Source organism: Pseudomonas sp. 2957 (assembly GCF_031456345.1).
GTDB lineage: Bacteria > Pseudomonadota > Gammaproteobacteria > Pseudomonadales > Pseudomonadaceae > Aquipseudomonas > Aquipseudomonas siliginis.
Map to the genome: position 1 here is coordinate 227927 of NZ_JAVDUL010000007.1, position 56705 is coordinate 284631.

52 protein-coding genes (1 of these 52 cut by a window edge) are annotated in these 56705 nt (G+C 60.3%); 27 read left to right on the top strand and 25 right to left on the bottom strand.

The features are described 5' to 3' along the window. The 3 genes from J2Y39_RS24130 to J2Y39_RS24140 all read left to right on the top strand — a co-directional run. On the top strand, positions 1-252 hold the 3' end of the coding sequence (locus tag J2Y39_RS24130; RefSeq protein ID WP_024014420.1) for a GNAT family N-acetyltransferase. It extends 318 nt beyond the left edge of the window; only the last 252 of its 570 coding nucleotides appear in the window; the start codon falls outside the window, past its left edge; its stop codon occupies positions 250-252. 111 nt (positions 253-363) lie between these two features. After that, the gene (gene tesB, locus J2Y39_RS24135; RefSeq protein ID WP_056790579.1) at positions 364-1233 is read left to right on the top strand and encodes an acyl-CoA thioesterase II; all 870 of its coding nucleotides are present in this window, start codon (positions 364-366) and stop codon (positions 1231-1233) included. Further along, positions 1230-1823, top strand: coding sequence for an HAD family hydrolase (locus tag J2Y39_RS24140; RefSeq protein ID WP_150742282.1), 594 nt, complete (start codon positions 1230-1232; stop codon positions 1821-1823). The genes tesB and J2Y39_RS24140 overlap by 4 nt, the downstream gene beginning before the upstream one ends. Before the next feature lie 133 nt (positions 1824-1956). Here the strand turns inward: J2Y39_RS24140 and J2Y39_RS24145 are convergent, their stop codons facing one another. After that, positions 1957-2910, bottom strand: a complete 954-nt coding sequence (locus J2Y39_RS24145; RefSeq protein ID WP_310220140.1) for an alpha/beta fold hydrolase — start codon at positions 2908-2910, stop codon at positions 1957-1959. Further along, on the bottom strand, positions 2911-3795 hold the full coding sequence (locus J2Y39_RS24150; RefSeq protein ID WP_310220142.1) for a neutral zinc metallopeptidase: 885 nt from the start codon (positions 3793-3795) through the stop codon (positions 2911-2913). A gap of 390 nt (positions 3796-4185) precedes the next feature. Between J2Y39_RS24150 and J2Y39_RS24155 the strand changes: the two genes are divergently transcribed. After that, positions 4186-5064, top strand: a complete 879-nt coding sequence (locus J2Y39_RS24155; RefSeq protein ID WP_041477756.1) for a DMT family transporter — start codon at positions 4186-4188, stop codon at positions 5062-5064. A 132-nt stretch (positions 5065-5196) separates the two neighbouring features. On the opposite strand, the gene J2Y39_RS24160 is transcribed toward J2Y39_RS24155, so the two are convergent. Beyond that, entirely contained in the window at positions 5197-6534 is a 1338-nt protein-coding gene (locus J2Y39_RS24160; RefSeq protein ID WP_056790566.1) for an MFS transporter, read from the bottom strand. A 361-nt stretch (positions 6535-6895) separates the two neighbouring features. Here J2Y39_RS24160 and quiC point away from each other — a divergent pair, with 361 nt between their 5' ends. Together quiC and J2Y39_RS24170 are read left to right on the top strand one after the other, a co-directional pair. Beyond that, complete coding sequence (quiC, locus tag J2Y39_RS24165) at positions 6896-8797, top strand: 3-dehydroshikimate dehydratase QuiC (protein WP_252868322.1); 1902 nt, start codon at positions 6896-6898, stop codon at positions 8795-8797. Between the two features lie 102 nt (positions 8798-8899). After that, positions 8900-9577: a TetR/AcrR family transcriptional regulator gene (locus J2Y39_RS24170; RefSeq protein WP_016773079.1), complete on the top strand. Its 678-nt coding sequence runs from the start codon at positions 8900-8902 to the stop codon at positions 9575-9577. Positions 9578-9695: 118 nt separating this feature from the next. Here J2Y39_RS24170 and J2Y39_RS24175 read toward each other — a convergent pair whose 3' ends face one another. The 4 genes from J2Y39_RS24175 to J2Y39_RS24190 form a co-directional block, all read right to left on the bottom strand. Next, complete coding sequence (locus J2Y39_RS24175; protein ID WP_252886833.1) at positions 9696-10550, bottom strand: shikimate dehydrogenase; 855 nt, start codon at positions 10548-10550, stop codon at positions 9696-9698. A 5-nt stretch (positions 10551-10555) separates the two neighbouring features. Then, positions 10556-10996 (bottom strand): type II 3-dehydroquinate dehydratase, encoded by a 441-nt coding sequence (gene aroQ, locus J2Y39_RS24180; RefSeq protein ID WP_041477760.1) that lies wholly within the window; start codon positions 10994-10996, stop codon positions 10556-10558. 270 nt (positions 10997-11266) lie between these two features. After that, positions 11267-12346: a tRNA (uridine(54)-C5)-methyltransferase TrmA gene (gene trmA / locus J2Y39_RS24185; RefSeq protein WP_310220150.1), complete on the bottom strand. Its 1080-nt coding sequence runs from the start codon at positions 12344-12346 to the stop codon at positions 11267-11269. Next, positions 12343-13638 carry an NCS2 family permease gene (locus tag J2Y39_RS24190; protein ID WP_016773083.1) on the bottom strand — a complete coding sequence of 432 codons (1296 nt, stop codon included), beginning with the start codon at positions 13636-13638 and terminating at the stop codon, positions 12343-12345. Before J2Y39_RS24190 ends, trmA begins: the two co-directional genes overlap by 4 nt. Before the next feature lie 220 nt (positions 13639-13858). Here J2Y39_RS24190 and J2Y39_RS24195 point away from each other — a divergent pair, with 220 nt between their 5' ends. Both J2Y39_RS24195 and J2Y39_RS24200 read left to right on the top strand, forming a co-directional pair. Next, positions 13859-14305, top strand: a complete 447-nt coding sequence (locus J2Y39_RS24195; protein WP_252868318.1) for a DUF4879 domain-containing protein — start codon at positions 13859-13861, stop codon at positions 14303-14305. A gap of 67 nt (positions 14306-14372) precedes the next feature. Beyond that, positions 14373-14924, top strand: coding sequence for a DJ-1 family glyoxalase III (locus J2Y39_RS24200; RefSeq protein ID WP_310220153.1), 552 nt, complete (start codon positions 14373-14375; stop codon positions 14922-14924). Positions 14925-14929: 5 nt separating this feature from the next. On the opposite strand, the gene J2Y39_RS24205 is transcribed toward J2Y39_RS24200, so the two are convergent. Beyond that, positions 14930-16165 (bottom strand): MFS transporter, encoded by a 1236-nt coding sequence (locus J2Y39_RS24205; protein ID WP_150638452.1) that lies wholly within the window; start codon positions 16163-16165, stop codon positions 14930-14932. 469 nt (positions 16166-16634) lie between these two features. On the opposite strand from J2Y39_RS24205, the gene J2Y39_RS24210 reads away from it, so the two are divergent. The 3 genes from J2Y39_RS24210 (at position 16635) to J2Y39_RS24220 (ending at position 19344) form a co-directional block, all read left to right on the top strand. Beyond that, positions 16635-18080, top strand: coding sequence for a cytochrome ubiquinol oxidase subunit I (locus tag J2Y39_RS24210; protein WP_310220156.1), 1446 nt, complete (start codon positions 16635-16637; stop codon positions 18078-18080). Positions 18081-18083: 3 nt separating this feature from the next. Next, complete coding sequence (cydB, locus tag J2Y39_RS24215; protein WP_016773089.1) at positions 18084-19091, top strand: cytochrome d ubiquinol oxidase subunit II; 1008 nt, start codon at positions 18084-18086, stop codon at positions 19089-19091. A gap of 85 nt (positions 19092-19176) precedes the next feature. Beyond that, on the top strand, positions 19177-19344 hold the full coding sequence (locus tag J2Y39_RS24220; protein ID WP_016773090.1) for a DUF2474 domain-containing protein: 168 nt from the start codon (positions 19177-19179) through the stop codon (positions 19342-19344). A gap of 72 nt (positions 19345-19416) precedes the next feature. On the opposite strand, the gene J2Y39_RS24225 is transcribed toward J2Y39_RS24220, so the two are convergent. Both J2Y39_RS24225 and J2Y39_RS24230 read right to left on the bottom strand, forming a co-directional pair. After that, positions 19417-20541, bottom strand: a complete 1125-nt coding sequence (locus J2Y39_RS24225; protein WP_236168709.1) for a class I SAM-dependent methyltransferase — start codon at positions 20539-20541, stop codon at positions 19417-19419. Between the two features lie 174 nt (positions 20542-20715). Beyond that, positions 20716-21426 (bottom strand): autoinducer binding domain-containing protein, encoded by a 711-nt coding sequence (locus tag J2Y39_RS24230; RefSeq protein ID WP_041477771.1) that lies wholly within the window; start codon positions 21424-21426, stop codon positions 20716-20718. Positions 21427-21739: 313 nt separating this feature from the next. Here J2Y39_RS24230 and J2Y39_RS24235 point away from each other — a divergent pair, with 313 nt between their 5' ends. Beyond that, positions 21740-22516: a ferredoxin--NADP reductase gene (locus J2Y39_RS24235; RefSeq protein WP_041477773.1), complete on the top strand. Its 777-nt coding sequence runs from the start codon at positions 21740-21742 to the stop codon at positions 22514-22516. Between the two features lie 45 nt (positions 22517-22561). Here the strand turns inward: J2Y39_RS24235 and mscL are convergent, their stop codons facing one another. Then, the gene (gene mscL / locus J2Y39_RS24240) at positions 22562-22975 is read right to left on the bottom strand and encodes a large-conductance mechanosensitive channel protein MscL (RefSeq protein ID WP_024014404.1); all 414 of its coding nucleotides are present in this window, start codon (positions 22973-22975) and stop codon (positions 22562-22564) included. A gap of 285 nt (positions 22976-23260) precedes the next feature. On the opposite strand from mscL, the gene katB reads away from it, so the two are divergent. Genes katB through radA form a run of 3 tightly spaced genes read left to right on the top strand, consistent with a single transcriptional unit; the run spans position 23261 to position 26823 of the window. Then, the gene (gene katB / locus J2Y39_RS24245) at positions 23261-24802 is read left to right on the top strand and encodes a catalase KatB (RefSeq protein WP_310220159.1); all 1542 of its coding nucleotides are present in this window, start codon (positions 23261-23263) and stop codon (positions 24800-24802) included. 60 nt (positions 24803-24862) lie between these two features. Beyond that, entirely contained in the window at positions 24863-25408 is a 546-nt protein-coding gene (locus tag J2Y39_RS24250) for an ankyrin repeat domain-containing protein (RefSeq protein WP_150638460.1), read from the top strand. Positions 25409-25455: 47 nt separating this feature from the next. Beyond that, positions 25456-26823: a DNA repair protein RadA gene (gene radA / locus J2Y39_RS24255; protein ID WP_095181861.1), complete on the top strand. Its 1368-nt coding sequence runs from the start codon at positions 25456-25458 to the stop codon at positions 26821-26823. A gap of 172 nt (positions 26824-26995) precedes the next feature. On the opposite strand, the gene J2Y39_RS24260 is transcribed toward radA, so the two are convergent. Continuing rightward, positions 26996-27364 (bottom strand): PilZ domain-containing protein, encoded by a 369-nt coding sequence (locus tag J2Y39_RS24260; protein ID WP_041477779.1) that lies wholly within the window; start codon positions 27362-27364, stop codon positions 26996-26998. 159 nt (positions 27365-27523) lie between these two features. Here J2Y39_RS24260 and J2Y39_RS24265 point away from each other — a divergent pair, with 159 nt between their 5' ends. The 3 genes from J2Y39_RS24265 to yjiA all read left to right on the top strand — a co-directional run bounded on the left by J2Y39_RS24265 (position 27524) and on the right by yjiA (position 30933). After that, positions 27524-29590 carry a carbon starvation CstA family protein gene (locus J2Y39_RS24265; RefSeq protein WP_041477781.1) on the top strand — a complete coding sequence of 689 codons (2067 nt, stop codon included), beginning with the start codon at positions 27524-27526 and terminating at the stop codon, positions 29588-29590. A gap of 15 nt (positions 29591-29605) precedes the next feature. Beyond that, positions 29606-29803, top strand: a complete 198-nt coding sequence (locus J2Y39_RS24270) for a YbdD/YjiX family protein (protein ID WP_003228401.1) — start codon at positions 29606-29608, stop codon at positions 29801-29803. 152 nt (positions 29804-29955) lie between these two features. After that, positions 29956-30933, top strand: a complete 978-nt coding sequence (gene yjiA / locus J2Y39_RS24275; RefSeq protein ID WP_305381562.1) for a GTPase — start codon at positions 29956-29958, stop codon at positions 30931-30933. A 114-nt stretch (positions 30934-31047) separates the two neighbouring features. On the opposite strand, the gene J2Y39_RS24280 is transcribed toward yjiA, so the two are convergent. The 5 genes from J2Y39_RS24280 to morA form a co-directional block, all read right to left on the bottom strand. Continuing rightward, a complete protein-coding gene (locus J2Y39_RS24280) occupies positions 31048-31752 on the bottom strand; it encodes a GntR family transcriptional regulator (RefSeq protein ID WP_310220162.1) in 705 nt (234 codons plus the stop codon). 18 nt (positions 31753-31770) lie between these two features. Further along, a complete protein-coding gene (locus tag J2Y39_RS24285) occupies positions 31771-32475 on the bottom strand; it encodes a FadR/GntR family transcriptional regulator (RefSeq protein ID WP_016773102.1) in 705 nt (234 codons plus the stop codon). A gap of 49 nt (positions 32476-32524) precedes the next feature. Then, positions 32525-33838 (bottom strand): C4-dicarboxylate transporter DctA, encoded by a 1314-nt coding sequence (locus J2Y39_RS24290; RefSeq protein ID WP_056790521.1) that lies wholly within the window; start codon positions 33836-33838, stop codon positions 32525-32527. A 333-nt stretch (positions 33839-34171) separates the two neighbouring features. Further along, positions 34172-35425: a serine hydroxymethyltransferase gene (gene glyA, locus J2Y39_RS24295; protein ID WP_041477786.1), complete on the bottom strand. Its 1254-nt coding sequence runs from the start codon at positions 35423-35425 to the stop codon at positions 34172-34174. Between the two features lie 231 nt (positions 35426-35656). After that, positions 35657-39505, bottom strand: a complete 3849-nt coding sequence (morA, locus tag J2Y39_RS24300; RefSeq protein WP_150742263.1) for a cyclic di-GMP receptor MorA — start codon at positions 39503-39505, stop codon at positions 35657-35659. 287 nt (positions 39506-39792) lie between these two features. Between morA and ettA the strand changes: the two genes are divergently transcribed. Next, positions 39793-41457 (top strand): energy-dependent translational throttle protein EttA, encoded by a 1665-nt coding sequence (gene ettA / locus J2Y39_RS24305; RefSeq protein WP_016773108.1) that lies wholly within the window; start codon positions 39793-39795, stop codon positions 41455-41457. A 349-nt stretch (positions 41458-41806) separates the two neighbouring features. Beyond that, on the top strand, positions 41807-43144 hold the full coding sequence (gene gdhA / locus J2Y39_RS24310; protein ID WP_305381559.1) for an NADP-specific glutamate dehydrogenase: 1338 nt from the start codon (positions 41807-41809) through the stop codon (positions 43142-43144). On the opposite strand, the gene J2Y39_RS24315 is transcribed toward gdhA, so the two are convergent. The 4 genes from J2Y39_RS24315 to J2Y39_RS24335 all read right to left on the bottom strand — a co-directional run bounded on the left by J2Y39_RS24315 (position 43141) and on the right by J2Y39_RS24335 (position 46720). Continuing rightward, positions 43141-43635, bottom strand: coding sequence for a GreA/GreB family elongation factor (locus J2Y39_RS24315; protein ID WP_110646711.1), 495 nt, complete (start codon positions 43633-43635; stop codon positions 43141-43143). The genes gdhA and J2Y39_RS24315 overlap by 4 nt on opposite strands. 70 nt (positions 43636-43705) lie before the next feature. Next, a complete protein-coding gene (locus J2Y39_RS24320) occupies positions 43706-44062 on the bottom strand; it encodes a hypothetical protein (protein WP_056790510.1) in 357 nt (118 codons plus the stop codon). 219 nt (positions 44063-44281) lie between these two features. Beyond that, on the bottom strand, positions 44282-46135 hold the full coding sequence (locus tag J2Y39_RS24330) for a DUF4105 domain-containing protein (RefSeq protein ID WP_305381556.1): 1854 nt from the start codon (positions 46133-46135) through the stop codon (positions 44282-44284). Between the two features lie 96 nt (positions 46136-46231). Further along, positions 46232-46720, bottom strand: coding sequence for a DUF3015 domain-containing protein (locus J2Y39_RS24335; protein ID WP_016773112.1), 489 nt, complete (start codon positions 46718-46720; stop codon positions 46232-46234). A 302-nt stretch (positions 46721-47022) separates the two neighbouring features. Here J2Y39_RS24335 and J2Y39_RS24340 point away from each other — a divergent pair, with 302 nt between their 5' ends. Both J2Y39_RS24340 and J2Y39_RS24345 read left to right on the top strand, forming a co-directional pair. Further along, on the top strand, positions 47023-49461 hold the full coding sequence (locus tag J2Y39_RS24340) for a Lon protease family protein (RefSeq protein WP_016773113.1): 2439 nt from the start codon (positions 47023-47025) through the stop codon (positions 49459-49461). Positions 49462-49785: 324 nt separating this feature from the next. Further along, a complete protein-coding gene (locus J2Y39_RS24345; protein ID WP_016773114.1) occupies positions 49786-50106 on the top strand; it encodes a hypothetical protein in 321 nt (106 codons plus the stop codon). On the opposite strand, the gene J2Y39_RS24350 is transcribed toward J2Y39_RS24345, so the two are convergent. After that, on the bottom strand, positions 50103-51932 hold the full coding sequence (locus tag J2Y39_RS24350) for a hypothetical protein (RefSeq protein WP_310220168.1): 1830 nt from the start codon (positions 51930-51932) through the stop codon (positions 50103-50105). The genes J2Y39_RS24345 and J2Y39_RS24350 overlap by 4 nt on opposite strands. 160 nt (positions 51933-52092) lie before the next feature. Between J2Y39_RS24350 and J2Y39_RS24355 the strand changes: the two genes are divergently transcribed. The 3 genes from J2Y39_RS24355 to J2Y39_RS24365 all read left to right on the top strand — a co-directional run bounded on the left by J2Y39_RS24355 (position 52093) and on the right by J2Y39_RS24365 (position 53755). Continuing rightward, positions 52093-52581 (top strand): TIGR00645 family protein, encoded by a 489-nt coding sequence (locus J2Y39_RS24355; RefSeq protein WP_016773116.1) that lies wholly within the window; start codon positions 52093-52095, stop codon positions 52579-52581. 130 nt (positions 52582-52711) lie between these two features. Further along, positions 52712-53017, top strand: coding sequence for a DUF6482 family protein (locus J2Y39_RS24360; RefSeq protein WP_150638478.1), 306 nt, complete (start codon positions 52712-52714; stop codon positions 53015-53017). A 120-nt stretch (positions 53018-53137) separates the two neighbouring features. Continuing rightward, the gene (locus J2Y39_RS24365) at positions 53138-53755 is read left to right on the top strand and encodes an FKBP-type peptidyl-prolyl cis-trans isomerase (RefSeq protein WP_039761705.1); all 618 of its coding nucleotides are present in this window, start codon (positions 53138-53140) and stop codon (positions 53753-53755) included. A gap of 137 nt (positions 53756-53892) precedes the next feature. On the opposite strand, the gene J2Y39_RS24370 is transcribed toward J2Y39_RS24365, so the two are convergent. From J2Y39_RS24370 to J2Y39_RS24380, 3 genes are all read right to left on the bottom strand, one after another. Beyond that, positions 53893-54150 (bottom strand): hypothetical protein, encoded by a 258-nt coding sequence (locus J2Y39_RS24370; RefSeq protein WP_016773118.1) that lies wholly within the window; start codon positions 54148-54150, stop codon positions 53893-53895. Positions 54151-54354: 204 nt separating this feature from the next. Then, a complete protein-coding gene (locus J2Y39_RS24375; protein WP_016773119.1) occupies positions 54355-54696 on the bottom strand; it encodes a zinc ribbon domain-containing protein YjdM in 342 nt (113 codons plus the stop codon). A 181-nt stretch (positions 54697-54877) separates the two neighbouring features. Then, complete coding sequence (locus J2Y39_RS24380; RefSeq protein ID WP_016773120.1) at positions 54878-55846, bottom strand: polyprenyl synthetase family protein; 969 nt, start codon at positions 55844-55846, stop codon at positions 54878-54880. A gap of 241 nt (positions 55847-56087) precedes the next feature. Here J2Y39_RS24380 and rplU point away from each other — a divergent pair, with 241 nt between their 5' ends. Continuing rightward, the gene (rplU, locus tag J2Y39_RS24385; RefSeq protein WP_007924746.1) at positions 56088-56399 is read left to right on the top strand and encodes a 50S ribosomal protein L21; all 312 of its coding nucleotides are present in this window, start codon (positions 56088-56090) and stop codon (positions 56397-56399) included. Positions 56400-56434: 35 nt separating this feature from the next. Next, positions 56435-56692: a 50S ribosomal protein L27 gene (gene rpmA / locus J2Y39_RS24390; RefSeq protein ID WP_016773121.1), complete on the top strand. Its 258-nt coding sequence runs from the start codon at positions 56435-56437 to the stop codon at positions 56690-56692. Positions 56693-56705 lie beyond the last annotated feature (13 nt).

A 56705-nucleotide genomic window follows, 5' to 3' on the forward strand; every position in this document is an offset into this window, starting at 1 on the left:
GGCCTGGGTTACGCCAGCGAAGCTGCGTGGACCGCACTTCGCGCGGGTTTCGACCAGTTGAAGCTGGAGGAAATCGTCTCGTTTACCGCCGGGCAGAATGCGCAGTCGGAGAAGGTCATGCAGGCGATCGGCATGCATCACGATCCGCAGGATGATTTCGATCACCCCAAGCTTGCGCTCGATCACCCGTTGCGCCGCCATGTTCTGTATCGCATCAGCCGCGAACAATGGCTGCAAACCTTGCATGAATAAGCCGACACGGACGTTTACAATGGCCGCCATCGTATTTGGCCCGTGCCAGAACCTGAATCGTCCGCCGCAGCCAAGACTGCGCGGCCATTGCTTTGTGTGAGGAGAGTCTGAATGAGCCAAGTGCTGGAAGATCTGGTCGATCTGCTGACCCTGGAACCGATCGAAGAAAACCTGTTCCGTGGCCGCAGCCAGGATCTGGGGTTCCGCCAGTTGTTCGGCGGTCAGGTGCTCGGCCAGTCGCTGTCGGCGGCCAGTCAGACGGTGGAAGAGGCGCGTCATGTGCACTCGCTGCACGGTTATTTCCTGCGCCCGGGCGATGCCAAGTTGCCGGTGGTCTATTCGGTTGATCGCGTGCGTGATGGCGGCAGCTTCAGCACTCGCCGCGTGACGGCGATCCAGAAGGGCCACCCGATCTTCACGTGCAGCGCTTCGTTTCAGTACGACGAACAAGGTTTCGAGCATCAGGGCCAGATGCCCGTGGTGGTCGGCCCGGAAAACCTGCCCTCGGAACTGGAACTGATCCAGCAGCGTGCGCACCTGATTCCGGAGCACATGCGTGAAAAACTGCTGTGTCCGAAACCGATCGAAGTACGCCCGGTCACCGAAAAGGATCCGTACAACCCGCAACCGGCCGATCCGATCAAATATGTGTGGTTCCGCGCCGACGGCGCCTTGGCCGACATCCCGGCGCTGCACAAATACCTGCTGGCGTATGCCTCGGACTTCGGCCTGCTGACCACGTCGATGCTGCCCCACGGCAAGTCGGTCTGGCAGAAAGACATGCAGGTCGCCAGCCTTGATCACGCGCTCTGGTTCCACAACGATCTGCGCGCCGATGACTGGTTGCTCTACGCGATGGACAGCCCGTGGGCCGGCAACTCCCGTGGTTTTTCCCGTGGCAGCGTGTTCAATCGCGCCGGGCAACTGGTCGCTTCGGTGACTCAGGAAGGTCTGATCCGCCATCGCAAGGACTGGGCATGAGCCTGACCGAGGTTCGTCATTGGGTATTCGACATGGACGGCACGTTGACTGTAGCCGTGCATGATTTCGCGGCGATTCGTGTGGCACTGGCGATTCCGCCGGAGGACGACATCCTCACCCACCTCGCCGCGTTGCCGGCGGATGAAGCGGCGGCCAAGCATGCCTGGTTGCTCGAGCATGAACGCGATCTGGCGCTGGGCTCGACCCCGGCCACCGGTGCGGTAGAGCTAGTGCGCGACCTGCATGCGCGCGGTTATCGCCTTGGCATCCTCACGCGCAATGCGCGGGAGCTGGCGCATGTCACGCTGGAGGCGATCGGCCTGGCTGACTGCTTCGCGGTCGAGGATGTGCTGGGTCGCGACGAAGCACCGCCGAAGCCGCATCCCGGCGGTTTGCTGAAACTGGCCGATGCCTGGCAAGTGCCGGCCAGTGACATGGTGATGGTCGGCGATTACCGCTTTGATCTCGATTGCGGCCGAGCAGCGGGGGCGCGGACGGTGTTGGTGAACCTGCCGGATAACCCGTGGCCGGAGTTGACGGATTGGCATGCAAAGGATTGTGTTGAGTTGCGGCGGATGCTGCAGGCCTGAGATCGTTGTTGTCTGATCGGACGCCTTCGCGAGCAGGCTCGCTCCCACAGGGGAATGCGTTCCAACTGTGGCATTTATTCCAAATGTGGGAGCGAGCCTGCTCGCGAAGGGGCCGGTGGATCCAGCAAAAAACTCACTGATCAAACAAAGCCTTCCGCCCCTCCGCCGACGTCAGCATGCCATCCCCGTCATGCCCGACCCCAGGCACCTCCACCAGCCGCTGATTGACCCCCTCAGGATGGCGACGCAGCAAGTAACCGAAATACAGCTTCCCGCGCATCAAGCGGTAAGCCCCTTGCGCCTCGGCTGCGCAGCTCTTGTCCAGCGCCGGGTGTTCCGGGTCGACGTCCTGCTGCCCGAGCAGATAAATCACCTCGCGTTTGACGTAAGCGCTCTCGACCTGCAACGGCGTTTGCCCGCCGGCATACACCGGCATGTCCGCCAGGCCGTACTTCCAGCGATTGAAGCCCGGGCATTGTGCGTGGTCGAACGCCACTGGCCGCTGCTCGTTGAAGTACGCGTAAGAAGAGGGATTGGCAACCACATAGCGCAAGCGAATACCGTTGGCCTTGAGCGCCGGCTGATCCTTGGCCAGCAGGGCGTAACGCTGCACCACCTGACCACCGCCGGAGTGGCCGAAGATCACGATCTGCTTCACGTCCGGAAACTGTTTGCGGTCGCTGAGCCGCGCGACGATTTCGTCCAGCGCCGCGTAGGAACTCAGCGGATTCGGCCCGGTGGACAAGCCGCCGCCCATCCACTCGTTGCCCTGCCAGCGCAGCACCGTCGGCGGCAAGGAATACAGGGTGACGTCGCTTTCATTGAGAAACTGCGGGGCGATCACCAGCGTGTGCGCGGTCTGCCCGGCGAGTTCGGCGGCGCTTTCCGCGCTTTTGCGGTAGGTCTCGGCGTTGCGCAGGCGACCGTGAATAACGATCAGCACCCGCTCGATCTTTTCCGGTGCCGGGCCGATGCCCACTGCCATTTCCCCGGCCTTGAGTTGCAGGCGACCGGGGCTGATCGCATCGACGCCGGCCGCTTGCGCGGTGCCGACGATGAACAGTAACGCCACAAGCCATTTATGCATTTACAGGGTTTTCGCCGCGAAGGTGTCGCACTGGCTTACCTGGCCTTGCGCGAATCCGGTTTTGAACCAGCGCACCCTTTGCGCTGACGTACCGTGGGTGAACGAGTCCGGGACCACACGGCCCTGGCCCTGTTGCTGCAAGCGATCATCGCCGATGGCGTTGGCGGCGTTCAAGGCTTCTTCGATGTCGCCGGGCTCCAGCCAGTTCAGGCGTTTCTGCGCGTTATACGCCCAGACGCCGGCGAGACAGTCGGCCTGCAATTCCTGGCGAACCAGCAAGCCGCCGTCGCCTTCCATCTGCCGGCCTTGCTGACGCGCCGCCTGCATCTTCGCCGAGACGCCCAGCAGCGTCTGCACATGGTGTCCGACTTCGTGCGCAATCACGTAAGCCTGAGCGAAATCGCCGGCGGCTTTGAAGCGCTGCGACATTTCCTGAAAGAACGCCATGTCCAGATAGACCTTCTGGTCTGCCGGGCAATAGAACGGGCCGGTGGCAGAAGTGGCCATGCCGCACGCGGAGTTCACCCGATTGCTGAACAGCACCAGTGTCGGGTCTTTGTATTGGCGTCCGGCCTGCTGGAAGATCGGACCCCAGGTGTCTTCGGTGTCGCCGAGGATCGAGCGGACGAATTCGGCCTGTTCATCATTGGCCGGTGGCGCCTGACGGGTTTGCGAGGAGGGCGCCGGCTGCTCCATCTGCCCGGTCAACTGGCCGAGGATCTGCAGCGGGTCCTGGCCGGTGAGCCAGCCGATGCCGACAATCAGCACGATGGCCGTCAGGCTCAGGCCCTTGCCGCCGCCGAAGCGCATGCCGCCGCCACCGCCTGCGTCATCACCCCGGGCGTCGACGACGTTGTCACTGCGTCGGCCTTTTTTCCATAGCATGTGGGAATCCTCTTTTATTGCCGGTGATGAATCTGCTGGTGATGAGTGTTGCCGCTGTGTGAGTGTGGCGCCAGTCCGGTCGTCCGTCCATGCACACGCGCCCACATGGTGCGGGCCTGGTATTGACGGTCGAGCGGGCCGTGAATTCAATCCCGAGTGGAATTTCTTCTGCCGATTCATGAACCCGCCGTTTCGACGGCAGTCTGTGATGTTGCACACTGGCCGGGCGGCGAAGTGGCGGGAATCTTGCCTCACGGTTTTGCCTGGCGGCGGTTTCCCGGCGAAGAAGAGTGCAACCTGTGCGGTTGCTGAAAGCTCAGCCGACTATGATTGCCACAACGATTGCCGCCAGCGCGAACGCTCGCCCGGGTATTTTTTCAGAGATTGCCAATGACCGTCAGCACCCCGCTCTCCGGTGTCAACCAGCCCTTCAAGGGGATCTTGCTGATTGTCGTGGCGACGTTCCTGTTTTCCAGCCACGACGCGTTGTCGAAATACCTCTCCGGTTTTTATCCGATCGTGATGGTGGTGTGGGCGCGCTATGTGGTGCACACCTTGTTGATGGCGGGGATCTTCCTGCCGCAGTCCGGTTTGCGCGTTCTGCGTACGAAAAAACCGTTATGGCAGCTCGCCCGTGCCCTGTGCCTGCTCGGCACCAGCCTGTTTTTCACCACGGCGCTGCTGTACATCCCGCTGGCGGAAGCCACGGCGGTCAACTTTCTCGCGCCGGTACTGGTGACGGCGTTATCGGTGCCGCTGCTCAAGGAACGAGTGACGCGCGGACAGTGGATCGCGGTGATCTGCGGCTTCATCGGCGTGCTGATCATTGTCCACCCGGGCGGCGAACTGTTCACCCCGGCGATCCTGCTGCCGTTCTGCTCGGCGCTGTTCTTTTGCTTCTACCAATTGCTGACGCGCAAGCTCGCCGAAGTGGACAGCCCGACCACCAGCAACTTCTTCGCCGGGCTGTGCAATACCCTAGTGATGAGCGCGCTGGTGCCGTTTTTCTGGCAGGTGCCGACGTTGCCTCATGCCGCGCTGATGCTGGCGCTGGGCAGTTGCGGAATGACGGCGCACTTATTTCTGACCCAGGCCTTCCGTCACGCAGCACCAGCCTTGCTGGCGCCGTTCGGCTATTGCCAGATCGTCTTTGCCGGGTTGTTGGGCTGGCTGCTGTTCAATCACACACCGAGCGGGTTGACGGTGATCGGTATTGCGGTGATCTGTTGCAGCGGATTGGCGGCAGCGTGGCAGCAGAGCCGGCGCTGAAGAGCGGAATCCCGGTACAACTTGTGGGAGCGAGCCTGCTCGCGAAAGCGGTGTGTCAGTCACCCTGTTCAGTGGCTGACTTGACGCCTTCGCGAGCAGGCTCGCTCCCACAATGGGATGTATGCAGGCAGGTTATTCGGTAATGGTCGGAATCTTGCGCGGTGCCATGAAGTACATCCACGTCAGTGCGAGGAAGTACATCGCCGGAATCAGCGTGAACAGCACCGTGTAGTTGTTGTTGGTAACGGTGAGGATGTGGCCGACGATCTGGGTCATGAACATCCCGCCGATCGCCGCGCACATGCCGCCGAAGCCGAACACCGTGCTCATCATGTGCTTGGGCGTGTAGTCCATCACCAGGCTCCAGATGTTCGCAGTCCAGGCCTGATGCGCGCCGATCGCCAGCGAGATCGCCGCCACCGCCACCCACAGATTCGCCGAGCCGGCGGCCATGACCACGCCGATGATGCAGCAGGCAAACAGCAACATCGACAGCAGCCGCGCCTTGATCGAGTTCATCCCGCGACCGATCAGGAACGAGGACAGAATCCCGCCGCCGACACTGCCGAAGTCAGCCGTGACGTAGATGATGATCAGCGGAATACCCATCTGCGTGACGTTGATGCCGAGGTTGTATTGCTGATTGAGAAACGGCGGCAGCCAGTACAGATAGAACCAGAACACCGGCGCGGTCAGCGAGTAAGCGAGGGCGAAGGCCCAGGTGCCGCGCATGCGCAGGATCTTGCTGAACGGCACGCGGGCCTGTTCCGGTTCGACTTGCTGCTGGATGTAATCGAGCTCCGACTGTTTCACCGTCGGATGGTCTTCCGGATTGAAATACTTCAAGCCCCAGAACAGCAGCCAGATGCCGCCGAGTGCCGCCATGCACAGGAACGCCGCTTGCCAGCCCCACACATGCAGGACCAGTGGCAGCAGCATCGGCGTGAACATCGCGCCGACGTTGGTGCCGGCGTTGAAGATGCCGGTAGCGACAGCGCGTTCACCGGCCGGGAACCACAGGCGCGTGGTTTTCACACAGGCCGGGTAGTTGGCCGCTTCCGTCAGGCCGAGGATGAAGCGGCAGACCATGAAGCCGACTGCGGAGGTCGCCAGGCCATGGGCACCGGTGGCCAGGCTCCAGAGCAGTACGGCGCAGAAGAACACGCGCTTGACGCCGACCCGGTCGATCAGGCGTCCCTGCAGGACAAACCCGATCGCGTAGCCGACCTGAAACCAGAAGTTGATGTTGGCGTAGTCCATCGCCGTCCAGCTCATTTCCTTGGCGAGGATCGGCTGCATGACGCCGAGGGCGGCGCGGTCGATGTAGTTGAGGGTGGTGGCGAAAAACACCAGCGCCAGCATGCCCCAGCGGGTCTTGCCGACAGCCATGGCGCCGCGGATCTTGTCGCCAATGCCACCCGTGGCAGTGCTCATGGCCGGAGCCATGCGGGAAGTCTGTGAAGGAATCATGTGTTCCACCCGTTTTTGGATTTGTTATTTGGTGTTCTTTTCTGTCGAACACCTTGCCCGGTGGTTAGTGGCCGGACTCGATGTGCAACCGATGTTGGGCAGTGAACAAAAAATCGTCAATTCGCCAAATCGCCTTAGTGTTCGATAATCGCACGCAAAACTAACCGGGTAGTACACTTTGAATTGCTGCGCGCAGGGATGCAGCCAATAATTTCCCTCACTATAAAAACCCATTCCCCGGTAGGAGCTGCCGAAGGTTGTGATCTTTTGATTTTGCTGTTTTGGTAATCAAGATCAAACGATCGCAGCCTTCGGCAGCTCCTACAGTAAAGATAAAGCGGCGCAGTCCGGGAGTTGAAACATGCAGCGTTCCATTGCCACCGTTTCCTTGAGCGGCACCCTGCCGGAAAAACTCGAAGCCATTGCCGCCGCCGGGTTCGACGGCGTGGAGATTTTCGAAAACGACCTCCTGTACTACGACGGCAGCCCCCGGGAAATTAAACAGATGTGCGCCGATCTGGGGATCGCCATCACCCTGTTTCAGCCGTTCCGTGACTTCGAAGGCTGCCGCCGCGAGCGCCTGGCGCGCAACCTTGAGCGTGCCGAGCGCAAGTTCGATCTGATGCAGGAACTTGGCACCGACCTGGTGCTGGTCTGCAGCAACGCCTCGCCGGACAGTGTCGGCGATCAACAAATCCTCGTCGATGATTTGCGCCTGTTGGCCGAACGCGCCGGCGCCCGTGGCTTGCGCATCGGTTACGAAGCGCTGGCGTGGGGCCGTCACGTCAATACTTATCAACAGGTCTGGGACATCGTCCGTCAGGCTGATCACTCCAACCTCGGCGTGCTGCTCGACAGCTTCCATACCCTGTCGCTGAAGGGCGATCCCAGCGCGATCGCCGACATTCCCGGCGACAAGATCTTCTTCGTGCAAATGGCCGACGCACCGATCCTGGCCATGGATGTGCTGGAGTGGAGTCGGCATTTCCGCTGTTTCCCGGGGCAGGGCGAATTCGATCTGCCGGGTTTCCTCGCGCCGATCATCAAGAGTGGCTATACCGGGCCGCTGTCGCTGGAAATCTTCAACGACGGCTTTCGAGCCGCGCCCCCGCGAGCCAACGCCGCCGATGGTTTGCGTTCGCTGCTGTATCTGGAAGAGAAGACCCGTCAGCGTCTCGAGCAGGAAGCGGCGCCGGTGGCCAACCGTGAGATTCTTTTCGAAACGCCGCCGGCCAGCGAATACAACGGCGTGGAATTTCTCGAATTTGCCGTCGATGAAGCGCTGGGCGCTAAGCTCAGTCACTGGCTGCAACGCCTCGGTTTCGCCAAGGCCGGGCAGCATCGCTCCAAGAGCGTCAGCCTGCTGCGTCAGGGCGATATCAACCTGATCCTCAACTCCGAGCCGTATTCCTTCGCCCACAGCTTTTTCGAAGCCCACGGCCCGTCGCTGTGCGCCACGGCCGTGCGGGTCAAGGACAGCGCCAGTGCGCTGGCCCGCGCCGTCGCTTACAAGGGGCAGCCCTATCGCGGCCTGGTCGGGCCGAATGAACTGGAGCTGGCGGCGGTGCGCGCACCGGACGGCAGCCTGATTTATCTGGTCGATGAGGACGCCGACGTGTACGGCACCGATTTCAATCTGTTGCCGGACGCGCAGACCGGCGGCGGCCTCAAGCGTATCGATCACATGGCCATGGCACTGCCGGCGGACAGCCTCGACAGTTGGGTGCTGTTTTACAAAAGCCTGCTGGATTTCGAAGCCGACGATGAAGTGGTGCTGCCCGATCCGTACGGTCTGGTGAAGAGCCGCGCACTACGCAGCCGCGACAGCTCGATCCGGCTGCCGCTGAACATTTCCGAGAACCGCAACACTGCCATTTCGCATGCGCTGTCGAGTTATCGCGGCTCCGGCGTGCATCACATCGCCTTCGATTGTGACGACATCTTCGCCCAGGTCAGTCGCGCCAAAGAGGCCGGTGTGCCGCTGCTGGACATCCCGCTGAATTACTACGACGACCTCGCGGCGCGTTTCGATTTCGACGATGAGTTTCTCAGCGAGCTGGCCTATTACAACGTGCTCTACGACCGTGACGCCCAGGGCGGCGAGTTGTTTCACGTCTACACCGAGCCGTTCGAGGGGCGTTTCTTCTTCGAGATCATCCAGCGCAAGAATGGCTATGCCGGCTACGGCGCGGCCAACGTTGCGGTGCGGCTGGCGGCGATGGCCAAATCCCGCAGCGGTGCGGTGCGTCAGGCGAAGTTGTAGGGAATTCGTAAACGCGGGATTAAACACCGGCTGCGCGGCTTCCTTCACTGTCCCGCGCGGCCCATAATCGCCAGCTTGTGCAGTGATGGCCGTGAGCCCGCGATGACCATGAATTCAGAACTTTCCGCCGCTGCTGTCGAGTCCGACGCAGTGCCGCGCAAGAGTCGCAAGAACAACCCGGAAAAGACCCGCGAAAACATTCTCCAGGAGGCGATCGTCGAGTTCGTCCAGCAGGGCTTGTCCGGCGCCCGCGTCGACGCGATTGCCGAGCGCATCCACACCTCCAAGCGCATGATCTATTACTACTTCGGCAGCAAGGAGCAGTTGTACGTCGAGGTGCTGGAGAAGCTTTACGGCGATATCCGCAGCACGGAAAACCGCCTGCACCTGGACGAGCTGCCGCCCGAGCTGGCGATCCGTCGGTTGGTGGAATTCACCTTCGATCACCATGACCACAACGTCGATTTCGTGCGCATCGTCAGCATCGAAAACATCCACAACGCCGAGTACGTAAAGCGTTCCGATGCGATCAAGGCGCTGAACAACACGATCCTCGACACCTTGGGCGGGATTCTGCAACGAGGCGCGGACGAAGGTTTGTTCCGGCGTGGCATCGATGCGCTGGACGTGCACCTGCTGATCAGTTCGTTCTGCTTCTATCGCGTGTCGAACCGCCACACGCTGGGAGAAATCTTCCAGATCGACCTGCCGGACGAAACCATCAAGCAGCGCCACCGCGAGATGATCTGCGAATCGGTGTTGCGCTACCTGAAGGCCTGACTCGATCCCCCCTGTGGGAGCGAGCCTGCTCGCGAAAGCGGTGTGTCAGTCGCCCTGTTCGTTGACTGAATCGACGCCTTCGCGAGCAGGCTCGCTCCCACAAGAGTTACCCTGTTGTTCAGCCATTCATGCTCTGAAAATGCTCGAGCATGCGCTGCGCATCCGGCACCACGCCGCTGAACAGTTCAAACGCCTTCACCGCCTGAAACACCGCCATGTTGCCGCCATCCAGGGTGCGGCAGCCCAAGGCGCGGGCGTCGCGCAGCAGTTCGGTTTCCAGCGGGAAATACACAATCTCCGCGACCCACATTGCCTTGCGTAGCAACCCGGCCGGCACCGGTGAACCCGGCAGCTTGGCCATGCCCATCGGCGTGGTGTTGACCAGGCCATCGGCCTGCGCCAGCGCCCCGGGCAAATCCCGTCCCGCCTGCGCGCGACCGGCGCCAAAATGTTGATTCAGATTGTTCGCCAGGCTCTCGGCACGCTCGCGGTCGACATCAAAAATCGTCAATTGCCGTACGCCTTCACTGAGCAGCGCGTGGGCCACCGCCGCGCCAGCGCCACCGGCGCCCATCTGGACTACACGTTCTCGGGCAGCATCCGGCAGACCTCGGCGAAAACCCTCGGCGAAACCGAGGCAATCGGTGTTGTGGCCGACACGCTTGCCGTCCTTCAGCACCACGGTGTTGACCGCGCCGATGCCACGGGCTTCCGGCGACAACTCATCGAGCAGCGGGATGACCGCCTGTTTGCACGGGAAAGTGATGTTCAACCCGGTGTAATTCATCTGCTCCGCCGCTTGCAGCAAGTCGGGCAGAGCCGTGCTGTCGAGGTGCAATTGATCGAGGTCGATGAGCTGGTACAGATAACGCAGGCCCTGCGCATCACCTTCGTGCTCATGCAGTGCCGGTGTACGTGAAGCCTGAATCCCGGCGCCGATCAGCCCGGCGAGTATCACCCTGGAACGCGACATGGTTCTTACCTCTGCAACCGCTGACTGAAATGCTCCAGCGCCAGGCGGTAGCCATGGCTGCCGAACCCGCACATCACCGCCGTGGCGATGCCGGAAACAAACGAATGATGTCGAAACGGCTCACGGGCATGCACGTTGGACAGATGCACCTCGATCACCGGCAATTCACTGGCGACCAGTGCATCGCGAATCGCCACGGACGTATGCGTCCACGCCGCCGGATTGATCACGATCCCGGCACAACGACCACGCGCGGCGTGAATCCAGTCGAGCAGCTCGCCTTCATGATTGGTCTGGCGAAATTCCACGGACAGACCGAACTCGTCAGCCGCGCGACCACACAACGCGGAAATATCGGCCAGGGTTTCATGACCATAAGTCGCCGGCTCGCGGGTGCCGAGCAGGTTCAGGTTCGGGCCGTTAAGCACCAGAACGATAGGGGACATGGGGGCAACTCCACTTATTGTTTTTGGCATGGGCCGAGAGGTTCCGGCCTGTGGAGATAAAATGTACTAGATGGTTACATCGGTCAATTGAACAGAAATGACCTTGGCGTTTTATGTTCGGTGATCGCACAGATCAAAAGATCGCAGCCTTCGGCAGCTCCTACAGATAACCGCGTTCCACATGTAGGAGCTGCCGAAGGCTGCGATCTTTTAGAGCACCCACAAAAAAGCCGTCAATCACGACGGCTTTCTCGTACCAACTACCCGCGATTAGCGTCGGGTCAGCAGCACACCGGATTCCATGTGATGGGTCCAAGGGAACTGGTCGAACAATGCGCACTTGGTAATGCGGTGGGTGTCATGCAACTGGGCGATGTTGGCCGCGAGGGTGTCAGGGTTGCAGGAGATGTAGAGGATGTTGTCGAAGCGTCGTGTCAGTTCGCAGGTGTCCGGGTCCATGCCGGCGCGTGGTGGGTCGACGAAGACGCTGCCGAATTCGTAGCTCTTCAGATCGATGCCGTGCAGGCGGCGGAACGGGCGCACTTCGTTGAGCGCTTCGGTCAGCTCCTCGGCGGACAAACGCACCAGCGTAACGTTATCCACAGTGTTTTCGCTGAGGTTGCTCAGGGCCGCGTTGACCGAAGTCTTGCTGATTTCGGTAGCGAGCACTTTGCGCACGCGCGTCGCCAGCGGCAGGGTGAAGTTGCCGTTGCCGCAGTACAACTCGAGCAGATCGTCGCTGCGATCGCCCAGCGCGTCGTATGCCCAATTGAGCATCTTCTGGTTCACCGTGCCGTTGGGCTGGGTGAATGCGCCCTCGGGCTGGCGATAGCTGAAGGTGCGGCCGCCGACTTCGAGTTTCTCGACGACATAGTCCTGACCGAGCACTTCGCGCTTGCCCTTGGAGCGGCCGATGATGCTCACACCCAGATCGGCCGACAGCTTCGTTGCTGCCGCATGCCAGTGCTCGTCCAGCGGACGGTGATAGCACAGGGTGATCATCGCGTCGCCGGCCAGCGTGGTCAGAAATTCGACCTGGAACAGCTTGTGGCTCAGCGCCGAACTGGCTTGCCACGCGGCCTTCAACTGCGGCATCAACTGGTTGATGCGCAGGCTGGCAATCGGAAATTCCTCGATGAGGATCGGCGTGCGCTTGTCGTCCTGGGAGAACATCGCGTAATGCCGTTCGCCGCCCTCACGCCACAGGCGGAATTCGGCGCGCAGGCGGAAGTTCTGCAGAGGCGAGTCAAACACCGTCGGCTCGGGTGCATCGAACGGTGCCAGCAGATCACGCAAGCGCGTGACCTTGGCTTCGAGTTGTTCGGCGTAGGCTTGGGAATCGAAACTCATGCGTTGAACCAACCCAACTTGATCACAAACAGAATCGACAGAATCACCAGTGCCGGGTTCAGCTCACGGGCACGGCCGGACAGTAGCTTGATGGCGGTCCAGGCGATGAAGCCGAAGGCGATGCCGTTAGCGATCGAATAGGTGAACGGCATGGCCAGCGCGGTAACCACAACCGGCGCCGCCACGGTGATGTCGTCCCAGTCTATTTCCGCCAGGCCGGAAGTCATCAGCACGGCGACGAACAGCAGCGCTGGCGCAGTGGCGAACGCCGGAACGCTGGCCGCCAGGGGCGAGAAGAACAGCGCCAGCAGGAACAGGATTGCCACGACGATGGCGGTCAGGCCCGTGCGGCCACCGGCACTGACGCCGGCAGCGGATTCGATGTAACTGGTCGTGGTCGAAGTACCCAGCAGCGAGCCGGCCATGGCCGCAGTACTGTCGGCGATCAGCGCGCGGCCCATTTTCGGCATGTGGCCGTCCTTGCCCATCAGGCCGGCGCGCTTGGCGACGCCGATCAGGGTCCCGGAGTTGTCGAACAGGTCGACGAACAGGAAGGCGAAAATCACGCTGACCAGACCGATGTCCAGTGCGCCTTTGATGTCCAGTTGCAGGAAGGTTGGCGCCAGCGACGGCGGCATTGACATGATGCCGCCGAACTCGGTGACGTTCAGTACGATCGAGGCGATGGTTACGGCGAGAATGCCGATCAGCACCGCGCCACGCACTTTCAGCGCTTCGAGGGCGACGATCACGGCAAAGCCGACGGTGGCCAGAATCGGTGCCGGTTTGGTCAGATCGCCGAGGCCGACCATGGTCGCCGGGTTGCTGACCACGATGCCGGCGTTGTGCAGGGCGATCAGCGCCAGGAACAGGCCGATACCGGCGGCAATCGCCGAGCGCAGTGGCAGCGGAATGGCGTTGATGATCCATTCACGGATGCGGAAGATCGACAGCAGAAAGAACAGCACGGCGGAAATGAACACCGCACCCAGCGCCACCTGCCAGGTGTGGCCCATGTGCAGCACCACGGTGTAGGTAAAGAAGGCGTTCAGGCCCATGCCCGGAGCGAGAGCGATCGGGTAGTTGGCGATCAGGCCCATCACGGTCGAGCCGATTGCAGCCGCCAGACAGGTGGCGACGAAGATCGCGCCTTTGTCCATGCCGGTCTCGCCGAGGATGCTCGGGTTGACGAACAGAATGTAAGCCATGGCCAGGAAAGTCGTGACGCCCGCAAGAATTTCGGTGCGCACGTTGGTGTTGTGTGCCTTGAGTTGAAACAGCCTTTCCAGCATGTCTGCTCCCCGTGGCGCGCGTGGCGCCGTGAATGTATCGACCTCAACAGCAAAGCACAGACCGTCGCAAGCGCCTGGAAAATTGTCGTGGGCCGGAAAAAGCCGCGCATCATACCAGCCGCGTGAGGAATTTGGCGGATGTTGGTGTCGATCGTCGGCGAAGTTTTGCGCAGCCGACAACTGCGCCATACTGCGCGCTGATTTTTTGGAGTGGGCAGGCATGCGCAACGGTTGGATCAGGATTTTCGGATGGATTGCAGCACTGCTGCTGACAGCTCCGGCGTTCGCGGCATCGGCGCCGCCGCTCACCGAGGTGAAGGTGATCAAAGTGCAGTCACCGTCCTGCGGCCTGGAAGATATTGCCGATAACCAGCCGCAAACCCAATGCAATCACAGCGGGCCGAATATCAAAGTCTTCGTGCTGGAAGTCGGCTATGGCCAGAACCAGCCACACGTGACTCTGGATGGCTTCGAGGTCAACGGCACCAAAGGTCCGGTGTGCGCCTTCGATAATGGCAACCTCACCGAATGCACGCCTGGCAGCAAAACCGTCGGATCTCTTTATACCTTCGATCTGGCCGGCAAACAGGAAGGCACCTTCAACTTCAGCAACACCTCGATCAACGCCCCGCGCAACACGCTTTCGACCCAGCTTTACATCAAGTAACGGCTGTCTGCGAACAGGGTGGGACAAAGCTGACTACGCTTGACTGACTATCCAGCGGAAAGCGCCCATGACTTCCAGAGCCCTGATTGCCCTCGCCGAGGGCATCGACGATTTGCAAAGCGTGACCCTGATCGACGTGCTGCGCCGCGCCGGCATCGAAGTGGTCGCCGCCAGCATCGAAGGCCGACGCATGCTGACCTGTGCGCGCGGCACCCGGCTGACTGCCGACGGCATGCTCGTCGATGTACTGGCACAGACTTTTGACCTCATTGTCCTGCCGGGCGGTGCCGTCGGTTCCCGGCATCTGGCGGCGCATCAGCCCTTGCAGCAATTGCTCAAGGATCAAGCCAGTGCCGGCCGACTGTTCGCCGCCATCGGCGAAGCCCCGGCTGTCGCGCTGCAAGCATCAGGCGTGCTGCGCCAGCGACGCATGACCTGCCTGCCCGGTGCCAGCCACCAACTATCAGGCTGTACGTTTGTTGATCAACCGGTGGTAGTCGACGGCAACTGCATCACCGCCCAAGGCTCGGGCGCGGCGCTGGAATTTGCCTTGACCCTGGTCGAGCAACTTGGTGGCAAGGCGTTGCGGGCGAGGGTGGCGGGGGAGTTGATGGCCTGACGGATTCAGGCCTTCTCTTCCACCGGTACATGCATCCGATCCCGATTCGCCAACGTCGGAAACAGTTTGATCCACGTCCCCGTCACCACCAGCGTGCCGATCCCGCCCATCACCACCGCCGGCACGGTGCCGAACCAGTGGGCGGTGAGGCCGGATTCGAATTCGCCCAACTGGTTCGATGCGCCGATGAACAGGCCGTTGACCGCACTGACCCGGCCGCGCATTTCGTCGGGGGTTTCCAGTTGCACAAACGAGGCACGGATGACCATGCTGATCATGTCCGCTGCGCCGAGCACCACCAGCACCGCCAGGGAGAACCAGAACGAGGTCGACAGGCCGAACGCGATGGTGGCGACGCCGAAGATGCCGACGGCGGTGAACATCACCCGGCCGACATTGCGTTCCACGGCAAATCGCGCCAGAAACAGCGACATCAGCAACGCACCCACCGCCGGCGCCGAGCGCAACAGGCCAAGGCCCCACGGGCCGGTCAGCAGAATGTCCTTGGCGAATACCGGCAGCAACGCCGTGGCGCCACCGAGCAACACGGCGAACAGGTCCAGCGAGATCGCTCCGAGGATGTCCGGGCGGCTGCGGATGAAGCGAATCCCTGCCAACAGCGAGTCCAGCGTGGCTTTGCCTTTATTCAATGGCGTCTGGCGTGCCGGCAGGTTGAGCATCAGCGCGCAGGCGATCACGTACAGCAGCACGGTCGGGCCGTAGACCCAGACGCTGCCGAACGCATAGAGCAAACCGCCAAGAGCCGGAGCGACGATAGTGGCCGACTGCTGCGCCGATTGCGCGGCGGCAACTGCACGGGGGAAAAGCGCACTGGGGACGATGCTCGGCAGCAGCGCCTGAGTCGTCGGCATCTCGAACGAACGGGCGGCGCCGAGCAGGAAGGCGAGGATGAAAATCATCTCGCGGGTGACGTGATCGGTGGCGCTGCCGATAGCCAGCGCCAAGGCAATCAGTGCCTGCAACGACTGGCAAAGCGCGGCGACCTTGCGCCGATCATAGCGATCGGCAACGTGCCCGGTGTGCAGCATGAACAGCACGCGCGGGGCGAATTCGACCAGACCGACCAGGCCCAGATCCAGCACGTTGCCGGTCAGTTGATACAGATTCCAGCCGATCGCCACGGTGAGCATCTGGAAACCGCTGGCGGTGAAAATCCGCGCCAGCCAAAAGGCCATGAATGGACGATGGTGACGTAGCAGCAGGGGCTCTTGAATGGGCATCTGAAGGCAGTCTTGGGCGAGTGAACGGCGAGATTATCACCAGTCTGTAACAGGAAGTTGCTACGAGAAACAATTCAGTTAGCCAGACATCGATCTTTCATGCTGACAATCAACCCTGTGGTGAGGGGATTTATCCCCGTTGGGTCGCGCAGCGGCCCCAAAATCTGGAAGCGACGACTGCTGCGCAGCCGAACGGGGATAAATCCCCTCGCCACAGGGGAGTGAGGCAACTTGTCACGCGGCAAACCACCACGCAGTTCATTGGCAAAAATGGGACTACTCTTTCAACGTTGCTTGATCCAGATCAAGACCCCGACCGGAACTGATCTGGCGGCCATTTGGCCAGACTCCCTGCGTTGCGATGGTTGCAAAAAAAGAACGAATCCGAATTCGCCGCACTCCATATCCGTGGGGGCAGTGGTGCAGGCCTCCGGGCCAGCTACCCGTATTACCTGACAGAGGAAGCCATATGTTCGGTTTAGAGGCTCTGGATCTCGCCCGAATTCAGTTCGCGTTTACCATCTCGTTCCACATTCTGTTCCCGGCCATCACCATTGGCCTGGCGAGTTACCTGGCGGTGCTCGAAGGCTTGTGGCTGAAGACCCGCAACGACACCTACCGCGATCTCTACCATTTCTGGTCGAAGATTTTTGCCGTCAACTTCGGCATGGGCGTGGTTTCCGGGCTGGTGATGGCTTATCAGTTCGGCACCAACTGGAGTCGTTTTTCCGACTTCGCCGGTGCCGTCACCGGGCCGTTGCTGACCTATGAAGTGCTCACCGCGTTCTTCCTTGAGGCCGGTTTCCTTGGCGTCATGCTGTTCGGCTGGAACAAGGTCGGGCGCGGCCTGCACTTCTTCTCGACGGTGATGGTAGCGATCGGCACGCTGATTTCGACCTTCTGGATTCTCGCCTCCAACAGCTGGATGCAGACCCCGCAAGGCTTTGAAATCGTCAACGGTCAGGTCATCCCCACCGACTGGCTGGCAATCATCTTCAACCCGTCATTCCCTTACCGGCTGATGCACATGGCCACGGCCGCGTTCGTCGCCACGGCCTTCTTCGTCGGCTCGTCAGCGGCCTGGCACCTGCTGCGCGGCAGGGACAACCCGGCGATCCGCACCATGCTGTCGATGGCCATGTGGATGGCATTGATCGTCGCGCCGATTCAAGCGGTGATCGGCGACTTCCACGGCCTCAATACGCTCAAGCATCAGCCGGCAAAAATCGCTGCGATCGAGGGTCACTGGGAAAACCATGGCGACGAAGCGACGCCGCTGATCCTGTTCGGCTGGCCGGACATGAAAGAAGAGCGCACCAAGTTCGCTGTGGAGATTCCCTACCTCGGCAGCATGATCCTCACCCACTCGCTGGATAAACAAGTACCGGCGCTGAAGGAATTCCCACCGGAAGACCGGCCGAATTCGACCATCGTGTTCTGGTCGTTCCGGATCATGGTCGGCCTCGGTTTCCTGATGATCTTCACCGGTTTGTGGAGTCTGTGGCTGCGCAAGCGTGACTCGCTGTATACCTCGCGGCCGTTCCTGCATCTGGCGTTGTGGATGGGGCCGTCCGGCCTGATCGCAATTCTTGCCGGTTGGTTCACCACGGAAATCGGCCGTCAACCGTGGGTGGTCTATGGCCTGATGCGCACCGCAGATGCTTCGTCCAACCACAGCTTCATGCAGATGAGCATCACCCTGATCATGTTCGTAGTGGTGTATTTCGCGCTGTTCGGCGCCGGGCTCGGCTACATGATGCGCCTGGTGCGCAAAGGGCCGAAGATCAGCGAAGGCAGTGAAACGCCGGACGGTGGTCCAGGCAAGAAACGCACCCCGGCGCGTCCGTTGTCCGCAGCCGATGATCCGGCCGAGGGCGAGCACGAAGACAACACTCGCTTGACCAAGGAGATTTGACTCATGGGTATCGATCTTCCGCTGATCTGGGCCGTGATCATCATCTTCGGCATCATGATGTACGTGGTCATGGACGGCTTCGACCTGGGCATCGGCATTCTCTTCCCGTTCGTGCCCGGCAAGACCGATCGCGACGTGATGATGAATACGGTCGCCCCCGTATGGGACGGCAACGAAACCTGGCTGGTGCTGGGCGGGGCGGCGTTGTTCGGCGCCTTCCCGCTGGCCTATTCGGTGGTGTTGTCGGCGCTGTACCTGCCGCTGATCTTCATGCTCATGGGCCTGATCTTTCGCGGTGTGGCCTTCGAGTTCCGCTTCAAGGCCAAGGATGAAAAACGTCACCTGTGGGACAAGGCATTCATCGGTGGTTCGATCGCGGCGACGTTCTTTCAGGGCGTGGCGCTGGGAGCGTTCATCGATGGTCTGCCGGTGGTCAATCGCCAGTTCGCTGGAGGTTCACTGGACTGGCTGACACCGTTCACGCTGTTCTGCGGCGCGGCGCTGGTGGTGGCCTATGCCTTGCTCGGCTGCACCTGGCTGATCATGAAAACCGAAGGCAAATTGCAGGAACAAATGCATGATCTGGCGCGGCCGCTGGCGTTCGTCCTGCTGGCGGTAATTGGTATCGTCAGCCTGTGGACACCCCTGTCGCATCCGGAAATTGCCTCACGCTGGTTCAGCATGCCGAATCTGTTCTGGTTCATGCCGGTGCCGATTCTGGTGCTGGTCACTTTGTACGGCCTGATCCGCGCGGTGGCACGTAACGCCAACTACACGCCGTTCCTGCTGACCCTGGTGCTGATCTTCCTCGGCTACAGTGGCTTGGGCATCAGCCTGTGGCCGAACATCGTGCCGCCGTCGATCTCGATCTGGGACGCCGCCGCGCCGCCGCAAAGTCAGGGCTTCATGCTGGTCGGCACGCTGTTCATCATTCCGTTCATCCTGGGTTATACCTTCTGGAGCTACTACGTGTTCCGCGGCAAGGTTACCCACGAAGATGGTTATCACTAATCCAATTGCTGGGCTTGCCCTGTGGGAGCGAGCCTGCTCGCGAAGGCGTCCGCAGTGACGCCTTGGCTTAACGGAGATCGATGCAATGACCGGCAAACATTCCCTGCACGACATTGAAGAAGCCGAAAAAAAGCCGCTGTGGCAGCGGCTCGGCTGGTTGGCCCTGATCTGGGTTGGCAGTGTCGGCGTGTTGTTCATCGCCGCCAGCCTGATGCGCATGTTCATGAATGCCGCGGGTTTGACCACCCACTGAAATATCCCGTCCCGGCGCCTTCGGGTATGGACTTGCGACCCTCCTCACGGAGGGTTTTTTTATGCCGCAGATTTATTTGCGCGCTTTGAGGATGACGAATTTCGGCGTGGCCGCCACTTGCTCGACGCCACGAAACAAGCGCGCCAGTTTGCTGTGATAGCCCAGATGCCGATTGCCGACAATGTACAGCGCACCGCCGACCACCAGCGCCTCGCGCGCCTGCTGGAACATGCGCCAGGCGAGGAAATCGCCGACCACCTGTTGCTGATGGAAGGGTGGGTTGCACAGCACCACGTCCAGCGACTGCGGCGCCTGCCCGGCCAGACCATCGCCAGCGCGCACGATCACTTCGCGATCGCCCAATGCCGCGCGCCAGTTCTCGGCAGCCGATTGCACCGCCATGAACGATTCGTCGACCAGCGTGTAATGCGCATCCGGGTTCTGCAAGGCGCTGGCGATTGCCAGAACACCGTTGCCGCAACCGAGATCGGCGACTCGCGCGTGGCCAAGGTTCTTTGGCAGATGCGGCAGAAACGCGCGAGTGCCGATGTCGAGGCCTTCGCGGCAGAACACGTTGGCGTGGTTGAGCAATTCGATCGCTGGTTCGTCGAGACGATAACGAGTCGGATAGGGCGATGTGGCGGGCGCTTTGCTTTCAGGCGTGGCGATCAGCAGTCGGGCTTTCTTCACGGCCAGCGACGCCTGCACCGGGCCAATGTAGCGCTCGAGCAGATCGCCGGCAGCGCGCGGCAGATGCTTGACCATGGCGGCGGCGATCACTTGCGCGCCCGGAGCGAGTTGCCCTTGCAGGCGGATCAACTGCTCTTCCAATAGCGCCAGCGTCTTGGGAACTCGGATCAGCACCCGGTCAAACGGCCCGACCAAAGGCTCACTGGCCGGAATCGGACGAATCGCATCGAACGCCTGGCCATTGCGTAGCAGATTCTTTTCCAGCCCGACGAAACCGAGGAACGAGTCGCCGCTGCTGCTCACCTCGACCTTGCCCTGCAGGCTGATCGCCAAGGCGCCAAAGCTGTCATTGAGCACCAGCACGCGGGTGCTGCTCTGAGGTTGTTCGCTGGCGAGATGATTGAGCAGGTATTCGTCCGCCGCATCGAACGCTTGCAGCGGTTCATTCTGCTGTTCAGGCTGGCGGATCAGGTCGAGCTGGGCGAAAGGCGTTTCGAGCAAGGGCATGGGGCGGGGACTCAGGATATTCGGCAGATATCCCGTTGCCGGCAGATGGTGCGACGGGATCCGACCGAGTGGACTGCGATGCAAGCAGGTTGCGTCATCACTCGGAAAGGCCTGAATGGTACGTTTTTTTGCGCGTAAATACTCGCAGGATTACCGTGCGATATCGCTCGTCAGTCAGATAATCCCGGCACGAGCGGCGGCAATCACCGCGGAAATCTTGTTGCAGACGTTGAATTTTTCGATGACGTTTTGCACATGATAGTTAACGGTGCGTTCGCTCAGGCTGAGGATTCTCGAAATATCGTGAGCGGTCTTGCCCATGGCGGACAATTTCATGATCTCCAGCTCCCGGGACGATAGCCTCGGCTTGCTGGGTTTGGCCGGTGTGGGCACGGTGCGGGCATACAGGTCACTGAAGTGTCGGTTGGCAAAAAACAGATAACCGTAATGCTCATACAGTTCGAGCGGGCTGATCGGGCAGTGGGTGCGCGCCAGACTGATGATGCTGCACAAACCGCTGGTTTCGTCATGAAAGGCCTGCGACCAGCCATGCTGCAGCCCATTCTGTTTCAACGCCTGCCACAACTCGGGTGCATCGTTGAAGACTCTTTCTTCCCAGACGATGGGTAATATTGAGTGATTGCAATGCGCTATTACCGGATCAATATTGCGGAAGTTCTCTTTGTTGTACTGAATGTTCCATTCTTTCGGATAGTTATTGATTTGCAAGGCATTCAGATGGACATCACGATGAGGGGACGTCACTGCTATTGCACAGTAGTTAAAGCCCAGATTCTCGGCAAATCTCAGCAGTATCGGGTATGCCGCTTCAATGCCTTTGGCAAATGTCAGTTGTTTCAATTGTGATTCCTTCCACGTTTCCATGAACTTTGCCTCTGTATCTTGATATCGGGGTGCGGAATGGATCCAAAAGATCCGGCACGAATCGAAGTGTAGGATCTTTCCTGCGAAACGCCTTACATTTTTTCGAGATTGAAACTTTGATGTTTTTTATAAAGTGTTCTTAGCAATACGCGCTGTTATATTTTAACTGCCATCTTAAAGTTATTACTCTAGATCTAAAATTGACATCACATCAAATGTGCAGCGCTGATTCTGTCAATATCATTACCGTTGGCAGGTGTTTGGCAGCGCGGTTTTGCGGGACACTGTAGGCAATCGTTTCAAGGAGTGCCTCATGACTGCCAGTGCCGAGAAGTACACCACCCAGACCTTGCTCGATGTGCAACCGTTGACGGCGAACCTGTTCACGCTGCGCACCAGCCGCGACCCAGGCTTTCGCTTTCGTGCCGGCCAGTTCGCCCGACTGGGCGTCACCAAGGCCGATGGGAGCACGGTCTGGCGCGCCTATTCGATGGTGTCGTCGCCGTTCGACGAGTTTCTCGAGTTCTTTTCCATCGTCGTGCCGGGCGGCGAATTCACCAGTGAGCTGAGCCGGCTCCAGGTCGGCGACAGCTTGATGGTAGAACGCCAGGCGTTCGGCTACCTGACGCTGGATCGCTTTGTCGATGGCCGAGACCTGTGGTTACTGTCCACCGGCACCGGGGTGGCACCGTTTCTGTCGATCCTGCAGGACTTCGAGGTCTGGGAGAAATTCGAGCGAATCATTCTGGTTTACAGCGTGCGGGAGGCGCGGGAGCTGGCTTATCAGGAGTTGATCGCCGGGTTGGCGCAACGGGACTATCTGAGCGAATACGCCCACAAGCTGCAATTCATCCCCACTGTGACCCGCGAAGCGCATCCAGGCGCGCTGCGGGGCCGGATTACTACGCTGATTGAAAACGGCGAGCTGGAACGTGCGGCCGGCGTTGAGCTCTCGCCAGAGCATTCGCGTGTGATGTTGTGCGGCAACCCGCAGATGATCGACGACACCCGCGCCTTGCTCAAGCAGCGCGACATGCGCCTGAGCCTGACGCGCAAGCCGGGGCAGGTTGCGGTGGAAAATTACTGGTAACGAAAACGGCACCCGCGGGTGCCGTTTTGATGACTACCGAATGCCTCAGGGCCGCTCGTTCTGCGCCTTGAGCAGGTCGCGAATTTCGCCCAGCAGTTGCTCTTCCTTGCTCGGGATCGGCGGTGCGGTCGGTGCTACGGCTTCTTCGCGCTTGAGGCGGTTGATGGCTTTGACACCCATGAAAATCGCGAAAGCGACAATCACGAAATCCAGCACCGTCTGCAGGAATTTGCCGTAAGCCAGCACCACTGCGGGCGCATCGCCCTGGGCTGCTTTGAGCGTGACAGCCAGATCACTGAAGTCCACCCCACCGATCAACAGGCCAATCGGCGGCATGATCACGTCGCCGACAAACGACGAAACGATTTTGCCAAACGCCGCGCCGATGATGATACCGACGGCCATGTCGACCACATTGCCTTTGACCGCGAAGGCCTTGAACTCGCTAAGCACGCCCATAGTTATTTCCTTGTTACAGATGAGTTTGGTGTTGGCAGTGTAAATCAGCGAAACGCCTCCTGCGCGAAACACCTTCTTACAATGCCCGTTTTTATCGACACATCGATTGACGATTAGTTTGCAAATTGCCAGCAATCGCGCGCGGAATACGCGCTAACCCGCTGACGGGAAAGCCAATTTCTTCAATCATGGTGTTACGTTCTTTCTATTTATGTTCTGCGGCACAGGCCTCTAGCCTTGGTGTGGCGCACCTGGATGCGCCCAATAAAACCAGAGGAACCTGATATGACATCCACTCCTGGACTGGGGGCTTTTCCCTTCCGCCGCACCTTCGGCGTACTGACTGCCGGGCTGCTGACCTTTTCGGTCAACGCCGCTCCGCTGACCCGCGATAACGGCTCGGCAGTCGGTGACAATCAGAACTCGCAAACTGCCGGCGCCAACGGCCCGGTGCTGCTGCAGGATGTGCAACTGATCCAGAAGCTGCAGCGCTTCGATCGTGAACGCATCCCCGAGCGCGTCGTACACGCACGCGGCACCGGCGCTCACGGCACCTTCACCGTGACCGATGACCTCAGCGACCTGAGCAAGGCCAAGGTGTTCGCCGCAGGCCAGAGCACGCCGGTATTCGTGCGTTTCTCGGCGGTGGTGCATGGCAACCATTCCCCGGAAACCCTGCGTGACCCGCGCGGTTTCGCCACCAAGTTCTACACTGCTGACGGCAATTGGGATCTGGTCGGCAACAATTTCCCGACCTTCTTCATCCGCGATGCGATCAAATTCCCGGACATGGTGCACGCCTTCAAGCCCGATCCGCGCACCAACCTCGATGACGATTCGCGCCGGTTCGATTTCTTCTCCCATGTACCGGAAGCCACCCGCACGCTGACCGAGTTGTATTCCAACTACGGCACTCCGGCCAGTTATCGGGAGATGGATGGCAATGGTGTTCATGCCTATAAGCTGATCAATGCGAAGAATGAAGTTCACTATGTGAAGTTTCACTGGAAGAGTCTTCAAGGCATCAAGAATCTCACGCCAAAACAAGTCAGCGAAGTTCAGGGTCAGGATTACAGTCATATGACCAACGACTTGGTCAGTAATATCAACAAGGGCAACTTTCCGAAGTGGGACTTGTACGTGCAAGTTCTCAAGCCACAGGATTTGTCCAAGTTTGATTTCGATCCATTGGATGCAACCAAGATCTGGCCGGGTATTGCCGAGCGCAAAGTTGGACAAATGGTCCTGAACCGTAATCCGGCCAATGTCTTCCAGGAAACCGAACAAGTTGCCATGGCTCCAGCCAACGTAGTTCCGGGTATCGAACCTTCGGAAGACCGTTTGTTGCAGGGCCGAGTGTTCTCTTACGCCGATACGCAGATGTATCGCCTCGGCGCCAACGCTTTGCAATTGCCGATCAACGCACCGAAAACCGCAGTGAACAATGGCAATCAGGATGGTGCGATGAATTTCGGCGCCAGCCAGTCCGGCGTCAACTACCAGCCAAGCCGCCTGCAACCGCGTGAAGAAACGCCAGCGGCGCGTTACAGCCAGTCGGCGCTGTCGGGCAGCACGCAGCAGGCGAAGATCCAGCGTGAGCAGAACTTCAAGCAGGCCGGTGATCTGTATCGCTCGTACAGCAAGCAGGAACGCCGCGACCTGATCGACAGCTTCGGCGGCTCGCTGGCCACCACTGATGACGAGAGCAAGCACATCATCCTGTCGTTCCTGTACAAGGCCGACCCTGAGTACGGCAGCGGTGTGACCGAAGTGGCCAAGGGCGACCTCAACCGCGTGAAAGCATTGGCGGCGAAACTGACCGACTGATAGCGATGCGGCGCACGCGAGGGCCAGTGCGGCCTCGCGTGCGTTGAAGGAGAGAGCCTGATGCGTATTTTTCTTTTTTGGTTGACTGCGTCGCTGTCTTTCACCGCGTGGGCGGCACCGGTCGAGCAGAGCCCCGAGGCGATCAAGGCGCAGTTGCAGGATTACTACTTCGACGCCGCCCGCCGGGGTGATGTGCCGATGCTCGAGACCTTTATCGAATCTGGCTATTCCCTCGATACCCGCGACAGCAAGGGTTACACCGCGCTGATTCTGGCGGCCTATCACGGTCAGGCGCCGGCGGTTGAACGCCTGCTCGCCGCTGGCGCAGATGCCTGCGCTCAGGATCAACGCGGTAACACGGCGCTGATGGGCGCGATATTCAAAGGCGAGCTGCAGATCGCCCGGCGACTGATGGCCAGCGATTGCAGCCCCGACCAGCGTAATGGCGCCGGACAGACAGCGGCGATGTACGCCGGGCTGTTCAAGCGTCTGGAATTGCTTGATGCGTTGAAAGCCAGAGGCGCCGACCTCAATGCCGAGGATCCGCTGGGCAACAGTGCCGCGCGTCTGGCCAGCGGCGAAATCCGTACTGCTGCGCCGCGCTGATCGGCGGTGGCTGCGTTATCATCGCGTCTTTTGTTCCGGGGGTTCTGATGGCCAAGGCCAAGCGCATGTACGGCTGCACCGAGTGCGGCGCAACCTTTCCCAAGTGGGCGGGGCAGTGCGGCGAGTGCGGTGCCTGGAACACTCTGACTGAAACCATGATCGAAAGCGGCGGCGCCACGGCACCTACCGGGCGCACCGGTTGGGCTGGCCAGCAGGCGCAGATCAAGACGCTCGCCGAAGTCAGCATCGAAGAGATTCCACGTTTTTCCACCGCCTCCGGTGAGCTCGACCGCGTGCTCGGCGGTGGTCTGGTCGATGGCTCGGTGGTGCTGATCGGCGGTGATCCGGGGATCGGCAAATCGACCATTCTGTTGCAAACCCTGTGCAATCTGGCCAAAAGCATGCCGGCGCTGTACGTCACTGGTGAGGAATCCCAGCAGCAGGTGGCGATGCGCGCCCGCCGTCTCGGCCTGCCGCAGGATCAACTGCGGGTGATGACCGAAACCTGCATCGAAACCATCATCGCCACCGCTCGCCAGGAAAAGCCCAAGGTCATGGTGATCGACTCGATCCAGACCATCTTCACCGAACAGCTGCAATCGGCGCCGGGCGGCGTGTCGCAGGTGCGTGAAAGTGCGGCGCTGCTGGTGCGATACGCCAAGCAGAGCGGCACGGCGATCTTCCTCGTCGGCCACGTCACCAAAGAGGGCGCCTTGGCCGGTCCGCGTGTTCTGGAACACATGGTCGATACCGTGCTGTATTTCGAAGGTGAATCCGATGGTCGTCTGCGTCTGCTGCGTGCGGTGAAGAACCGTTTTGGCGCGGTCAACGAATTGGGCGTGTTCGGCATGACCGACAAGGGCCTGAAAGAAGTCTCCAACCCATCGGCGATTTTTCTTACCCGCGCTCAGGAAGAAGTCCCGGGCAGTGTGGTCATGGCGACGTGGGAAGGCACCCGACCGATGCTGGTGGAAGTGCAGGCGCTGGTCGATGACAGCCATCTGGCCAACCCGCGTCGGGTGACGCTGGGGCTGGATCAGAACCGTCTGGCGATGTTGCTCGCGGTGCTGCACCGCCACGGCGGGATTCCGACCCACGATCAGGACGTGTTCCTCAACGTGGTCGGTGGCGTGAAGGTGCTGGAGACAGCGTCGGATCTGGCGTTGATGGCGGCGGTGATGTCGAGTTTGCGCAATCGGCCGTTACCGCATGATCTGCTGGTGTTCGGCGAAGTCGGCCTGTCCGGCGAGGTGCGCCCGGTGCCAAGCGGGCAGGAGCGGCTGAAAGAAGCGGCCAAGCACGGTTTCAAACGCGCCATCGTGCCGAAGGGTAATGCTCCGAAGGAATCGCCGGCGGGGTTGCAGATCATTGCCGTGACCCGCCTTGAACAAGCACTTGACGCACTGTTTGAGTGAACGCCGAACCTCTGTGGTGAGGGGATTTATCCCCGTTGGGGCGCGTAGCGGCCCTGAAAAAAACGGGTCTGCTGCGCAGCCCAACGGGGATAAATCCCCTCGCCACATAAGTCCCTTCACCACATAGATCCCCCTCACCACAGGGCATTCCAATTCGGGGTTGGGGGTGGCGCTAGATTTCGATCAGCGCACCCAGTTCGCGCTCCAGCTCGGCCTCATCCGCCAGATTCAGTTCGATCAAGCGGCGCAGGCGCTGGATCGATTCCAGGCTGATGTGCCGGCAGATGAACCCCAAGTGGCCGTTTTCCTCGTGGGCCAGATGCACGTCCATTTCGATATCGACGTCTTCGCTCAAATGAATGTCGACTAGGAAGTCCTGCTCTTTATCCCCAAGCCACGGCTCCGGTCGCTCGATCAGCAGGCCCTTGAGCGACAGGTCGATCAACTTGACCGGCCAGATGTACTCGCCCTGTTTCAGCTCGGTTCGGGCATCGAACGCAATACGTTTGAAACGACGTCGATTGGCGGGGTGCTCGCTCATGGCGCAATCCTCATGAAGGTTCGCTGACTATAGACCGCGAATGCGGGCGCCAGCCAATCGCTCAAGCGTCTAGACCTATGTCGGGGTATGGCCTTTGGCGCCGTAAGCGCTAAACTCGGGGTGGCTGTCTTTCTTGTCCACCCTGGCTGGAATAATAAAATGAAAAATAATAATAGCCTGCTGCGCCACTTACCCTGGCTCGTGCTGGCAATCGTAGGAGCGTGCGCCCTGGGCGTAGTGGCATTGCGCCGCGGCGAGGCGATCAACGCCTTGTGGATTGTGGTCGCTGCCGTGGCCATTTATCTGGTTGCGTACCGTTACTACAGTCTGTTCATCGCCAACAACGTGATGCAACTGGATCCGCGTCGGGCCACCCCCGCCGTGCTCAACAACGATGGTCTGGACTATGTGCCGACCAACAAACACATTCTTTTCGGTCACCACTTCGCGGCCATCGCTGGCGCGGGGCCGCTGGTCGGTCCGGTGCTGGCGGCGCAGATGGGGTATCTGCCCGGCACACTCTGGCTGATTGCCGGTGTGGTGCTGGCGGGCGCGGTGCAGGACTTCATGGTCCTGTTCATGTCGACCCGACGCAACGGCCGTTCCCTGGGCGACATGGTGCGTGAAGAGATGGGCCGGATTCCCGGGACCATCGCACTGTTCGGCTGCTTCCTGATCATGATCATCATCCTCGCGGTGCTGGCGCTGATCGTGGTCAAGGCCCTCGCCGAGAGCCCGTGGGGCATCTTCACCGTGATGGCGACCATCCCGATCGCGATGTTCATGGGCATCTACATGCGCTACATCCGCCCGGGCCGCATCGGCGAGATCTCCGTGGTCGGTGTGTTGCTGCTGCTCGGCTCGATCTGGCTGGGCGGGCAGATTGCTGCCGATCCGGTATGGGCCAAAGCCTTCACTTTCACCGGTGTGCAGATTACCTGGATGCTGGTCGGTTACGGTTTTGTCGCCGCGTCGCTGCCGGTCTGGCTGATTCTGGCGCCGCGTGACTATCTGTCGACCTTCCTCAAGATCGGCACCATCGTCGCCCTGGCGATCGGTATTCTGGTGACCATGCCCGAGCTGAAAATGCCGGCGCTGACCCAGTTCGTCGACGGCACCGGCCCGGTGTGGAAGGGCGGTCTGTTCCCGTTCCTGTTCATCACCATCGCTTGCGGCGCGGTATCGGGTTTCCACGCGCTGATCTCGTCGGGCACCACGCCGAAGCTGCTGGATAACGAAACCAACGCCCGCTACATCGGTTACGGCGGCATGCTGATGGAATCGTTCGTGGCGATCATGGCCATGGTTGCCGCTTCGGTGATCGAGCCAGGCGTGTACTTCGCCATGAACAGCCCGGCCGCTGTGGTCGGCAGTGATGCCGCGTCAGTAGCGCAAATGGTCACCAGCTGGGGCTTCGCGATCACGCCGGAAGCGCTGCAAGCCGTGGCCCACGACATCGGTGAAACCACCATTCTGGCCCGTGCTGGCGGTGCGCCGACCCTGGCGGTCGGTATCGCGCAGATCCTGCACAGTGTCCTGCCGGGTGAAAACACCATGGCGTTCTGGTACCACTTCGCGATCCTGTTCGAAGCGCTGTTCATCCTCACCGCTGTGGACGCCGGTACCCGTGCCGGGCGTTTCATGCTGCAGGATCTGCTCGGCTCCTTCGTACCGGCGCTGAAGCGCACCGAATCGTGGACCGCCAACCTGATCGCCACCGCCGGTTGTGTGGCGATGTGGGGCTGGTTGCTGTATCAGGGCGTGATCGATCCACTGGGCGGCATCAACACTCTGTGGCCACTGTTCGGTATCTCCAACCAGATGCTCGCCGGTATCGCGCTGATGCTCGGCACCGTGGTCCTGATCAAGATGAAGCGCCAGCGCTACATCTGGGTCACCCTGTTGCCGGCCACCTGGCTGTTGATCTGCACTACCACTGCTGGTTTCATCAAGCTGTTCGACGCCAACCCGGCGATCGGCTTCCTGTCCCTGGCCAAGAAGTACAGCGATGCGCTGGCCAACGGTCAGGTGCTGGCACCGGCGAAGAGCGTCGAGCAGATGCAGCACGTGATCTTCAACGCCTACACCAACGCCACACTCACCGCGCTGTTCCTGTTCGTGGTGTTCAGCATCCTGTTCTATGCGCTCAAGGTCGGCATCGCCGCCTGGGGCAAGAAAGAGCGTACGGATAAAGAATCGCCATTCCAGGCCCTGCCGGATGCGTAACCAGAGGATTGCAGCATGTTCAATGACCTGAGTCGCCTCGGTAAATACCTCGGTCAGGCCGCGCGCCTGATGGTCGGCATGCCCGACTACGACACCTACGTCGAGCATATGCAAACCAAACACCCGGACAAACCGGTGATGAGCTACGAGATGTTCTTTCGCGAGCGTCAGGAAGCCCGTTACGGTGGCAAGGGTGGGCCGAAGTGCTGTTGAGCTGACAGCCTGCGGTTGAGGTAATCCCCTGTGGGAGCGAGCCTGCTCGCGAATACGGAGTGTCAGTTGATGAAGGATTTGACTGACACACCGCTTTCGCGAGCAGGCTCGCTCCCACATTTGTTTTTGTGTTCTTTTCAGGAGATCGGGTTTTGTCTTCTCCCATTCCGGTAACGGTCCTCAGCGGTTTCCTCGGCGCCGGCAAGACCACTTTGCTGCGTCATTTATTGAAAGCCGAGCACGGCCTGAAAATCGCCGTGATCGAAAACGAATTCAGCGACGCCGGCATCGACACTCAGTTGCTGGGTGACGAGCCGGTGCAGGTCATGACCCTGGCCAACGGCTGCGTCTGCTGCACCATTCACACCGATCTGACCAAGGCGCTGTACTTGCTGCTCGAGCGCCTGGACAGCGGCGAAATTGCCTTCGATCGTCTGGTGATCGAGTGCACCGGTCTCGCCGATCCGGCACCGGTGGCGCAGACGTTCTTCATCGACGAAGAGCTGCGCGAGCGTTACCTGCTCGACGGCATCATCACCCTGGTCGACGCCGCTCACGCCGACGTGCACCTGACCCAGACCATTGCCCAGGCGCAGATCGGTTTCGCCGATCGCTTGCTGGTGAGCAAGACCGACCTGGTCGATGAGGCGACGTTCACCGCGCTGAGCGAACGCCTCACCCGAATCAACCGCCGCGCACCAATCCGTGTGGTCGAGCATGGCAACATCGATCTGGCCGAACTGCTGGATGTGCGCGGCTTCAACCTCAATGCTGATCTGGGCGGTGGTTTGAGCCTGCGTCCGGTGAGCAAGGCACCGTCGATCGATCGCATCTCCAGCCTGGTGCTGCGCACCGATCAGGCGCTGGATATCGATCAGCTCAGCGATTTCATGAACGAGTTGCTGGAAGAGCATGGCAAGCAATTGCTGCGTTACAAAGGCGTGCTGAATATTGCTGGCGAAGATCGGCGCCTGGTGTTTCAGGGTGTGCTGAAACTCTATGGTTTCGACTGGGACACTGAATGGGCCGAGGGCGAGGCGCGGGAGAGTGTGATCGTGTTTATCGCCGATGACTTGCCGGAAGAGAAGATTCGGGCGGGGTTTGCCAGGGTTGCAGCGCAACAAGCCTGATAATTTCAATAGCTCAACGGGCCTCTTCGCGAGCAGGCTCGCTCCCACAGTAGAACGCATTCTGTCAGAAGGAATGCAATCCACTGTGGGAGCGAGCCTGCTCGCGAAGGCGGTCTAACCGACAGCACAATGCTCAAGATCTGGAGCGAGCAGTGTCTGCTCAAGATGATCCAGATGCCGATTCATCAGCCCCTCTGCCTTGGCAGCATCACCTCGCTCCACAACCTCAACCAACGCCAAATGCTCCTGCCACGCGCAACAGCTGCGCGTCGGGCACCGACTCCGCGCAATCGCCAACGAGGTCAACGGCACCAGACTGCGCAGAAAATGCGCCAACGGCACATTCCCCGCCATCCGTGCCAACTGCAAATGAAACTCCCCCGATAACCGAATCGCCGCCCCGCGCCGATCCTGCTCGACGGCGCGCTTCTCGCGCTCTATCAACGTGCGCAAGCATTTCAAATCGTCTGGCTGCGGACGCTGACACGCCAACCCCACCAACGTGTTCTCAGCCAACCGTCGCGCATGCAAAGTCTGCCGGATCAGCTCCCGATCAGGCGCAGCCACTCGTGGTCGATGATTGGCGCGCAATACCACGATCTGCTCATGGGACAACTGCGTCAGCACCCGTCGTACATCGGCGCGGCCGGCGCCGAACATCGCTTGCAGACTCTCCTCGGTGAACCGGCTGTCTTCATCGATACGCTGCTCGAGAATCGCGTCGAACAGTCGCGGATACAGATCCTCCGTCGGCGTGCCGAGGCGAGAGACGGGCAGGGCGGTCGAATCGGCATGCGAGGCTGAAGCAAAACTGTTCATGGCCGTTCTCCTGGCAAATCAGGTGGGCAGGTTGTCGTCCGGGATGTTCAGCTCAACGCCCATGCGCTGGCCTTCGCGCAGAATGTGCCGACGCATTTCGGCGCTGGCCTGAGCGCTGTTCTTGCTGCGGATCGCGCGGACCACCGCTTCGTTTTCTTCCAGACGTTCGGCCAGATGTTCCGGGGAATTGCGCAACACTTCGGCGCTTTGCTTGAGGGCATTGCTGGTCTGCTGCACCACGCTCTGGAAAATCGGGTTCGAAGTCAGCGTGAACAGTTCTTCGTGGAAAGCGATGTAGGCGCTGACCCCGGCTTCACTGTCACCGGCCTCGAGGGCTTCGCGCATGTCCATCAGGGTCAGGCGCAATTGGCCGACTTCCTTGCTGCTGATCGATTGCGCAACCAGCCCGACAATGAACGGCTCGAGGGTGTAGCGCAGTTGCAGCACATCTTCCAGGCTCGCCCCGGCGACTGCGCTGTCGTGGCTCTGGCTGTCGCTGAGTTGCGCATCGAGGACGACCACGCCTTTGCCCGGCATCGAGCGCACCAGGCCGAGTGTTTCCAGCACGATCACCGCTTCGCGCAGGCTCGGCCGGCTGATGCCCAGCTGTTCGGCCAGTTCACGCTGGCCCGGCAGCATGTCGCCGGAGCGCCACTGGCCTCGGGCCAACGCGGCGCGGAGTTTTTCCACCACTGAATTGACGACGGTTGAAGTTGTAATCACGTATTGGCTCCCTGCGCCGTGCCTGCGCATTGGCAGGCACGGCACTCATTCAGAATTCTTTGGCCGCCGCCGGAGCGACGGTTTTTCGCGGTTGAAAGTTATAGCCCTGTTCGCCGTTGAGCACCTTGTTCGCTCGCTGTACGTCGATGTCCTTTTCCCAGCGGGCGATGGCCACGGTGGCGACGCAGTTGCCGATCAGATTGGTCAGCGCGCGGCCGATGCCCATGAACCAGTCCACGGCCAACACCAGCACCAGGCCGACCACGGGAATCGCCGGAATCGCCGTCAGCGTTGCCGCGAGAATCACCAGCGCCGAACCGGGAATGCCGTGGGCGCCTTTGGAGGTGATCAGCGAAACCAGCAGAATCGTCAGCAAATCGGTCATCGCCAGCGGTGTGCCGGTGGCATTGGCGATGAACACGATGGCCAGGGTCAGGTAAATCGAGAAACCGTCGAGGTTGAACGAGTACCCGGTCGGGATCACCAGACCGACCGTCGAGCTGCCGATACCGAGGTGTTCGAGCTTGCGCATGATCTGCGGCAGCACGGCGTCGGAAGAGGCAGTGCCCATGACGATCAGCAGTTCTTCCCGCAGGTACTTGAGCAGCGGCCACATGCGCAGGCCGGAGACGCGCATCACCAGACCGAGGATCAGCGCGACGAAGGCGACGCAGGTCAGGTAGAACAGACCGACCAGACTGCCCAGGTGCTGCAGCGAGTCGAGACCGTATTTGCTGGTGGTGAAGGCGATGGCGCCGAATACGCCGATCGGCGCCAGACGCACGATCATGCCCATGATGCGGAAGATCACGTGGCTGAGTTCGTTGATCAGTCGCGAGATTCCCGAAGCGGCTTCGCCAACCAGATTCAGCGCACTGCCGAACAGCACCGAGAACAGCAGCACCTGCAGAATATTGTTGTCAGCGAAGGCACCGATCACCGAGGTCGGGATCAGGTCCATCAGGAATTGTGTGGTGGTGTGCATGTGCTGGCCACGCTCGGCGAGGTCGCCCATGTCGGCGCTGGAGAGTTGCTCCAGATGAATGTTCGCGCCGCTGCCAATGCCGGTGCTGAAGGCGAACACCAGGCCGATCACCAGAGCGATGGTGGTCAGCACTTCAAAGTAGATCACCGATTTGAGGCCAATGCGCCCGACCTTCTTCAGATCGCCCGCGCCGCTGATGCCGCTGACCACCACGCAGAACACGATCAGGCCAATCAGCATCTTGATCAGTTTGATGAAGCCATCGCCGAGCGGTTTGAGCTGAGCGGAGTATTCAGGAAGGGTCAGCCCGCAGACGATGCCGAGCATCAGTCCGAGAACCACTTGAAGGAAGATTGAACGCGAGCACCATCTGAGCATGGGAGGAATCCTGGGTCGGTGTCCTGGCTGCCGCACGCGTTGCGCAGCGGATGCAGGACTTAATTATTGTGGTCTTACCGGTATGTCCAGTGCAGGCGCAGTCTAGGCTTGGGTTTTTCCTGATTACAAGGGGGAAACATGAAATTGGCATGACCGGTCTGACCAGCGGCCAAAGCCGCGTAGGAGCTGCTGAAGGCTGCGATCTTTTGATCTTGTTTTTAAAATCCAGATAAAAAGATCGCAGCCTTCGGCAGCTCCTACAGGTGAATTGCAGGCGAAAAAAAACCGGCCAATCACTTGGCCGGTTTTTCATGCTGCAGGTTTAACGTCGCATTAAGCGCCGTATACCGGCAGTTTCTTGCAGATGGCTTTGACTTTTTCACGAACGGCGTCGATTACAGCTTCGTTGTTCAGGTCAGCCAGGATGTCGCAGATCCAGCCGGCGAGCTCTTTGCACTCAGCCTCTTTGAAACCGCGAGTGGTCACAGCCGGAGTACCGAAGCGCAGGCCGGAGGTGACGAACGGCGAGCGTGGATCGTTCGGCACGGAGTTCTTGTTCACGGTGATGAACGCTTTGCCCAGAGCGGCGTCGGCGTCTTTGCCGGAGATGTCCTGCTTGATCAGCGACAGCAGGAACAGGTGGTTTTCAGTACCGCCCGATACCACGTCGAAACCGCGCGCGATGAACACTTCGGCCATGGCCTTGGCGTTCTTCACCACTTGTTGCTGGTAAGCCTTGAACTCAGGCTGCAGCGCTTCCTTGAAGCAGATCGCCTTGGCCGCGATCACGTGCTCCAGCGGGCCACCCTGGGCGCCCGGGAACACTGCGGAGTTGAGCTTCTTCTCGATCTCGGCGTTCGCTTTGGCCAGGATCAGACCGCCACGTGGACCGCGCAGGGTCTTGTGCGTGGTGGTGGTCACGACGTCGGCGAACGGTACCGGGTTCGGGTAGACACCAGCGGCAACCAGACCGGCGACGTGAGCCATGTCGACGAACAGGTAGGCGCCAACCTTGTCAGCGATCTCGCGGAAGCGCGGGAAGTCGAGGATCTGCGAGTAGGCCGAGAAACCGGCAACGATCATTTTCGGCTTGTGCTCGACCGCCAGACGCTCGACTTCGTCGTAGTCGATCAGGCCGTTGGCATCGATACCGTATTGAACGGCGTTGTACAGCTTGCCCGAGGAGGAAACGCTGGCGCCGTGGGTCAGGTGACCGCCATGGGCCAGGCTCATGCCCAGAATGGTGTCGCCACCTTGCAGCAGAGCCAGGTAAACAGCGGCGTTGGCTTGGGAACCGGCGTGCGGCTGAACGTTGGCGTAATCAGCACCGAACAGTTCCTTGGCACGGTCGATGGCCAGTTGTTCAACCACGTCAACGTATTCGCAACCACCGTAGTAACGCTTGCCCGGATAGCCTTCGGCGTACTTGTTGGTCAGGACCGAGCCTTGAGCTTCCATCACCGCTGGGCTGGTGTAGTTTTCCGAAGCGATCAGCTCAATGTGTTCTTCCTGACGCTGAGCTTCTTGCTCCATGGCGGCAAAAAGGTCGGCGTCGTACTTGGCAATAGTCAAATCACGGCTGAACATGGCGGTCCTCAAGGATCGGGGGCAGAAAAGGGGGGCATTCTAACCCAACCGCTTTTGGATGACATATGAAACGACGTCATGTCGCAGACAAGTGGCGTTCATGACAGATGTGCGGTGCTTTTGCCGGCCCCTTCGCGAGCAGGCTCGCTCCCACATTTGAGATGCATTCCCCTGCTGCAATGCATTCCCCTGTGGGAGCGAGCCTGCTCGCGAAGGGCGCGCCGCAGATGTTCAGTCGAACATGAACAGCGCATCGTTACAGAACTGCGCTTCAAACCGTCCCGCCGGCATCGGCCGGCCGAACAGATAGCCCTGCACCTCATCGCAACCATGCTCACGCAGGAAGTCCAGTTGCTCGTGGGTTTCCACGCCCTCGGCGATCACCGCCAGGTTCAGGCTGTGGGCCATGGCGATGATCGCCCGGGCGATCTGCGCGTCCTGTTCGCCGGACGGCAGGCCGTCGACGAAAGTACGGTCGATCTTCAGCACGTCGATCGGGAATTGCTTGAGGTAGTTGAGCGATGAATAACCGGTGCCGAAGTCATCGACTGCGATGCTCAGGCCGAGGTTCTTCAGCCCGGCAAGAATCTGCATCGCCTCGCTGACTTCGCGCATCAGGATACTTTCGGTCAGTTCCAGCTCCAGACACGCCGGTGGCAGGCCGGTTTCGCGCAGGATCGTCGCGATTCGGGTGCCCAACTGGCCGTCGGAGAACTGCCGTGCGGAAATGTTCACCGACACCTTCGGCACCCGCACCCGTTGCTGGTGCCAGGTTTTCAGCTGTCGACAGGCCTCGCTGATGACCCAGTCGCCAACGTCCACCACCAGGCCGAGCTCTTCCAGCACCGGAATGAAATCACCCGGCGGCACCAGCCCGCGTCGCGGATGGCGCCAGCGCAGCAGCGCTTCGGCGCCGGTCAGGCGCTTGCCGTCGCCACTGAACTGCGGCTGGTAATACAGGACGAATTCGTTCTGCTCCAGCGCATGGCGCAGATCGCTTTCCAGTTCCAGACGCTCCAGCGCACTGGCGTTCATGTCGGCCTGATAGAACTGGAAGTTGTTCTTGCCGCGTTCCTTGGCGTGGTACATCGCCGTGTCGGCGTTCTTCATCAACTGGCTGAGTTCGTTGCCGTCCTGCGGACTCAGGGCGATGCCGATACTGGCGGTGACGAAGAACTCGCGGCCCTCGAGCACGAACGGCCGCACCAGACTGGCGAGAATCTGCTCAGCGACATGAATTGCCCGGTTCAGCGCCAGTTCGCGGTTGGAGCGATGCTGCAGCAGCAAGGTGAATTCGTCGCCGCCCATGCGCGCCACGGTGTCATCGTCATCGACGCAGGCCAGCAGGCGCGTGGCCATGTCCTTGAGCATGCGGTCGCCGGCGGCGTGGCCCAAGGAGTCGTTGATCGGTTTGAAACGGTCGAGGTCGAGGAACATCAGCACCACCCACGACTTCTGCCGTTCGGCCGCTTGCAGCGCGGTGTGCAGACGGTCCTGGAACAGCGTGCGGTTCGGCAGGTGGGTGAGGGCGTCGTAATAGGCGAGGCGGTGGATGCGCTGCTCGCTGGCCTTGCGCTCGCTGATGTCGCTGAAGAAACACACGTAACTGGCCAGGTCGCCCTCGTCGTCGAGCACGGCAGTAATGCCGACCCACGCCGGGTAATGTTCGCCGTTACGGCGCTTCATCCATACTTCGCCTTCCCAGGTGCTGTGCTCGTGCAACTGCTTGAGCACGTAGCGCAGGTGCGCGTCCTGCTGCTCGTCGACGGTGAGCATGTTCGGCAACTGGTCGAGCACTTCGCCGACGCTGTAGCCGCTGACCCGACTGAACGCTTCGTTGGCCTGAACGATATAACCGGCCGGGTCGGTGATCAGGATCGCCGAGGTAGAGTGCTCGAATACCGTGGCGGCCATGCGCAAATCTTTTTCCGCGCGGCGCTGCTGGCTGATATCGCGGCCGACGCCGAGCACGCCTTCGAACGCGCCGTGTTCGTCCCACACCAGCACCAGGCGCAGTTCGATCGGAATCTTGCGGCCATCGGCACGCAGGCAATCGAAGAGGAACAGTTGCGTTTGCACCTGACTGCGCAGCAATGCCAGTTGCTCGGGCTTGTCCAGCGCCTTGCTGACGCGGTCCATCAGCACATGAATGCCGTTCAGTTGCCCGGGATTGGCGATGATCGATTGCCAGCCGTTCTGGAAGATCCATTCGGCGTTGTAGCCAAGCACGGCCTGCACCGACGGGCTGACGTAGTTCAGCGAGAGCTTGCTGTCGGTGGAGAAAATCACGTCGCTGATGCTTTCGGCGAGCATGCGGTAGCGCTGCTCGCTGTCACGCAGCGATTCGCTCGCCTCAATCTGTTCGGTGATGTCCTTGGCGACGCCGATGATCCGCGTGACCTGATCATGCTTGTCCCGCGCCAGCGCCTGTTCACGGATGTCGAAGCGCCGCCACTTGCCGTCGCGATGGCGGAAGCGCAATTGGCATTGCAACAACTGGCTGTAACCGGCGTGACGCTGCAACTGCCGCGAGCGATGGTAATAGTCGGCGTCTTCCGGATGCAGAAGGATTTCCCAGAAGTATTCGCCCATCTGATGCAGTTCAGTGCGGTTGTACCCCAGGGTCTGGCCGAGGTGGTGGTTGCTGAAAATCATCCGCTGGCTGATCACGTCCTGCACATACAGATGATCCGGCACGGTGCGCACCACGTCCGACCAGAAGCCTTCGCGCTCCAGCAACGACAGCTCGATCAGCTTGCGGCTGGTGATGTCGTTGATGCTGAGGATCACCGCTTTATAGTCGTGCTGCTCGCTCGGCAGGCGCAGGACCATCCACAGGTGCTGGTCGCGACCATTGCTGTTGGGCAGTTTGATTTCCAGTTCCAGCTGTTTCTGCTGCTGCAGGACGGCGTCGAGGATCTGCTGACCGATCGCGCACTGCGGATGGCGCTGGCCATCGATCAGCAGTTGCCAGGCATCGTCGCAGGAATGCACATCGAGCAGTTGCAGGGCGACCTGATTGACCTCGGTGACGCGCATTTCCGCGAGCAACTGCTGGCGCTGCTGCGGTTGGTCGAGCCAGGCCTTGAGCTGGTCGCTGGTCTGGATCTGCGCCTTGTCGAACATCTGCTTGAGGCCGGACAGGTCAAGCACGCACAAGGCCACGCCGGTGCCTTCGAAAATATCCTGATAACGCCGCCGGCCTTCATGCACCTGGCGCTGGCGCCGACGCATGTTCAACAGGGCGATCACCGGCAACATCGAGAACGCCAGGCCGAGCAGGCATTTGCCGATGAACGCCGGCAGCAATTCTTCCAGTACGCGCTGGCGGTCGAACAGCCCGCGCAGTTGCCAGTCGCTGCTGCTCAGCGGCACGGTCAGCACGGTGTTGGCGACATCGTCAGGCGTCAGCCCGCCAGCCTTGGCCGAGGGCAGCCCCGCTTCGCGGCTGATGATCTGGTGATTGAGGCGGTTTTCCACCAGCCACAACGGGCGCAGGGCGGTGGCGTCCTGTTTGGTCAGCGAGTCGAAGAAGGTTGGCGTCAGGCGCAAGGCCCAGTAACCGCGACTGCTGCCGCTGGCCTGATGCAACAGCAGGTGCACCACCGAGCCGTCATCGGCATTGCTGAAATAATGCGCCTGAGCGCGACTGCGACGCACCAGTTCGGTCAGGTAATCGGCGTCGGAACTGTCGGTGGCGCTGTCGCTGATGATGCGGCCGGAGGGAGAAAGCAGGGCCATGCTGCGCAGATCCGGCAGCGAACGCTGCAACTTGCGCAGGAGTATCTGCTGTTCGTCGGCGGTTTGCGGTTGTTCGACGATCGGTAGCAGATTGAGGGCGATTTGCGCATTCAGCGCCATGTTCAGGCTGACCTGGGCGGCGAGGTCGGCGGTGTAGTCGATGGTGTACTGGCGCTGATTCTTCTGCGTTTCACGCAATTGATCGAGCAGTTGCCAGAACAGCAACGCGAGCAATAACAGCACGAGGGTGGCCAGCGCACCCTTCAATGTCCCGCGCAGGGGCGAGCCGGGCGCCGGTGGGGTGCTGCTCACAGAGGCTGGCGGAGTGACATTGGTCAAGCTGTGATCCTGCGATTTGGCTGGACTGGCGCGACGTGCACTATAAGCCGGACGCCCGAAGGGCGGCTAGCATGCCTTGAGTTGTGGCGAAGTGCCAGCCCCTCTCGGCTGGACTGCCTTCCGGCATTAAGGTAGCTTTGCCGGTTAGACCGGGGGCGTTCCAGCCCCTACAATCAGACTTTTTCCAGCGCGCACGCATTGATTGCGATCAAGTGAACGACGCGCACAGTCTGGCCAGGCATCGCCTGCGCTCCAATCATTCATCTGTCACTGACCCAAGGTTCTCCATGGCTCAATACGTCTTCACCATGCATCGGCTGGGCAAAGTTGTTCCGCCGAAGCGGGAAATTCTCAAGAACATTTCTCTGTCCTTCTTCCCCGGCGCCAAGATCGGCGTACTCGGCCTCAACGGTTCGGGTAAATCCACGCTGCTGAAAATCATGGCTGGCGTCGACACTGAGTTCGAAGGCGAAGCCCGTCCGATGCCGGACCTGAACATCGGTTACCTGCCGCAAGAGCCGCAGCTCGACCCAGCCAAGACCGTACGTGAGGTGGTCGAGGAAGCGGTCAGCGTGATCAAGGATGCGCAAGCGCGTCTGGACGAGGTCTACGCGGCTTACGCTGACCCGGACGCCGACTTCGACAAGCTTGCTGCTGAACAGGCCAAGCTCGAAGCGATCCTGCAGGCCAGCGACGGCCACAACCTCGAGCGCCAGCTGGAAGTCGCCGCCGATGCGCTGCGTCTGCCGGCCTGGGACGCGAAAGTCGAACACCTGTCCGGTGGTGAAAAGCGTCGTGTCGCCCTGTGCCGTCTGCTGCTGTCCGCGCCGGACATGCTGCTGCTCGACGAACCGACCAACCACCTGGACGCCGATTCGGTGGCGTGGCTGGAGCATTTCCTCCACGACTTCCCGGGCACCGTGGTCGCGATCACGCACGACCGTTACTTCCTCGACAACGTCGCCGGCTGGATTCTGGAACTCGACCGCGGCGCGGGCATTCCTTACGAGGGCAACTATTCGGGCTGGCTCGAAGCCAAGTCCGATCGTCTGGCCCAGGAATCCAAGCAGCAGTCGGCTCATGAAAAAGCCATGAAGGAAGAACTGGAGTGGGTGCGCAAAGGCGCCAAGGCCCGCCAGTCGAAATCCAAGGCACGTCTGCAACGCTTCGAAGAAATGCAATCGCAGGAATTCCAGAAGCGCAGCGAGACCAACGAGATCTACATCCCGGCCGGTCCACGCCTTGGCGACAAGGTCATCGAGTTCAAGAACGTCACCAAGGGCTACGGCGATCGCGTGCTGATCGACAACCTGTCGTTCTCTATGCCGAAAGGCGCCATCGTCGGCGTGATCGGTGGTAACGGTGCCGGTAAGTCGACGCTGTTCCGCATGCTGATGGGCAAGGAAACTCCGGATTCGGGCAGCATCGAAATCGGTGAAACCGTGCAACTGGCCTGCGTCGACCAGAGCCGCGAAGACCTCGACGGCAGCAAGACCGTGTTCCAGCAGATTTCCGACGGCTCCGACCAGATCCGCATCGGCAACTACGAGATCCCGTCGCGTACCTACGTCGGTCGCTTCAACTTCAAGGGCGGCGATCAGCAGAAGTTCGTCAAGGACCTCTCCGGCGGTGAGCGCGGTCGTCTGCACCTGGCGCTGACCCTGAAGGAGGGCGGCAACGTCCTGCTGCTCGACGAACCGTCCAACGACCTCGACGTGGAAACCCTGCGTTCGCTGGAAGAAGCCCTGCTGGACTTCCCGGGCGCCGCCATTGTGATCTCCCACGATCGGTGGTTCCTTGACCGTGTCGCCACGCACATCCTGGCGTACGAAGACGACTCGCAAGCGGTGTTCTTCGAAGGCAACTACACCGAGTACGAAGCCGACCGCAAAAAACGCCTCGGCGAAGCAGCGGCCCAGCCTCACCGGGTACGTCACAAGAAACTGGCCTGATTCGGGTTGGTTGCACAAGAGCGGAGCCTTCGGGCTCCGTTTTTTTTGCCCTGGGTTTTTCCTGATAAACCGAGTTGCGGCTTTCGCGAGCAGGCTCGCTCCCACAGGGGTAACGCATTCCAAATGTGGGAGCGAGCCTGCTCGCGAATACGGTGTAACTGTTGGTGCAAGTCTTGGATCTGTGCTCCCCACTCAGGTGCAAAAACGGATCAAATACCCCTCGGATTTATATCCTGTGCACCATTTAATTTCATAACTGCGACATTTTGCTCTGTTCCTGTGCGCAATTCGTTTGTTACAGTCCGGCCCAATCTCCTCCAACGACAATAAATTTGCCGAGACTTTGCCCATGATCGAATCCGTCGAATCCTTCCTTGCGCGCCTGAAAAAACGCGACCCGGATCAACCCGAATTCCACCAGGCTGTCGAAGAAGTCCTGCGCAGTCTGTGGCCGTTTCTTGAAGCCAATCCGCATTACCTGACTTCAGGCATTCTCGAGCGCATCTGCGAGCCCGAGCGCGCGGTGGTGTTTCGCGTGTCGTGGGTCGACGATCAGGGCAAGGTCCAGGTCAATCGCGGCTTCCGTATCCAGATGAACAGCGCCATCGGCCCGTACAAGGGCGGCCTGCGCTTCCATCCGTCGGTGAACCTCGGCGTGCTGAAATTCCTCGCCTTCGAGCAGACCTTCAAGAACTCGCTGACCTCCCTGCCCATGGGCGGCGGCAAGGGCGGTTCCGACTTCGATCCGAAGGGCAAGAGCGACGCCGAGGTCATGCGTTTCTGCCAAGCGTTCATGAGCGAGTTGTATCGCCACATCGGCGCCGACGTTGACGTGCCGGCCGGTGATATCGGTGTCGGTGCGCGGGAGATCGGTTTCCTCTTTGGCCAGTACAAGCGCCTGAGCAACCAGTTCACCAGCGTCCTCACCGGCAAGGGCATGACCTACGGCGGCAGCCTGATTCGCCCGGAAGCCACCGGTTTCGGCTGCGTGTACTTCGCCGAGGAGATGCTCAAGCGCCGCGGGCAGGGCGTGGAAGGCAAGCGCGTGGCGATTTCCGGTTCCGGCAACGTTGCCCAGTACGCGGCGCGCAAAGTGATGGATCTGGGCGGCAAAGTGATTTCCCTGTCCGACTCCGAAGGCACGCTGTACTGCGAGGCAGGCTTGAGCGAAGCACAGTGGCTGGCGCTGCTGGAGCTGAAGAACATCAAACGCGGGCGCATCAGCGAACTGGCGAGCGCCCATGGTCTGGAATTCCGCGCCGGCCAACATCCGTGGTCGCTGCCGTGTGATATCGCGCTGCCCTGCGCGACGCAGAACGAACTCGACGCCGAGGCCGCACGCACGCTACTGCGCAACGGCTGCGTCTGTGTGGCTGAAGGCGCGAACATGCCGACCACGCTGGAGGCTGTGGATATCTTTATCGAGGCCGGCATTCTGTTCGCACCGGGCAAGGCGTCGAATGCGGGCGGTGTTGCCGTGAGTGGTCTGGAAATGTCGCAGAACGCCATGCGCCTGCTGTGGACGGCGGGCGAGGTGGACAGCAAGCTGCACGCGATCATGCAGTCGATCCACCACGCCTGTGTGCATTACGGCGAAGATAACGGTCAGATCAATTACGTCAAAGGCGCGAACATCGCCGGTTTCGTCAAAGTCGCCGATGCGATGTTGGCGCAAGGCGTGGTTTAAGCCGGTTCGATGCGAATCACTTCGATCAGTTGGTCGCCGGCAGGCCGCTGCCATAGCACTTCATCGTTGAGCCGGGCGCCAAGCAAAGCCCGGCCCAGCGGTGAGGCCCAGTTGATCAGGCCCTGACTGGCGTCGGCCTGATCTTCGCCAACCAGTTGCACGCGGTGTTCAGTGTCGTGTTCATCGGCAAAAGTCACCCAGCTACCGATTTGGACCTTGTCGGTGGAGGTCGCAGCGACTGCGACTTGGGCGCTGCTCAGGCGTTGAGTGAAATAGCGCAGATCCCGTTGCAGATCGGCCAGACGTTGCTTGTCGGCCTGCTCGCCCTTGGCCGTTTGCTCGGCGTGCAGGCTTTGCAGCTCGGTGACCTTCGCCTGCAACTGCGCCAGACCTTGCGGGGTGACGTAGTTGGGCTGCGTGCTGACCTGACGTTCGACCGGCTGATCGGCCTGCGCGGCGGCGTTGTCTTCGTTGACGAATGCGCGACTCATGAAGTCCTCCTGTTAAAGGATTTGGGCCATGGTTGCCGGCATTTGGTTTCAACGGATGTCTGCAAACGACCTATTGCGAGCGATAAGCCCGCCCGACGTCCTGGTCCTTCTGCTGCTGCCAGGCACGTTCGCGCTCATCCCAATGTTCGTTGCGATATTGCTCGCGATCCCTGTTTTCCAGCATCGCCTGACATTGGCGGAAGCCGTCGACCCAGCCGTCGGCGTATTGCTGGTCCTTGAGATAGCGCGGCACATTCTTGCGAAACTCACCGCTGATCGAGCCCGCCGCTTGCCGGCCGCTGACGCAACCGTCATCGAAACCGTCGGCGAAGGCCGGTGGATAACCCTTAGCGATCAAGTCTTCATGGGTGGTCTGGCAACCGCCCAGCGCCAATACAACGCCCAACAATCCCACGTACCGCCACATCGCACTCTCCCGCGCCGATACTCGGCTCATAAGGAAAGTCTAGAAGGGGATTCATGAGGCGGCTGTCGAAGGCCTGTGAAAAATCCATTGCACACCACAAGGCCCCTGTGGGAGCGAGCCTGCTCGCGAAGGCGTCTTGTCAGGCAACACTGCTATTGACTGACCCACCGCTTTCGCGAGCAGGCTCGCTCCCACAGGGAGATTTACACAGGCTCGGGATCAGTAGTGATACCACTTCACTTCAAGCATGACTTCCGTTTCCGGGCTGGCGAGCTGGCTGAACTCGCGCTGCGCGCTCAGGCGCAAACCGAGGTTGCGCGAAAGCTCCCACTGCTGATTCAGGCTCAGGCTGCGGCGCACTTCGCCGTTGAAGAAGTAGTCGCCCTTGGCCTCCAGGCTCAGATTGCCCAGCGGGTTTTTCCATAGCACGCCGGTATTGAAGCCACCAGCCGGGGAAACAAACTCGGCGAAGTCATTGTTGTGTTCCACGCGTACCGTGCCCAGCGCGAAGCCGAGCACGTCTTCGCCCAACTGCCACGTGCCGCCGCCGCCACCGTTGACATGGCTGACCAGCGTCTCGTCATCATGCTTGCCCGGCACGCGCTCAAGGCCACCGGTGACTTGCCACGACAGCGGTTGCAGCAGCTCGTTGCGCGGTGTCAGCGAACGAATGGTCGCCAGGTCCAGTTGCTGCAACTGCCAGTCATTGCTTTCGTATTGGCGCAGCTTCAGTTGCAGGATCTCGATCTGCGCGCCGAGAGGAAAGCTTTCGGCGTTGTCATTGAGGTCGTGATAAGCCATGCGTAGGCCATATTCGCCAAAGGCGCGATCGCCTCGCGTACCTAGGCCGGCCTGCCAGGTGCGGGACTCGTGGCCATCTTCGGGCAGACCGGGTTGCGGAATTTCCAACTCCGGCGCCGGGTTCTTGTTGATCGCCCGCAGCAGTTCAAAACTGCGCTGCGCTCGTTGCGGGTCGCGCTCCTGACCGTTGGCGCGGTAGCGCTCCAGACGATAGGCGGCGTCGACGATCAACGCCTGACGTGCGCGCGGCAGGGCTTTGAACTTTGGCTCTTGCAGGACTTTTTGATCGGCGCTGACTTTCAGCACCCATTGCTGTTCTTCATCGCTCAACGGTTCGGCGCGGCTGAGCAGTTCACGTTCGCGGGACGGGCGATATTCGATGTGTTCGACCAGCCCGGCCTCTTTCACCGCTTTGACAGTGTCGGTCGGGATCGCGGTCAGCGGGAATTGTTCGGTCAGGCGCAGGCTCGGTCGCGCCACTTGCAGCAGTTCCAGCAAACGATACGAGCAGTTTTCGTCGAAGAAGAAGTAGTCGAACTGGATCTGCTTGAGCTCCCACACATGTTCGACCATGCGTGCGGTTTCTTCCTGAGTCAGGTTGAGGCGGTATTCCCACAGGTCGCGGTTTTCCAGGCTGCGGTATTCCGAGAGTTTTTCCTGATACGGCACCAGCGCAAACAGCCCCGGGTAGCCGCCCATCAAGCCTTTCCAGGCATACAGAATGCTGTTGTCCGAGCCTTCGATGTAGGCACCGAAGTTGATCGCGTAGCTGAGCAGCGAAGTCTTGTCGGCCTGCACATCCGCCTGATCGATGCGCAGCAGGGTGTGGCCGAACATCGACGAAGGGCTGTTGAGATACGCCGCCGGGAAGATCATCACCGCGCTGTGCGGCGAGACGTCCTTGAACCATTGCTTGTATTCGGCGCATTCGGGCGCTGGCAGGTCGGCGAGATTGAGCTGCGCTTTCAGCCAGCGTGTACGCGCCGGGTAGACGCATTGTGCGTGTTGTTCGCCGAGACTGGCCGGGGCGTACAGCGCCTGAACGGTGGCGGCCAGTTCACGGTCCGGATGTTCATTGCCGTCGGGCGCGAGAAAGAACTTCTTGTCGCTGACATAGCTGCGCCAGCCGCCGAGTTTGGCGGTTTCGTAATGACCGAGGGAAATCCAGAAGCGGTCGTTGGCCAGTTGCTGCAAACGTTGAGGATCGATGTGAGGCGCGGCGGACAGCGGGGCGCAGACACAGAGCGCCAGCCAGGCAAGGCGTTTGAGCATAGTCGGCAACTTGAACAGGAAAGAAATAAAAGACCCAAAGAGGGGCGGGCCAAAAAAACAAAACCCGCTTCCCGAAGGAAGCGGGCGGGGTCGAGCTTAAGCCTGAGTTGCGTACTTGGCCAGACGTGGGTCCGATTTCAGTACTGCCAGGGTGTTGGTATGCACGTCTTCAGCGGTCACGTCAGCTTTGCTGAAGATCTGCTGGAAGTGCTCGTGGGTCACTTGCGCGAAGTGCGCACGATCTTCCGGTGCTACGCCCAGGACCACGGCATAAGTGGTCAGCGCTTCGCCATTGCCTTTGGCCATGTCTTCGGACAGCTCGTTCATCATGCCATTCATGGCGAACCAGGATTTGCCGCCGTAGGTCAGCGATGCGTTGGTCGAGCAACCGTTGGTGCCGGAAGTCATACCGAACGTGGCGTTACCGGAAGTGCCGTTGGTGGTGGAAGCAAGGAAGTGCGCCGGGGTGCCACGCTGACCTTCGAACAGCATGTTGCCCCAACCGCAATCCGGGCCGCCCGGGGCTTGCGCCATTGCGTTGATGGATACAGCGGTGAAGAGAGTACCGAGAAGAATCCGTTTCATAGCTTTGTTCTCTTTATGTGCATACCAATGGACAGGGTTCTGGCCCTTCGCGCTCTGCCCGAGGACAGAGCCGAAAGTGTCAGTGGGCCGGTATTAGTTCCAGCCGCGCAGTTTGGAGTTTAGGCACGTTCCAGCGGTTCCGTGATTTTTTGCAAAATATTTGGAATAAACCTCTGATTTATCGGGATGCGTCGGCCGGCCGCGCGCTTGTCTATGCTTTGTCATGTGGCGCGCCTTGCCAGTGGGGCACGGGCAGCGCCAGAATGCCGCTACCTGCCCCGCCTGATTGTTAAGGAAGCCCGATGCCTGATCCTGTTGCTGCCAGCCTGCGTCTTGCGCCCGAAGCGCTGACTCGTCCGTTTTCCGCTGAACAGTTCAGCTTCACTAGCACCAATGATCTGGAGCCCTTTCGCGGTGTGCTCGGCCAGGAACGCGCGGTCGAAGCCTTGCAGTTCGGTGTGGCGATGCCACGCCCCGGTTACAACGTATTCGTCATGGGCGAGCCCGGCACTGGCCGTTTTTCGTTCGTCAAACGCTACCTGAAAGCCGAAGGCAAGCGCCTGCAGACCCCGGCGGACTGGGTCTACGTCAACAACTTCGATGAGCCGCGCGAACCGCGTGCACTGGAGCTGCCATCGGGCACGGCGGCCTCGTTCATCGGTGACATCAACGGCCTGATCGACAACCTGCTGGCGACTTTTCCGGCGGTTTTCGAACACCCGTCCTACCAGCAGAAAAAAAGCGCCATCGACCGCGCCTTCAACCAGCGCTACGACAAGGCGCTGGACATCATCGAGCGCCTGGCCCTGGAAAAAGACGTCGCCCTGTACCGCGACAGCAGCAATATCGCCTTCACGCCGATGCTCGACGGCAAGGCCCTGGACGAAGCCGAATTCGCGCAGTTGCCGGAAGCCGAGCGCGAGCGTTTTCACGATGACATTTCCGGCCTCGAAGAGCGCCTGAACGAAGAACTCGCCAGCCTGCCGCAGTGGAAGCGCGAGTCGAACAATCAACTGCGCCACCTCAATGAAGAAACCATCACCCTGGCCTTGCAGCCGTTGCTGGCGCCGCTGTCGGAGAAGTACGCGGAGAACGCCGGGGTCTGCGGTTACCTGCAAGCGATGCAGGTCTACCTGCTGAAAACCGTGGTCGAACAACTGGTCGACGACAGCAAGACCGACGCCGTCGCGCGCAAGTTGCTGGAGGAACAATACGCACCAAGCCTGGTGGTCGGGCATCCGGCCAGCGGCGGTGCACCGGTGGTATTCGAGCCACATCCGACCTACGAAAACCTGTTCGGCCGCATCGAGTACACCACCGATCAGGGTGCGCTCTACACCACTTACCGGCAGTTGCGTCCGGGTGCGCTGCACCGCGCCAACGGCGGTTTCCTGATTCTTGAAGCGGAAAAAATGCTCAGCGAGCCGTTCGTGTGGGATGCGCTCAAACGCGCCCTGCAATCGCGCAAACTGAAAATGGAGTCGCCGCTGGGCGAGATGGGCCGCTTCGCCACCATGACCCTGAATCCGCAGCACATCCCGTTGCAGGTTAAAGTCATCATCATCGGTGCGCGGCAGCTGTATTACACGCTGCAGGATCTCGATCCGGACTTCCAGGAGATGTTTCGCGTTCTGGTCGACTTCGACGAAGACATCCCGATGGTCGACGAAAGCCTCGAGCAGTTCGCCCAGCTCCTGAAAACCCGCACTTCGGAAGAAGGCATGGCGCCGCTGACCGCCGATGCGGTGGCGCGGCTGGCGACCTACAGCGCGCGGCTAGCCGAGCATCAGGGGCGCTTGTCGGCGCGCATTGGTGATCTGTTCCAACTGGTCAGCGAGGCGGATTTCATTCGCCATCTGGCCGGCGATGAAATGACCGACGCCGGCCATATCGAACGCGCCCTGAAAGCCAAGGCCACCCGCACCGGGCGGGTCTCGGCGCGGATTCTCGACGACATGCTCGCCGGAATCATCCTCATCGACACTGACGGTGCAGCAGTCGGCAAGTGCAACGGGCTGACGGTGCTGGAGGTCGGTGATTCGGCGTTCGGCGTGCCGGCGCGGATTTCCGCCACGGTCTATCCGGGCGGCAGCGGTATCGTCGACATCGAACGTGAGGTCAACCTCGGCCAGCCGATTCACTCCAAAGGCGTGATGATCCTCACCGGTTATCTGGGCAGCCGTTACGCCCAGGAATTCCCGCTGGCGATTTCGGCAAGCATTGCGCTCGAGCAGTCGTACGGTTACGTCGACGGCGACAGTGCATCGCTGGGCGAGGCGTGCACGCTGATTTCGGCACTGTCGAAAACCCCGCTCAAGCAATGTTTTGCCATCACCGGTTCGATCAACCAGTTTGGCGAAGTGCAGGCGGTCGGCGGGGTCAACGAGAAGATCGAAGGCTTCTTCCGCCTCTGCGAAGCACGCGGTCTGACCGGCGAGCAGGGCGCGATCATTCCCCAGGCCAACGTCGCCACGCTGATGCTCGATGAGAAAGTCCTCGCCGCCGTGCGCGCCGGCCAGTTCCACGTGTATGCGGTGCGTCAGGCCGATGAGGCGCTGAGCCTGCTGGTGGGCGAGCCGGCCGGAGAGCCGAACGCCGATGGCGAATTCCCCGAAGGCAGCATCAATGCCCGAGTGGTCGAGCGCCTGCGCGATATCGCCGAGATGATCAGCGAAGAGGACTTGAAAGAGGCCGAGAAGGAGCTGGCGCAGGAGGCTCTCGCCGAAGCCAAACCGGCCTGATCAGTTCACGCCAGACCCTGTGGGAGCGAGCCTGCTCGCGAAAGCGCTGTATCAATCGACGAATGAGTTGGCTGATCCATCGTCTTCGCGAGCAGGCTCGCTCCCACAATGCTTTTCCAGATTGATTTCTGCGGGGATCTTCGGGGAATGTGTCACGAGTCTGGCGCCAATATTCACACAATGACCATTCGGCGCCTTCTGGTTCCATTTGGCTTGCGCGGGACACTTTTCTTCTATTCTCAGGTCAAGGATATCGACAGTATCACTGGATCGAGCCAGTCCTCCCATGGGGGCTGAATACCGGCTTTACCGAGGGTCGCCGCCATGTCGCGCAACCTCTGTCTCACCCGTCAATGCCTGGGTCTGGTGACCCGGATCGAATGCGCCGTCAAGCCGCTGGCCGGCGACAACGGCATGTGGACGCTGCTCTTCGCGGCCGGCATGGCCGGCGAACAACCTTCCGCGATCAAAGCCCAAGGCCCTTTTCACGGCCCGGTCGCGGCCGAGTCGATTCTCGACACCATCGTTGAAAGCCTGACCTTGCATGGTTACGAACTGGCCGATGATCCGCAGATCTGGAGCCTGCACCTGCAAGCCCAGTTGCGGCAGATCAACGGCGGCCGTGGGCGCAGCCTCAACGGTTAAGGTGCTGACTGGTCGACCTGCGCCTTGTCGAGCTTGACCTCAAAACCGTATTGCACGGTGGCGAGGTCGGTGCGCTGATAGGTTTCCACGCGAGTCGGGCGACCGTAAAAATAGTGCACGCCGAGTAGCGCCGGGCCTTCTGCACTGGCGTCGTGGCTGACCGAAAGAATCTGCTTGAGGTAGTGGCCACTGTCGTCCTTGACGAAGAAACGCCATTCGTTGGCCGGGAAGGTTTTCAGGTCGACCACCAGCGTGTTGTCCTTGATCGCCAGGCCTTTGGGCAATGACTGCGCGTCGTAGGATTGCTTCGCCACCGTCGCCAGGAACAACGGCATCGAGCCCACGGCAATCGCCGGGGTTTCCGGAAACAGGTTCAGATCATATGTAATCGTCGCTTGCAGCGGATCGACCTGGTACGCCTCGGGCGGCAGTTCGATCGGCTCGTCGAGTTTGCCGCCGCGCTTTTCCGTGAAGAAAGTCACCGGGCTGACGCCGGGATTGAGTTGGTCGCCAAGCAATTCGTCATTGAAGGTGCGGCGGTGGGAAAACTCGATACGCGCCGCGCTCGGCTCTTCCACCGATTGATGAATGCGCACGCCGGCCTTCAATTGTTCCTCGGTCAGGTCCGCGCCTTTGAGCCAGTTGGCGGCGAGATCGTCATACACCACAACTGGCAGGTCCAGCGGCTGCACGGCTTTGGCCGTGGTGTGCGGATTGAAGGTGCGCACCGGCAGGTCCAGGGATTTGCGCGTCACTGTTGCCGAGGAGAAGTCGAGCACACTGACTTCCAGTGTGTCGATCGGGCCGTGGAAATACACCTTGTTGTAGCGGCGCGGGTGTTCTTTCTCGAAGGCTTGCTGTTCGTCGCTGAGCTGTTTTTCCAGGGTGTCGCTCCAGCTCTTCTGCTTCTGTAACTGCGTCAGTTGCTTCTGGTAAAACTCGACCTGCTCCGGGCTTTCGTTGATCGAACCGGCGCGCACCAGGTATTGGCCACTGGCGTCGCGGGCCTGGACGATCAGCGGATTGATCCGGGTTTCGGCGACTTCTGCCGCGAGCGGCAGGCTGTTGCTGACTTCGACCTCGGCGTAGTTTTTTTCCAGCTTGAGCAGTTTGACGCTGAGATTGTCGTTGCTGCGGGTCTGGCCGACGTCTTTCTGCGTCAGGTCGAAACTGTACAAGCGACGGGGCGCAATGACCTCGACCTGGCCTTGCAGGCTGACCGGTTGCGGCAGGCTTTTTTTGTCGACGTTGAGGCCATCGATGAACGGGTAGGTCACCGTCAGGTCATCGGGGTTGGTCACGTTGGAGCTGGACGGGCTGAGCTGAATGCCGGGGTCGGTCTCCGACCACTCCGGCTGCCAGGCGATCACCCGTTTGTTGCTCAACGTGACCGAATGCCATTCGATGCCGTGCGGGAACAGAAAACCGCCGGGAATGTTCAGGTTGAACGGGAATACCGGTTGCAGATCGGTCAGGTAATCCGAGCTGGCGTCCTTGTGCAGCACGAACAGGCCATTGATGAAGGTATCGACCAGCGCCTGCGGGGTAAGGTAGTGCTTGAGCACGGCGAGGGCGTCTGCGCCGTATTCGGTATGCGGGGTGATGTCGTCGAGCTTGAGTCGGGCGCGTTCGAGCAACAGCAGCGAACCGCCGAGTTCGGTGATGGCGTCCTTGAGCTTCGGATCGCTGATCGTGTCCAGGGACTGTTCGAAGGTGGCGGTCTTTTCGTCAAGGTTGGCGACTTGTTTTTCATCGCCGGGCGAGCAACCGCCGATGAGCAAGGCGAGGCAGATTCCGGCAGTCGTCAAGGCTGATCGCACATCCATTTCCACGCGTCCTGTCCACTTTCATTGGGCTGTCAATGCTTTGGACACTAGCAGAAAAACTTTGTCACACACACGCAGGTGGCGGATTTTCCGGCGGTTTCTGGCTGTCACAGCGGGCTGTTATACTCGCAGCCATTTCCAGCCCCTTGTGTGAGAGTCAATGGAACGCTTTATCGAAAATGCAATGTACGCCACCCGCTGGCTGCTGGCGCCGATCTACATCGGCCTGTCCCTCGGTCTGCTGGCGCTGGCATTGAAGTTCTTCCAGGAAATCATCCATATCCTGCCCAACGTCTTCGCCATGGCTGAATCCGATCTTATTCTGGTGCTGCTGTCGCTGATCGACATGGCGCTGGTGGGCGGTCTGCTGGTGATGGTGATGATTTCCGGTTACGAGAACTTCGTCTCGCAACTGGACATCGACGAAGGCAAAGAGAAGCTCAGCTGGCTGGGCACCATGGACTCGTCGTCGCTGAAGATGAAAGTCGCGGCGTCGATCGTGGCGATTTCTTCGATCCACCTGCTGCGCATCTTCATGGATGCCAAGAACGTCGATCCTGAGCATCTGATGTGGTACGTGATCATTCACATGACTTTTGTGGTGTCCGCGTTTGCCATGGGTTACCTGGACAAGGTCACCAAGCACTGATCAGCCGATCAAGGCAAAAGAGCCGCCCGTCTGTTGCGAAACAGACGGGCGGTTTAGTTTGTGGCTTGTGCTTTCAAGCGCACCGGCCTATCCCTGTAACGGTGTGATTCGCCATGTGTGAGGTGCTTCCATGAACCTGCAAGAGTTGAACGCGTTTGCTGTTGCCAGGAAGGTCGATGAGTTGAACCTGATCTCGATGGAGGGTGGCATTTACCTGTTGGAAGCGAGGATGCATGGGGCGGCGTATCCGTTGAGCGATCTCAAGGGCAATATGCTGACGCTGCGCTCAGTGGAGCACGCGCGGGATCTGCTGCATGCCTTTCCGGTACTGCCCTTCAATCTTGTGCACACCTCGGTCCACGACGAAATGTGTGGCCTGGTCGGTGACCTCGATGAAAGCCTGAAAGTGCCGCTCGCCTGGCGCTCGGCCCTGTAGCCCCGGCCCCAAGTCCGGGGTATCTGTGCTAGTCTGCTCGCCCTTTTGGTTCCGGGCGCGCCGGGACGCGCTGTGCACGCACGGCAAGTCCTGTGGCCGTCCGCACAGCGGAGCAGTGTCATGTCCGAAGTAAATCTGTCCACCGACGAAACCCGCGTCAGCTACGGTATCGGCCGTCAACTCGGCGACCAGCTGCGCGACAACCCGCCACCGGGTGTCAGCCTGGACGCGATCCTGGCCGGTCTGACCGACGCTTTCGCCGGCAAGCCAAGCCGTGTTGGCCAGGAAGAAATGTCCGCCAGCTTCAAGGTGATCCGCGAGATCATGCAAGCCGAAGCAGCGGCCAAGGCTGAAGCCGCGGCTGGCGAAGGCCTGGCCTTCCTCGCCGAAAACGCCAAGCGTGACGGCATCACCACCCTGGCTTCCGGCCTGCAATTCGAAGTGCTGACTCAGGGCGAAGGCGCCAAGCCGACCCGTGAAGACCAGGTACGTACGCATTACCACGGCACCCTGATCGACGGCACTGTGTTCGACAGCTCCTACGAGCGCGGCCAGCCTGCAGAATTCCCGGTTGGCGGCGTGATCGCTGGTTGGACCGAAGCCCTGCAACTGATGAATGCCGGCAGCAAATGGCGCCTGTACGTGCCGAGCGAACTGGCTTACGGCGCACAAGGCGTGGGCAGCATCCCGCCGCACAGCGTTCTGGTATTCGACGTCGAGCTGCTCGACGTTCTGTAATACCGAGCCTGCCTTGGTGGCAGGCTAACCCTGTGGGAACGAGCCTGTTCGCGAAGGCGGTGTGTCAGTCAACTCAATCGTCGACTGCAAATCCATCTTCGCGAGCAGGCTCGCTCCCACAGATTTTGTATTACCGCTCATATTTCGATCTTGTTGTGCAGCTCATTGGTCGGGCGCAACGCCCGGGCATAGCAGAACAGGAACAGATTGCGCACCAGCTCCTTGAGTACCAGCGGCTCGCTGGAATTGAGGCTGCTGACGTCCAGATCACCTTGATCCTGCAGCTCATGCAAGGCTTCTTCTTCAAGCACCGCACAGACTTCGCCGGTTTCCCGATGGAGGATTCTGAGGTACGGGTGTGGGCGATCCAGCCAGGCGTCGATCAAATAAGTCATGGGTCTCATCTCCTTGAAAGGTTTCAATGAGAATAATTCTTATTCATTAAATAGCAAGTGCCTATTGGCGGATCGTGGATTTTTCCGGGTAAAGGTTGTGTCAGGTCAAAATGGCTGGCTGATGGCCATGCGCGAATTCATTGAGCTGGAGCGGGGAGGGCAAAGCTCCATCCCACGACTGGCGCGGGATGGCTGACGCAAGGCTCAGACTTTTCTGACGAACTCGGATTTGAGCTTCATCGGGCCGATGCCGTCGATCTTGCAGTCGATGTCATGATCGCCGTCGCACAGGCGGATGTTCTTGACCTTGGTGCCGACCTTGACCACCAGCGACGTGCCTTTGACCTTGAGGTCCTTGATCACGGTGATGGTGTCGCCGTCCTGCAGGACGTTGCCGACCGAATCTTTCTTCACGGCATCATCGGCCGCCACTTCGGCTTCGCCGCTGGCAGACCACTCGTGGGCGCACTCGGGGCAGACCAGTTGGGTGCCGTCTTCGTAGGTATATTCGGAATTGCATTTCGGGCAGGGTGGCAACGTGCTCACTAAGGTTCCTTGGGTATCAGGAGGACTAAAGGGCGCACATTGTATAGGGTTTTACGCGGAGGAGGGCATAGCGCAGAAACAACTGTGGGAGCGAGCCTGCTCGCGAAAGCGCTGTGTCAGTCAACATTGAGTCGATTGGCAGATTGCTTTCGCGAGCAGGCTCGCTCCCACAGGGGATGAATCAGTGCGTGCGGGCGACGGCGAACTCGCTCAATTCAACCAGCGCATCGCGGTATTCGCTGGCCGGCAGCGCCTCGAGGCACTTGATCGCGCGGGCCACGTAATCGCGGGCCAGTTGCGCGGTGTACTCCAGCGAGCCGGACGCTTCGACGGCGATGCGGATGCTTTCCAGGTCTTCGATCCCGCCTTTCTGGATCGCCTGACGCACCAGTGCCGCCTGCTCGGCTGTACCTTCGCGCATGGTGTAGATCAGCGGCAGGGTTGGCTTGCCTTCGGCCAGATCGTCGCCGACGTTCTTGCCCAGGGTTTCCGCGTCGCCTTTATAGTCGAGCAAGTCATCAACCAGCTGGAACGCCACACCCAGGTGATCGCCGAACGTGCGCAGGGCTTCGCTCTGCTCGGCGGTCGCACCAGCCAGGGCGGCGGCGCTGTGGGTCGACGCTTCGAAGAGCATTGCGGTCTTGCCGCGGATGACTTCCATGTAGGTTTCTTCGCTGGTGCTGGCGTCTCGCACCTTGGACAGCTGCAACACTTCGCCTTCAGCGATAATCCGCGTGGCTTGAGACAAAATCTTCATCACCGGCATCGAGCCCAGTTCGACCATCATTTCGAACGAGCGCGAATACAGGAAGTCGCCGACCAGCACGCTCGGGGCATTGCCCCACATGGCGTTGGCGGTCGAGCGGCCACGGCGCATGCCGGACATGTCGACGACGTCGTCATGCAGCAAGGTCGCGGTGTGCAGGAATTCGATGGTGGCGGCCAGCAGGCGCATGTCGTCGCCTTCGCGACCCAGGGCCTTGCCACACAGCAACACTAATAAAGGACGCAGGCGTTTGCCGCCGGCCGACGTGATGTAATCGCCGATTTTCGATACCAGCGGCACTCGAGACGTCAGCTGCTTCTTGATGATGCCGTCGACGGCGCTAAAATCGTCCGCCACCGCGCGGTAGAAAGCTTGGGGTTGCATCAGCGAGAGTCGCTCCAGAAGGGTTGCGCGGCATGCTAGGACCCCCGTCCAGACCTGTCAAGGCGCGATGGACGGCCACTTGCGCGAGGCAGATTGCTTGCGTACAATCGCGCACCCTGAACTTCCTGGGCAGCACCTGCCTTACGCAATTGCACTTGGGCCGTTCCAGCCCCATGCAGCCATGCCAGCCAATACCTCTTCTTATAAAGAGCTGGGTGAGCAGGATTATCGGAGAAATACCATGTACGCAGTAATCGTTACCGGCGGTAAGCAATACAAGGTCGCTGAAGGTGAATACCTGAAGATCGAAAAACTGGAAATCGCTACTGGCGAATCCGTGACTTTTGATCGCGTTCTGCTGGTCGCCAACGGCGACGACGTGAACATCGGCGCACCAGTTGTTGCTGGCGCAACCGTCAAGGCTGAAGTGATCTCCCAAGGTCGTCACGATAAAGTCCGCATCATCAAGTTCCGTCGCCGTAAGCACCACATGAAGCGTATGGGCCACCGCCAGTGGTTCACCGAGATCAAAATCACCGGTATTCAGGCTTAATTACAGCCTAATTCCTCACTAGGAGAATTGAACTCATGGCACACAAAAAAGCTGGTGGTAGTACCCGTAACGGTCGCGACTCAGAAGCCAAACGCCTTGGCGTGAAGATGTATGGCGGCCAGGTCATCAAGGCCGGCAACATCATCGTGCGTCAGCGCGGCACCCAATTCCACGCTGGCTACGGCGTTGGCATGGGCAAGGATCACACTCTCTTCGCTAAAATCGAAGGCGTGATCAAGTTCGAAGTAAAGGGCGCCTTCGGTCGTCGTTACGTGAGCGTAATCGCGGCTTAATCGCGAGATCGCT

Coding starts and splice junctions, on each gene's coding strand:
- tesB (WP_056790579.1), top strand. CDS start 364: ATGAGCCAAGTGCTGGAAGATCTGGTCGATCTGCTGACCCTGGAACCG.
- J2Y39_RS24140 (WP_150742282.1), top strand. CDS start 1,230: ATGAGCCTGACCGAGGTTCGTCATTGGGTATTCGACATGGACGGCACG.
- J2Y39_RS24145 (WP_310220140.1), bottom strand. CDS start 2,910: ATGCATAAATGGCTTGTGGCGTTACTGTTCATCGTCGGCACCGCGCAA.
- J2Y39_RS24150 (WP_310220142.1), bottom strand. CDS start 3,795: ATGCTATGGAAAAAAGGCCGACGCAGTGACAACGTCGTCGACGCCCGG.
- J2Y39_RS24155 (WP_041477756.1), top strand. CDS start 4,186: ATGACCGTCAGCACCCCGCTCTCCGGTGTCAACCAGCCCTTCAAGGGG.
- J2Y39_RS24160 (WP_056790566.1), bottom strand. CDS start 6,534: ATGATTCCTTCACAGACTTCCCGCATGGCTCCGGCCATGAGCACTGCC.
- quiC (WP_252868322.1), top strand. CDS start 6,896: ATGCAGCGTTCCATTGCCACCGTTTCCTTGAGCGGCACCCTGCCGGAA.
- J2Y39_RS24170 (WP_016773079.1), top strand. CDS start 8,900: ATGACCATGAATTCAGAACTTTCCGCCGCTGCTGTCGAGTCCGACGCA.
- J2Y39_RS24175 (WP_252886833.1), bottom strand. CDS start 10,550: ATGTCGCGTTCCAGGGTGATACTCGCCGGGCTGATCGGCGCCGGGATT.
- aroQ (WP_041477760.1), bottom strand. CDS start 10,996: ATGTCCCCTATCGTTCTGGTGCTTAACGGCCCGAACCTGAACCTGCTC.
- trmA (WP_310220150.1), bottom strand. CDS start 12,346: ATGAGTTTCGATTCCCAAGCCTACGCCGAACAACTCGAAGCCAAGGTC.
- J2Y39_RS24190 (WP_016773083.1), bottom strand. CDS start 13,638: ATGCTGGAAAGGCTGTTTCAACTCAAGGCACACAACACCAACGTGCGC.
- J2Y39_RS24195 (WP_252868318.1), top strand. CDS start 13,859: ATGCGCAACGGTTGGATCAGGATTTTCGGATGGATTGCAGCACTGCTG.
- J2Y39_RS24200 (WP_310220153.1), top strand. CDS start 14,373: ATGACTTCCAGAGCCCTGATTGCCCTCGCCGAGGGCATCGACGATTTG.
- J2Y39_RS24205 (WP_150638452.1), bottom strand. CDS start 16,165: ATGCCCATTCAAGAGCCCCTGCTGCTACGTCACCATCGTCCATTCATG.
- J2Y39_RS24210 (WP_310220156.1), top strand. CDS start 16,635: ATGTTCGGTTTAGAGGCTCTGGATCTCGCCCGAATTCAGTTCGCGTTT.
- cydB (WP_016773089.1), top strand. CDS start 18,084: ATGGGTATCGATCTTCCGCTGATCTGGGCCGTGATCATCATCTTCGGC.
- J2Y39_RS24220 (WP_016773090.1), top strand. CDS start 19,177: ATGACCGGCAAACATTCCCTGCACGACATTGAAGAAGCCGAAAAAAAG.
- J2Y39_RS24225 (WP_236168709.1), bottom strand. CDS start 20,541: ATGCCCTTGCTCGAAACGCCTTTCGCCCAGCTCGACCTGATCCGCCAG.
- J2Y39_RS24230 (WP_041477771.1), bottom strand. CDS start 21,426: ATGGAAACGTGGAAGGAATCACAATTGAAACAACTGACATTTGCCAAA.
- J2Y39_RS24235 (WP_041477773.1), top strand. CDS start 21,740: ATGACTGCCAGTGCCGAGAAGTACACCACCCAGACCTTGCTCGATGTG.
- mscL (WP_024014404.1), bottom strand. CDS start 22,975: ATGGGCGTGCTTAGCGAGTTCAAGGCCTTCGCGGTCAAAGGCAATGTG.
- katB (WP_310220159.1), top strand. CDS start 23,261: ATGACATCCACTCCTGGACTGGGGGCTTTTCCCTTCCGCCGCACCTTC.
- J2Y39_RS24250 (WP_150638460.1), top strand. CDS start 24,863: ATGCGTATTTTTCTTTTTTGGTTGACTGCGTCGCTGTCTTTCACCGCG.
- radA (WP_095181861.1), top strand. CDS start 25,456: ATGGCCAAGGCCAAGCGCATGTACGGCTGCACCGAGTGCGGCGCAACC.
- J2Y39_RS24260 (WP_041477779.1), bottom strand. CDS start 27,364: ATGAGCGAGCACCCCGCCAATCGACGTCGTTTCAAACGTATTGCGTTC.
- J2Y39_RS24265 (WP_041477781.1), top strand. CDS start 27,524: ATGAAAAATAATAATAGCCTGCTGCGCCACTTACCCTGGCTCGTGCTG.
- J2Y39_RS24270 (WP_003228401.1), top strand. CDS start 29,606: ATGTTCAATGACCTGAGTCGCCTCGGTAAATACCTCGGTCAGGCCGCG.
- J2Y39_RS24280 (WP_310220162.1), bottom strand. CDS start 31,752: ATGAACAGTTTTGCTTCAGCCTCGCATGCCGATTCGACCGCCCTGCCC.
- J2Y39_RS24290 (WP_056790521.1), bottom strand. CDS start 33,838: ATGCTCAGATGGTGCTCGCGTTCAATCTTCCTTCAAGTGGTTCTCGGA.
- glyA (WP_041477786.1), bottom strand. CDS start 35,425: ATGTTCAGCCGTGATTTGACTATTGCCAAGTACGACGCCGACCTTTTT.
- ettA (WP_016773108.1), top strand. CDS start 39,793: ATGGCTCAATACGTCTTCACCATGCATCGGCTGGGCAAAGTTGTTCCG.
- gdhA (WP_305381559.1), top strand. CDS start 41,807: ATGATCGAATCCGTCGAATCCTTCCTTGCGCGCCTGAAAAAACGCGAC.
- J2Y39_RS24315 (WP_110646711.1), bottom strand. CDS start 43,635: ATGAGTCGCGCATTCGTCAACGAAGACAACGCCGCCGCGCAGGCCGAT.
- J2Y39_RS24320 (WP_056790510.1), bottom strand. CDS start 44,062: ATGTGGCGGTACGTGGGATTGTTGGGCGTTGTATTGGCGCTGGGCGGT.
- J2Y39_RS24330 (WP_305381556.1), bottom strand. CDS start 46,135: ATGCTCAAACGCCTTGCCTGGCTGGCGCTCTGTGTCTGCGCCCCGCTG.
- J2Y39_RS24335 (WP_016773112.1), bottom strand. CDS start 46,720: ATGAAACGGATTCTTCTCGGTACTCTCTTCACCGCTGTATCCATCAAC.
- J2Y39_RS24340 (WP_016773113.1), top strand. CDS start 47,023: ATGCCTGATCCTGTTGCTGCCAGCCTGCGTCTTGCGCCCGAAGCGCTG.
- J2Y39_RS24345 (WP_016773114.1), top strand. CDS start 49,786: ATGTCGCGCAACCTCTGTCTCACCCGTCAATGCCTGGGTCTGGTGACC.
- J2Y39_RS24350 (WP_310220168.1), bottom strand. CDS start 51,932: ATGGATGTGCGATCAGCCTTGACGACTGCCGGAATCTGCCTCGCCTTG.
- J2Y39_RS24355 (WP_016773116.1), top strand. CDS start 52,093: ATGGAACGCTTTATCGAAAATGCAATGTACGCCACCCGCTGGCTGCTG.
- J2Y39_RS24360 (WP_150638478.1), top strand. CDS start 52,712: ATGAACCTGCAAGAGTTGAACGCGTTTGCTGTTGCCAGGAAGGTCGAT.
- J2Y39_RS24365 (WP_039761705.1), top strand. CDS start 53,138: ATGTCCGAAGTAAATCTGTCCACCGACGAAACCCGCGTCAGCTACGGT.
- J2Y39_RS24370 (WP_016773118.1), bottom strand. CDS start 54,150: ATGACTTATTTGATCGACGCCTGGCTGGATCGCCCACACCCGTACCTC.
- J2Y39_RS24380 (WP_016773120.1), bottom strand. CDS start 55,846: ATGCAACCCCAAGCTTTCTACCGCGCGGTGGCGGACGATTTTAGCGCC.
- rplU (WP_007924746.1), top strand. CDS start 56,088: ATGTACGCAGTAATCGTTACCGGCGGTAAGCAATACAAGGTCGCTGAA.
- rpmA (WP_016773121.1), top strand. CDS start 56,435: ATGGCACACAAAAAAGCTGGTGGTAGTACCCGTAACGGTCGCGACTCA.